This window comes from Microbacterium sp. PRF11 (genome assembly GCF_031844085.1).
Taxonomy (GTDB): Bacteria; Actinomycetota; Actinomycetes; order Actinomycetales; family Microbacteriaceae; genus Microbacterium.
In genome coordinates this window covers 508,242-565,487 of record NZ_JAUZUP010000001.1, presented here as the reverse complement: position 1 = coordinate 565,487, position 57,246 = coordinate 508,242, and the positions used below count along the sequence as shown (strand labels likewise).

At 71.0% G+C, this 57,246-nt stretch carries 45 protein-coding genes and 1 riboswitch (2 of these 46 running past the window's edge); of the genes, 23 read left to right on the top strand and 22 right to left on the bottom strand.

Annotation, left to right across the window (positions count from 1 at the left end):
- The 5 genes in view from Q9R20_RS02625 to purH are tightly spaced (at most 60 nt apart) and all read left to right on the top strand, a layout consistent with a single transcriptional unit that may run on beyond the window.
- Positions 1-849, top strand: the 3' portion of a protein-coding gene (locus Q9R20_RS02625) for a uroporphyrinogen-III synthase (RefSeq protein WP_311247876.1). It extends 291 nt beyond the left edge of the window; only the last 849 of its 1,140 coding nucleotides appear in the window; the start codon falls outside the window, past its left edge; it ends in the stop codon at positions 847-849.
- Positions 846-1,703 carry a CbiX/SirB N-terminal domain-containing protein gene (locus Q9R20_RS02620; protein WP_311247875.1) on the top strand — a complete coding sequence of 286 codons (858 nt, stop codon included), beginning with the start codon at positions 846-848 and terminating at the stop codon, positions 1,701-1,703. The genes Q9R20_RS02625 and Q9R20_RS02620 overlap by 4 nt, the downstream gene beginning before the upstream one ends.
- Positions 1,704-1,743: 40 nt before the next feature.
- Complete coding sequence (locus Q9R20_RS02615; RefSeq protein WP_311247874.1) at positions 1,744-3,282, top strand: DUF6350 family protein; 1,539 nt, start codon at positions 1,744-1,746, stop codon at positions 3,280-3,282.
- 53 nt (positions 3,283-3,335) lie between these two features.
- Entirely contained in the window at positions 3,336-3,935 is a 600-nt protein-coding gene (gene purN / locus Q9R20_RS02610) for a phosphoribosylglycinamide formyltransferase (protein ID WP_311247873.1), read from the top strand.
- Between the two features lie 60 nt (positions 3,936-3,995).
- Positions 3,996-5,606, top strand: a complete 1,611-nt coding sequence (gene purH, locus Q9R20_RS02605; protein WP_311247872.1) for a bifunctional phosphoribosylaminoimidazolecarboxamide formyltransferase/IMP cyclohydrolase — start codon at positions 3,996-3,998, stop codon at positions 5,604-5,606.
- 399 nt (positions 5,607-6,005) lie between these two features.
- On the opposite strand, the gene Q9R20_RS02600 is transcribed toward purH, so the two are convergent.
- Positions 6,006-6,521, bottom strand: a complete 516-nt coding sequence (locus Q9R20_RS02600) for a DUF1697 domain-containing protein (RefSeq protein WP_311247871.1) — start codon at positions 6,519-6,521, stop codon at positions 6,006-6,008.
- Positions 6,522-6,737: 216 nt separating this feature from the next.
- Positions 6,738-8,165: an NAD(P)/FAD-dependent oxidoreductase gene (locus Q9R20_RS02595; protein ID WP_311247870.1), complete on the bottom strand. Its 1,428-nt coding sequence runs from the start codon at positions 8,163-8,165 to the stop codon at positions 6,738-6,740.
- A 280-nt stretch (positions 8,166-8,445) separates the two neighbouring features.
- Here Q9R20_RS02595 and Q9R20_RS02590 point away from each other — a divergent pair, with 280 nt between their 5' ends.
- The 10 genes from Q9R20_RS02590 to Q9R20_RS02545 all read left to right on the top strand — a co-directional run bounded on the left by Q9R20_RS02590 (position 8,446) and on the right by Q9R20_RS02545 (position 21,981).
- Positions 8,446-9,471, top strand: coding sequence for a LacI family DNA-binding transcriptional regulator (locus Q9R20_RS02590; protein ID WP_295839295.1), 1,026 nt, complete (start codon positions 8,446-8,448; stop codon positions 9,469-9,471).
- Positions 9,472-9,512: 41 nt separating this feature from the next.
- The gene (locus Q9R20_RS02585) at positions 9,513-10,796 is read left to right on the top strand and encodes an extracellular solute-binding protein (protein WP_311247869.1); all 1,284 of its coding nucleotides are present in this window, start codon (positions 9,513-9,515) and stop codon (positions 10,794-10,796) included.
- Between the two features lies 1 nt (position 10,797).
- Positions 10,798-11,772 carry a sugar ABC transporter permease gene (locus Q9R20_RS02580; RefSeq protein WP_311247868.1) on the top strand — a complete coding sequence of 325 codons (975 nt, stop codon included), beginning with the start codon at positions 10,798-10,800 and terminating at the stop codon, positions 11,770-11,772.
- On the top strand, positions 11,769-12,596 hold the full coding sequence (locus Q9R20_RS02575) for a carbohydrate ABC transporter permease (RefSeq protein WP_295839298.1): 828 nt from the start codon (positions 11,769-11,771) through the stop codon (positions 12,594-12,596). Before Q9R20_RS02580 ends, Q9R20_RS02575 begins: the two co-directional genes overlap by 4 nt.
- Positions 12,597-12,598: 2 nt before the next feature.
- Complete coding sequence (locus Q9R20_RS02570) at positions 12,599-13,666, top strand: glycosidase (RefSeq protein WP_311247867.1); 1,068 nt, start codon at positions 12,599-12,601, stop codon at positions 13,664-13,666.
- 104 nt (positions 13,667-13,770) lie between these two features.
- Positions 13,771-15,771, top strand: a complete 2,001-nt coding sequence (locus tag Q9R20_RS02565; RefSeq protein ID WP_311247866.1) for a hypothetical protein — start codon at positions 13,771-13,773, stop codon at positions 15,769-15,771.
- A 113-nt stretch (positions 15,772-15,884) separates the two neighbouring features.
- Positions 15,885-17,534, top strand: coding sequence for an AlkA N-terminal domain-containing protein (locus tag Q9R20_RS02560; RefSeq protein ID WP_311247865.1), 1,650 nt, complete (start codon positions 15,885-15,887; stop codon positions 17,532-17,534).
- Positions 17,531-18,064 carry a methylated-DNA--[protein]-cysteine S-methyltransferase gene (locus tag Q9R20_RS02555; protein WP_295839303.1) on the top strand — a complete coding sequence of 178 codons (534 nt, stop codon included), beginning with the start codon at positions 17,531-17,533 and terminating at the stop codon, positions 18,062-18,064. The genes Q9R20_RS02560 and Q9R20_RS02555 overlap by 4 nt, the downstream gene beginning before the upstream one ends.
- A 243-nt stretch (positions 18,065-18,307) precedes the next feature.
- Positions 18,308-20,167: an ABC transporter ATP-binding protein gene (locus Q9R20_RS02550; protein ID WP_311247864.1), complete on the top strand. Its 1,860-nt coding sequence runs from the start codon at positions 18,308-18,310 to the stop codon at positions 20,165-20,167.
- Positions 20,164-21,981, top strand: a complete 1,818-nt coding sequence (locus Q9R20_RS02545; protein WP_311247863.1) for an ABC transporter ATP-binding protein — start codon at positions 20,164-20,166, stop codon at positions 21,979-21,981. The genes Q9R20_RS02550 and Q9R20_RS02545 overlap by 4 nt, the downstream gene beginning before the upstream one ends.
- A 357-nt stretch (positions 21,982-22,338) precedes the next feature.
- Here Q9R20_RS02545 and Q9R20_RS02540 read toward each other — a convergent pair whose 3' ends face one another.
- The gene (locus tag Q9R20_RS02540; protein WP_311247862.1) at positions 22,339-23,175 is read right to left on the bottom strand and encodes a type IV toxin-antitoxin system AbiEi family antitoxin domain-containing protein; all 837 of its coding nucleotides are present in this window, start codon (positions 23,173-23,175) and stop codon (positions 22,339-22,341) included.
- Between the two features lie 211 nt (positions 23,176-23,386).
- On the bottom strand, positions 23,387-23,839 hold the full coding sequence (locus Q9R20_RS02535; protein ID WP_311247861.1) for a GNAT family N-acetyltransferase: 453 nt from the start codon (positions 23,837-23,839) through the stop codon (positions 23,387-23,389).
- 221 nt (positions 23,840-24,060) lie between these two features.
- On the opposite strand from Q9R20_RS02535, the gene Q9R20_RS02530 reads away from it, so the two are divergent.
- The gene (locus Q9R20_RS02530; protein ID WP_311247860.1) at positions 24,061-26,280 is read left to right on the top strand and encodes an NADP-dependent isocitrate dehydrogenase; all 2,220 of its coding nucleotides are present in this window, start codon (positions 24,061-24,063) and stop codon (positions 26,278-26,280) included.
- Between the two features lie 203 nt (positions 26,281-26,483).
- On the opposite strand, the gene Q9R20_RS02525 is transcribed toward Q9R20_RS02530, so the two are convergent.
- From Q9R20_RS02525 to Q9R20_RS02515, 3 genes are all read right to left on the bottom strand, one after another.
- Positions 26,484-27,884, bottom strand: a complete 1,401-nt coding sequence (locus Q9R20_RS02525) for a L,D-transpeptidase family protein (protein ID WP_311247859.1) — start codon at positions 27,882-27,884, stop codon at positions 26,484-26,486.
- 111 nt (positions 27,885-27,995) lie between these two features.
- Positions 27,996-29,360 (bottom strand): FAD-linked oxidase C-terminal domain-containing protein, encoded by a 1,365-nt coding sequence (locus tag Q9R20_RS02520; protein ID WP_311247858.1) that lies wholly within the window; start codon positions 29,358-29,360, stop codon positions 27,996-27,998.
- Entirely contained in the window at positions 29,357-29,743 is a 387-nt protein-coding gene (locus Q9R20_RS02515) for a YrdB family protein (RefSeq protein ID WP_311247857.1), read from the bottom strand. The genes Q9R20_RS02520 and Q9R20_RS02515 overlap by 4 nt, the downstream gene beginning before the upstream one ends.
- 125 nt (positions 29,744-29,868) lie before the next feature.
- Positions 29,869-29,954, top strand: a riboswitch (ZMP/ZTP riboswitch).
- Between the two features lie 57 nt (positions 29,955-30,011).
- Here Q9R20_RS02515 and glyA point away from each other — a divergent pair.
- The 3 genes from glyA (at position 30,012) to Q9R20_RS02500 (ending at position 33,045) form a co-directional block, all read left to right on the top strand.
- Entirely contained in the window at positions 30,012-31,286 is a 1,275-nt protein-coding gene (gene glyA, locus Q9R20_RS02510; protein WP_311247856.1) for a serine hydroxymethyltransferase, read from the top strand.
- Positions 31,287-31,587: 301 nt separating this feature from the next.
- Positions 31,588-32,472, top strand: coding sequence for a bifunctional methylenetetrahydrofolate dehydrogenase/methenyltetrahydrofolate cyclohydrolase (locus Q9R20_RS02505; RefSeq protein ID WP_311247855.1), 885 nt, complete (start codon positions 31,588-31,590; stop codon positions 32,470-32,472).
- Positions 32,473-32,562: 90 nt separating this feature from the next.
- Positions 32,563-33,045 carry a cytochrome C5 gene (locus tag Q9R20_RS02500; RefSeq protein ID WP_311247854.1) on the top strand — a complete coding sequence of 161 codons (483 nt, stop codon included), beginning with the start codon at positions 32,563-32,565 and terminating at the stop codon, positions 33,043-33,045.
- Between the two features lie 48 nt (positions 33,046-33,093).
- On the opposite strand, the gene Q9R20_RS02495 is transcribed toward Q9R20_RS02500, so the two are convergent.
- The 7 genes from Q9R20_RS02495 to Q9R20_RS02465 all read right to left on the bottom strand — a co-directional run bounded on the left by Q9R20_RS02495 (position 33,094) and on the right by Q9R20_RS02465 (position 40,662).
- On the bottom strand, positions 33,094-33,825 hold the full coding sequence (locus Q9R20_RS02495) for a DUF6882 domain-containing protein (protein WP_311247853.1): 732 nt from the start codon (positions 33,823-33,825) through the stop codon (positions 33,094-33,096).
- A 22-nt stretch (positions 33,826-33,847) separates the two neighbouring features.
- On the bottom strand, positions 33,848-34,648 hold the full coding sequence (locus tag Q9R20_RS02490; protein ID WP_311247852.1) for an aldolase/citrate lyase family protein: 801 nt from the start codon (positions 34,646-34,648) through the stop codon (positions 33,848-33,850).
- On the bottom strand, positions 34,633-35,418 hold the full coding sequence (locus Q9R20_RS02485) for a fumarylacetoacetate hydrolase family protein (protein ID WP_311247851.1): 786 nt from the start codon (positions 35,416-35,418) through the stop codon (positions 34,633-34,635). Before Q9R20_RS02485 ends, Q9R20_RS02490 begins: the two co-directional genes overlap by 16 nt.
- A 126-nt stretch (positions 35,419-35,544) precedes the next feature.
- Complete coding sequence (hpaD, locus tag Q9R20_RS02480) at positions 35,545-36,690, bottom strand: 3,4-dihydroxyphenylacetate 2,3-dioxygenase (RefSeq protein WP_311247850.1); 1,146 nt, start codon at positions 36,688-36,690, stop codon at positions 35,545-35,547.
- Positions 36,691-36,860: 170 nt separating this feature from the next.
- Complete coding sequence (gene hpaE / locus Q9R20_RS02475; protein ID WP_311247849.1) at positions 36,861-38,381, bottom strand: 5-carboxymethyl-2-hydroxymuconate semialdehyde dehydrogenase; 1,521 nt, start codon at positions 38,379-38,381, stop codon at positions 36,861-36,863.
- A 77-nt stretch (positions 38,382-38,458) separates the two neighbouring features.
- Positions 38,459-39,145: a GntR family transcriptional regulator gene (locus tag Q9R20_RS02470; protein ID WP_311247848.1), complete on the bottom strand. Its 687-nt coding sequence runs from the start codon at positions 39,143-39,145 to the stop codon at positions 38,459-38,461.
- Complete coding sequence (locus tag Q9R20_RS02465) at positions 39,142-40,662, bottom strand: fumarylacetoacetate hydrolase family protein (RefSeq protein WP_311247847.1); 1,521 nt, start codon at positions 40,660-40,662, stop codon at positions 39,142-39,144. The genes Q9R20_RS02470 and Q9R20_RS02465 overlap by 4 nt, the downstream gene beginning before the upstream one ends.
- 118 nt (positions 40,663-40,780) lie before the next feature.
- Between Q9R20_RS02465 and Q9R20_RS02460 the strand changes: the two genes are divergently transcribed.
- Entirely contained in the window at positions 40,781-42,163 is a 1,383-nt protein-coding gene (locus Q9R20_RS02460) for an MFS transporter (protein ID WP_311247846.1), read from the top strand.
- A gap of 277 nt (positions 42,164-42,440) precedes the next feature.
- Here Q9R20_RS02460 and Q9R20_RS02455 read toward each other — a convergent pair whose 3' ends face one another.
- Entirely contained in the window at positions 42,441-44,099 is a 1,659-nt protein-coding gene (locus Q9R20_RS02455) for a thiamine pyrophosphate-binding protein (RefSeq protein ID WP_311247845.1), read from the bottom strand.
- A 198-nt stretch (positions 44,100-44,297) separates the two neighbouring features.
- Positions 44,298-45,002, bottom strand: a complete 705-nt coding sequence (locus tag Q9R20_RS02450) for a helix-turn-helix domain-containing protein (RefSeq protein WP_311247844.1) — start codon at positions 45,000-45,002, stop codon at positions 44,298-44,300.
- Between the two features lie 97 nt (positions 45,003-45,099).
- On the opposite strand from Q9R20_RS02450, the gene Q9R20_RS02445 reads away from it, so the two are divergent.
- Both Q9R20_RS02445 and Q9R20_RS02440 read left to right on the top strand, forming a co-directional pair.
- The gene (locus Q9R20_RS02445; protein ID WP_311247843.1) at positions 45,100-46,944 is read left to right on the top strand and encodes an FAD-dependent monooxygenase; all 1,845 of its coding nucleotides are present in this window, start codon (positions 45,100-45,102) and stop codon (positions 46,942-46,944) included.
- Between the two features lie 202 nt (positions 46,945-47,146).
- Positions 47,147-48,619, top strand: coding sequence for an NAD-dependent succinate-semialdehyde dehydrogenase (locus tag Q9R20_RS02440; protein WP_311247842.1), 1,473 nt, complete (start codon positions 47,147-47,149; stop codon positions 48,617-48,619).
- A gap of 139 nt (positions 48,620-48,758) precedes the next feature.
- Here the strand turns inward: Q9R20_RS02440 and Q9R20_RS02435 are convergent, their stop codons facing one another.
- Positions 48,759-50,198, bottom strand: a complete 1,440-nt coding sequence (locus Q9R20_RS02435; RefSeq protein ID WP_311247841.1) for a helix-turn-helix domain-containing protein — start codon at positions 50,196-50,198, stop codon at positions 48,759-48,761.
- Between the two features lie 119 nt (positions 50,199-50,317).
- Here Q9R20_RS02435 and Q9R20_RS02430 point away from each other — a divergent pair, with 119 nt between their 5' ends.
- Positions 50,318-52,207, top strand: coding sequence for a phosphoenolpyruvate carboxykinase (GTP) (locus tag Q9R20_RS02430; protein ID WP_311247840.1), 1,890 nt, complete (start codon positions 50,318-50,320; stop codon positions 52,205-52,207).
- A 190-nt stretch (positions 52,208-52,397) separates the two neighbouring features.
- On the opposite strand, the gene Q9R20_RS02425 is transcribed toward Q9R20_RS02430, so the two are convergent.
- The 5 genes from Q9R20_RS02425 to ribA all read right to left on the bottom strand — a co-directional run.
- Positions 52,398-54,263: an ABC transporter ATP-binding protein gene (locus Q9R20_RS02425; protein ID WP_311247839.1), complete on the bottom strand. Its 1,866-nt coding sequence runs from the start codon at positions 54,261-54,263 to the stop codon at positions 52,398-52,400.
- A gap of 255 nt (positions 54,264-54,518) precedes the next feature.
- Positions 54,519-55,970, bottom strand: a complete 1,452-nt coding sequence (locus tag Q9R20_RS02420) for an MFS transporter (protein WP_311247838.1) — start codon at positions 55,968-55,970, stop codon at positions 54,519-54,521.
- 175 nt (positions 55,971-56,145) lie between these two features.
- On the bottom strand, positions 56,146-56,499 hold the full coding sequence (locus Q9R20_RS02415) for a Fe-S protein (protein ID WP_311247837.1): 354 nt from the start codon (positions 56,497-56,499) through the stop codon (positions 56,146-56,148).
- 105 nt (positions 56,500-56,604) lie between these two features.
- Positions 56,605-57,078 (bottom strand): 6,7-dimethyl-8-ribityllumazine synthase, encoded by a 474-nt coding sequence (gene ribH, locus Q9R20_RS02410; protein WP_311247836.1) that lies wholly within the window; start codon positions 57,076-57,078, stop codon positions 56,605-56,607.
- Positions 57,078-57,246, bottom strand: the final stretch of a protein-coding gene (gene ribA, locus Q9R20_RS02405; RefSeq protein ID WP_311247835.1) for a GTP cyclohydrolase II. Its footprint extends 1,100 nt past the window's final position; the window shows 169 of its 1,269 coding nt (coding positions 1,101-1,269); its start codon lies beyond the right edge, outside the window; it ends in the stop codon at positions 57,078-57,080. Before ribA ends, ribH begins: the two co-directional genes overlap by 1 nt.

Genomic DNA, 57,246 nt, shown 5'->3' with positions numbered 1-57,246 from the left:
GTGCTGCAGCGCGCCCGGATCGTCGCGCGCGGACCGAAGGCGCGCGGAGCGATCCAGCAGGCCGGTTTCGAGGCCGACTGGGTCGCCGAGAGCGAGACGTCGGCGGAGCTGCGCGACTTCCTGGTCGCCGAGGGCATCGACGGCCTCCATGTGGCCGTGCAGCACCACGGATCCGGGGCCGACGGCCTCGACGAGGCCTTCGAGGCGGCCGGGGCGCGCGTGACGAGTCTGACGATCTACCGGTGGGGCCCGCCGCCCGACCCGGAGGTTGTCGCCGCCTCCACGCGCCAGGTCGCCCGCGGTGAGATCGATGCCGTGCTGTTCACCTCGGCTCCCGCGGCACGTGAGTGGGTCCTCGCCGCGGAACGCGCCGACGCGCTCGCCGGCGTGGCATCCCGTGCGAGGGACGGGCGTCTCCTCGTCGCCGCCGTGGGACCGATCACCGCGGGGCCCCTGCAGGACGTCGGCATCGACCCCCTCGTGCCCGACCGCGGCCGCCTCGGTGCACTCGTGCGCGCCGTCGTGACGCACTACGGCGGAGTCGACGCGACCTTCATCCCGACCACGGCCGGGCGGCTCGGCATCCGGTCCTCGGGGATCGTGCTCGACGGCGTCTTTACCGCCCTGCCGCGCACGGGCGTCGAGATCCTGCGGGCGCTCGCCCGCCAGCCCGGCGCCGTCGTCTCGCGCGCCGACCTGACCGCGGCGCTGTCGACCGCCGATGCCAGCGGGCACGCCGTCGAGGTGGCGGTGGCACGCACGCGGGATGCGCTGGGCGGCATCGATCTCATCCGCACCGTCTACAAGCGCGGATACCGCCTGGACGTGATCGACGAGGAGGACTCGTGACCGCTGTACTCATCGCCTGCGCCCACGGCACCCGGTTCGAGGAGGGCCGGGTCGTCGTGCGCGAGCTGCTCGACGTGCTGCGCGCGACCGCCCCCGACGGCGTCGAGGTGCACGAGGCGTACGTCGACGTGCACGGGCCGTACGTCACCGACGTCGTCGCCGCGGCGCGCGAGCGCACCTCCGACATCGTGATCGTGCCGCTGCTGCTGTCGACCGGGTATCACACCGAGGTCGACCTCGTGGAGGCGGCCGACGGTCTGCCCCTCGCCCCGGCGCTCGGACCGCACCCGGTGCTCGCCGAGATCCTCGCCGATCGTGTCCGCGCGACCGGCGCCGCCCCCGACGACACGGTCGTGCTCGCCGCGGCCGGCTCCACCCGACCGGGCGCGGTCGTCGACGTCGAGCGCACGGCCGAGATGATGCGCGACGCGGGCATCACCGCGCCCATCGTGACCGCCTACGCCGCCGCGTCCGAGCCGCGGATCCCGGATGCCGTGCACACGGCGCGCGCGGCCGGGCACCGCACGGTCGCGGCGAGCTACGTGCTCGCCCCCGGGCACTTCTCACGCGTGATCGAGAAGGCCGAGGCCGACCTCACCTCGGAGCCGATCGGCGCCGACCCGCGGCTCGCCGAGATCGTCTGGGAGCGGTGGCGCGAGGCGCGCGCGGGTGCGGCTGTGGGCGCGGCTGACCCGTCCGTGACCCCGACCCGGCGACGTGCCCTGCGCCGGGTCGCGCGGGTGACCGCCCGTGTCCTGGGCGGAGCGCTCCTTGCGGCCCTGGTCGCCATCGTGCTCCTCGCCGCCGCGGGCCTCTCCTCGGACCGGGGAGTGCGCCGACGTCGCCGCGCCTGAGAGGTCGGCCGAGGCGACGCGGGTAGGGTCTGACTCGCCCATGCATCGCCTCCTCATCGCTCTCCTCGCCGCCCTCGACGCCGTGCTGGCCGCCGCGGGCGGCATCGCGGTGGTGCTCGCCCCGCTCACCCTGCTGTGGGTGTTCGGCCTGGGCGACCCCGACTGGTCGGCGCTGTGGCCCGCCTCCGCGGCCGTGTGGCACCTGGGCCATCTCGTGCCCCTGACGGTCACCCTGCCCGACACGTACCTCGCGGCGACCGGCATCGATCCGACGTTCGCGAGCTTCACCCTCTCGCTCGCCCCGCTCGCCTTCGCCGCCTTCACCGGCCTGTTCGCCGCCCGCTCGGGCGCACGGGCGGCCGAGGCGGGGGCGGCCCTGACCGGGTGGCTCTCCGGCTCGCTGGTATTTGCCGGCCTCGCGACCCTCGTCGCCCTCTCGTCGACCGCCGCGCTCGTGGCATCCGAGACCTGGGTCGCAATCCTCCTGCCGTCGCTGATCTTCGTCGTGCCGTCGTTCGTCGGCGCGGTCGTCGGCTCGTGGCGGGTCGGCGACGACGGCCCGATCGACGCCCTGCGCGCCCGACTCGACCGGCTCCCGCACGCGTGGAGCGAGGTCCCGGCCCTCGTCGTGCGCGGCGTCGCGCTCACCACGCTGGGACTGGTGGCGGTCGGTGCGGTCGTCGTCGTCGCGGGACTGATCGCCCGCTCCACCCAGGTCATCGGTCTGTATCAGGCGAGCAACGCCGACGGCACCGGCGCCACGGTCATCGCTCTCGGTCAACTCGTCTACCTGCCCACCCTCGTGCTCTGGGCCCTCGCCTTCGTCGCCGGCCCGGGCTTCGCCCTCGGCACCGACACGGCCGTGACCCCCGCGGCGACCCAGGTCGGCGCCCTCCCCGGCATCCCCGTGCTCGGCGCGGTGCCCGACTCCACGTCGTCGTGGCTCCTGCTCCTGGTGCTGCTGCCCGTCGGCGTCGGAGCGCTCACCGGGTGGATCCTGCGCTCCCGGATGCCGCTGACCTCCGGTCACGATCCGCTCGCGCCGCGCTTGGTGCTGGGGATCGCGGTCGCCGTGCTCACCGGCGGCGTCGGAGCGCTCGCCGCGGTCTTCTCGAGCGGCGCGATCGGCCCCGGCCGTCTCGCCGAGACCGGACCGCAGCCGGGACCCCTCGCCCTCGCCCTCGGGCTGGAGACGCTGCTGGGCCTGCTGATCCTCCTGCTCAGCCCGCGATTCGGCGCCGAGCCCGCCGACCATCGCGCGGAGGCCACCCGCGACATCCCGGAGCTCTCGTTCGCCGCGCGCTCGCACCTGCCGTTCGACCGCGACGAGCACATGACCGGTCCCACCCCCACGGCGTCCGTCCCCGGCCGGGGGATCGCGTCCGAGGTCTGGCCGAGCACCTATCGAGACCCGGATGCCGTCGCCCCCGAGCCATCCGCGAAGCCCGCGTCCGTGCCGGCCGACGCCACCGGCGGTCCGGCGTCGACGAGCGACAGTGCACCGACCGACGACGACGTCCGCGCCCGCATCCGCGCCGCGTGGGCGGCATCCGGGGACGACACCCAGCCGCGACGCTGAGGGCGGGGCGACGCGCGCCCGCGCGGTCGGACGCACCTGCGTAGACTGTCGGCGTGCTCACGGTCGCCGTCCTCATCTCCGGCACCGGCTCCAACCTCCGCGCCCTGCTCGAGGCGGCCTCCGCCACCGACTTCCCGGCGCGCGTCGTGGCGGTCGGTGCCGATCGCGAGGCCGCCGGATTCGCCCACGCCGAGGAGTTCGGTATCCCGACCTTCCTCGTGCCCTTCTCGTCCTTCGCCTCGCGCGAAAAGTGGGGCGCCGAACTCGGCGAGCAGCTCGCCGTCTGGCAGCCCGATCTGGTCGTGCTCAGCGGCATGATGCGCCTGCTGCCCGCCGACCTCGTGGCCGCGTGGGAGCCCCGCATCATCAACACCCACCCTGCGTACCTGCCGGAGTTCCCCGGCGCCCACGGCGTGCGGGATGCGCTCGCCGCGGGTGCGACGCAGACCGGCGCAAGCGTGATCGTCGTCGACTCCGGCGTCGACACCGGCCCGATCCTCGCGCAGGAGCGCATCCCGGTGCTCCCCGGAGACGACGAGGAAGCGCTGCACGAACGCATCAAGCCGGTGGAGCGACGGCTGCTCATCGACGTCGTGCGCCGCATCGCAGAGGGCGAGCTCGATCTCGCCGCCGAGGCAACCCGAACCGCTTGACCCGCGAGACGGGCGCTGGCCCGTCGCGCCCGAGAACCACGAGACACAGGAGCCGCAGCCATGGCCGGACCCCGCCACGACCCCGCCGACTACCGTCCCCGCGACGTCGTCCCGATCCGCCGCGCGCTGGTGTCGGTGAGCGACAAGACCGGTCTCGTCGAGCTCGGCCAGGCGCTCGCCGCGGCCGGCGTCGAGATCGTCTCCACCGGGGGATCGGCCACGCTGCTGCGCGACGCCGGCTTCGACGTGACCGACGTCTCCGCCGTCACCGGCTTCCCCGAGTCGCTCGACGGCCGCGTGAAGACGCTGCACCCCAACGTGCACGCCGGACTTCTCGCCGACCTTCGCCTCGCCTCGCACGAAGCGCAGCTCGACGAGCTCGGCATCCGTCCCTTCGAGCTCGTGGTCGTCAACCTCTACCCGTTCGTCGAGACCGTGGCATCCGGTGCCCAGGGCGACGACGTCGTCGAGCAGATCGACATCGGCGGCCCCGCCATGGTGCGCGCGTCGGCGAAGAACCACGCCAACGTCGCCATCGTCGTCTCACCCGAGTCGTACCCGGCGATCATCGAGGCGCTGCAGTCCGACGGCGGCACCTCGCTCGTGCAGCGCCGCGAACTCGCGGCCCGCGCGTTCGCGCACACCGCCGCCTACGACACCGCCGTGTCGACGTGGTTCGCCGAAGGGACCCTGGGCGACGACATCGACCTGCCCGCGCACCTGACCATCCAGGCCGAGCGCCTTTCGACCCTGCGCTACGGCGAGAACTCGCACCAGCGCGCCGCCATCTACTCGCGCGTCGGGGGACACGGCATCGCCCAGGCCACCCAGCTGCAGGGCAAGGAGATGTCGTACAACAACTACGTCGACGCCGACGCCGCCCTGCGCGCCGCCTTCGACATGGTGAAGCCGGCCGTGGCGATCATCAAGCACGCGAACCCCTGCGGCATCGCGGTCGCCGCCCCCAACGCCCTCGACCCGATCGCCTCCGCCCACCTGCGGGCGCACGAGTGCGACCCCGTGTCGGCGTTCGGCGGCGTGATCGCGGCCAACCGCACGGTGACGCTCAAGATGGCCGAGAACCTCCGCGACATCTTCACCGAGGTCATCATCGCGCCCGACTTCGAGCCCGAGGCCCTCGAGGTGTTCAAGCTCAAGAAGAACCTCCGCGTGCTGCGACTGCCCAACGACTGGCAGCAGGAGCGCATGGACGTGCGACTGGTCTCGGGTGGCCTGCTGCTGCAGGACGCCGACCGCTTCCCCGACGACATCGATTCGGTCGCGAAGAACTGGGAGCTCGTCTCGGGCGAGCGCCCCGCCGACGCCGACATGGAGAGCCTCATCTTCGCGTGGAAGTCGTGCCGCGCGGTGAAGTCCAATGCGATCGTGCTCGCCCAGGGCTCGGCCACGGTCGGCATCGGCATGGGCCAGGTCAACCGCGTCGACTCGTGCCGCCTCGCCGTCGAGCGCGCCGGCGATCGTGCGCACGGCTCGATAGCGGCATCCGATGCCTTCTTCCCCTTCGCCGACGGCCCGCAGGTGCTGATCGACGCGGGTATCTCGGCGATCATCCAGCCCGGCGGTTCGGTGCGGGATGCCGAGGTCGTCGACGCCGCACGCGCCGCCGGGGTGACGATGTTCTTCACGGGAGAGCGTCACTTCTTCCACTGAGCCCCGGGTTCGGTTCGACGCCGTCGCAGCTTCGGTTGCGGCGGCGTCGTCGTGTGCGCGGGGGCTGGGTGCGGGGCGCGTTTGGGTCCGGGCGAGGGGTCGCCGGGGGCGCGCGTGGGTCGGGGCGCGGGGCGCGCGTGGGTCGGGGTGCGGCTGTGGCGCGGCGGGGGTCCGGGTCCGGCTGCGGCGGGGCGTGCCCTCTGGGCCGTGCCGATAAACGCTGCCGCGAGCGAGGAACGCCATGTGGTGGCGTGTCTCACTCGGCGGGGCGTTTCTCGCGGGGTCGTCGGGCGGGCGCGGTGGGATGCGCGCGGGGATTGGCCCTGTCTCGGAGGAAAACGTCCAGCGTTATCGCGGAGATGCGGTGGGCGAAGTCCGAGTGAGCACGTCGTGGGCGGCTCAGGCGCTCATCGCGAGGAGCTTCGCCACGGTGTTCGCATTGCGAGCGGTGCCGGTGACCCCGAGGCGCTTCTCGAACCAGCCGGCCTGCAGTTTGGAGCCGCCGATGCCCGCGGGATACCGCACGAACACCTCGCGCCCGTCGAGCACGGCCTCTTCCGGGATGCCGGCGGGCAGCTCCAGCGCGGCCGACGGCGCCGCGTCGAGGAACACCGTCTGCACCCACCGCCCGTCCGAACCGTCGGCGAACGGGTTGCGAGCGTGCGTGTCGGCCAGCTGCGCGTGCGAGCGGACGATCACGGGCAGGTCGAAACCGAACGCCCCGCGTACCGTGTCACGCACCAGGTCGGCGATCTCGTCGGGGGAGCGGCCGCCGTCATCGAGCACGAGGTTCCCCGCGACCTGAAGGGTCTGCACATCTCCCAGACCGGCGGATGCCAAGACCTCGCGAAGTGGAGGCATCTTCAGCGCCGTGGGACCGCCGACCCCGCGGATGAGGGCGACGGTCCGGGGCATGTCACGAGGGTACGCCCGGCCGGGAATCTCCGCTGTCGTCCGCGACGGTTCTCGGAACCTCCACCCGCCCGGGCGGCACACAGCACCGCCGCCCGCCGCGGCGACGTATGGCACTGCCGCCCGCCACGGCCGGCCGCGAGACTGCCGCCCGCCACGGCCGGCCGCCCCCGTCACGGCCGACGTCACATGCCCGACGCGTCGGCCTGAGCGGTGCGGTCAGGCGCTGTCGCGGCCGAGTGTCTCGAGCAGGCGCAGCCACACCTCGCTGACGGTGGGATACGACGGGACCGCGTGCCACAGGCGCTTCACCGGCACCTCGCCGACCACGGCGATCGTCGCCGAGTGCAGCAGCTCGGCGACGTCGGGCCCGACGAAGGTCGCACCGACGAGCACGCCCCGGTCGAGGTCGACGATCGCCCGCGCCTGGCCGACGTACGCGTCGGACTGCTCGCTCGAGCCCGCGATGCTCGCGAGATCGTAGTCGAGCACCTTCACGGTGAGGCCCTTCTCCTCGGCCGCGGCCGCGGTGAGGCCGACGGACGCCACCTCGGGATCGGTGAACGTCACCTGCGGGACCGCGTCGTGATCGGCGGTCGCCACGTGGGCGCCCCAGGGGGTGTCGTCGACCTCGCCGCCCTGCGCGCGCACGGCGATCACATCGCCGGCTGCGCGTGCCTGGTACTTGCCCTGGTGGGTGAGGAGCGCGCGGTGGTTCACGTCGCCGACGGCGTACAGCCAGTCGGAGCCGGGGACGCGCAGCGTGTCGTCGACGTCGATCCACGCGCCGGCCTCGAGGCCGACCGTGTCGAGGCCGAGGTCTTCCGTGCGGGGGGTGCGGCCGGTAGCCACGAGCACCTCGTCGGCGGTGACGGTCGTGCCGTCGGACAGCTCGAGCACCTTGGCGCCCGCGTCGTCGCGGCGGGCGGACGTGGCATCCACTCCCGTCTTGACCGTCGCCCCGCGCTCGCGCAGCGATGCGGCGATGAGCTCGCCGGCGAAGGGCTCGTTGCCGCCGAGCAGGCCGGAGCGGGCGATGATCGTGACCTCGGCGCCGAGGCTCTGGAACGCCGTCGCCATCTCGGCGCCCACGACGCCTCCGCCGAGGATCGCGATCGAGCGCGGGATCTGCTGCACGGCGGTGGCTTCGCGGCTGGTCCACGGCTCGATGTCGGCGAGGCCCGGGATGCCGGGCAGCAGCGCCGCGGAACCGGTGCAGATCGCGACCGCGTGGCGTGCGCGCAGGTCGGTGGTCGTGCCGTCTTCGGCGGTGACCTGCACCGCCTTCTCGCCCGTGAAGCGGCCGTGCCCGCGGACGAGGTCGATGCCGGCGCTCTGGAGCCACTCGACCTGCCCGGAGTCGTTGTAGTCGCTGGTCATGGTGTCGCGTCGGCGGAGCACCGCGGCGACGTCGAGGTCGCCGGTCACCGCCTGCTTCGCGCCGTCGACGTCGCGGGCCGCGCGCAGGGCGGCGCCGCTGCGCAGCAGCGCCTTGGACGGCATGCACGCCCAGTACGAGCACTCGCCGCCGACCAGCTCGGACTCGACGATGACGGCGGTCAGGCCTGCCTGCACCGCACGGTCGGCGACGTTCTCGCCGACGGGGCCGGCGCCGATGACGATGAGGTCGTATTCGCGTTCGCTCATGACGCCACGTTAGCGACGGGTTCCGACATCGAGCGGGGGTTGCGCGCCGCGTGACGGGGCCGTTTGCAGCCGGAATTCCGCGCCCCGAACGGAGAACCGCGCCCCGAAAGGCGGGACGCCCACGCGCCGCCGAGAACGCCATGCCGACGAACGGCACGCGACGTCTTGGAGAGGCGCAGGCTGAGCAACGCCTGCAAGCTCTTGACGGCGCGATCTGAACCGGTTTAGCGTTCAGTACTGAACCGGTTTAGACCCAACGCGCGACACGACGAGGTGACGGATGACGAACGACACGCGACCGACCATCGCCGACGTCGCGCGCCGCGCGGGTGTGAGCAAGGGCCTCGTCTCGTTCGCACTCAACGGTCGCGCCGGCGTCTCCGCCGACACGCGGGAACGCATCCTCTCGATCGCGGCCGAGATGGGCTGGAGCCCGAGCCTGCGCGCTCGCTCGCTCAGCGTCGGTCGCGCCTTCGCGTGCGGGCTGGTCATCGGCCGCAGCCCCGACGTCATCGCCGCCGACCCCTTCTTCCCCTCCTTCATCGCCGGGGTCGAAGACGAGTTCTCGGTTTCGGGGCAGGTGCTGGTGCTCGCCGCCGCCACCCCCGGACGTCAAGAGGACGACACCTACCGCGGCCTCGTCGCCGACCGTCGTGTCGACGGGGTGATCTTGTCCGACTTGCGCGCCGGCGATCCGCGCATCGACCTGGTCGCGGGACTCGGCATCGCGGCGGTCACCCTCGGCGTCCCCGACGTCGACAGTCCCTTCACCTCGGTGTCCATCGACGACGGGGCGGGCATCCGCCTCGCGGTCGACCACCTCGCCGACCTCGGGCACACGGACATCGCGCACGTCGCGGGACCTACCGCGATGCTGCACGGTCGGCACCGCACGGCCGCGTTCGAGCGGGCCGCCGCCGCCCGTGGCATCCGGTCCCGAGTCGTGTCGACCGACTTCAGCGCCGCCGACGGGGCGCGCGCGACCACCGGGCTCCTGGATGCCGAAACCCCGCCGACCGCGATCGTCTACTCCAACGACAACATGGCGATCGCCGGGCTCGGCGTCGCCCAGCGCCGCGGGCTGAACGTTCCGCGCGACCTGTCGATCACCGGGTTCGACGACGTCGAGCTCGGTCGGCATCTGCACCCGGCGTTGACGAGCGTGTCCACCGACGCCCGCGGGTGGGGCGCCGCCGCCGCGCGAGCTCTTCTGATAGCCGTGGCCGGTGCCGCGCGCGAAGATCTCCGGCTCCCCGACCCCCGACTCATCGTGCGCGCCTCCACCGGCGCGCCGCCCACCACCTGACGCACCCGCGGGACTCGCCCCGCACTCACAAGGAGGAAGACATGCGACGACGCATTCTCGCCACAGCAGCAGCCGCCACCGGCATCCTCGCCCTCTCCGCCTGCAGCGGGGGCGGCGGCGGAGGCGGGGGCATGGACGCCCGCGGCCCGATCACGATCTGGTACTCGAACAACGACGCCGAGATCGCCTGGGGCGAGCAGATGGTCGAGGCATGGAACGCGGCGAACCCCGATCAGCAGGTCACGGCGCAGGAGATCCCGGCCGGTTCGTCGAGCGAAGAGGTCATCGGCGCGGCCATCACCGCCGGCAACGCCCCCTGCCTGATCTTCAACACATCGCCGGCGGCCGTCCCCGGCTTCCAGCGTCAGGGCGGTCTGGTCAACCTGTCGGACTTCCCGGACGGCGAGCAGTACATCACCGAGCGCAGTGGCGATCTGGCCGACCAGTATCGCTCCGAGGACGGCGGCTTCTACCAGCTGCCGTGGAAGAGCAACCCGGTCATGATCTTCTACAACAAGGACCTCTTCGCCCAGGCCGGCCTCGACGCCGAGAACCCGAGGCTGTCCACCTACGACGAGTTCCTGCAGACCGCGCAGACCCTGAAGTCGGCCGGCGTCTCGCCCTATGCCATCAACCCCGCACCGACCAGCGAGTTCTTCCAGTCGTGGTTCGACTTCTACCCGCTCTACGCGGCGCAGACCGGTGGTGCACAGCTCGTCGAGGACGGCCAGGCCACCTTCGATGACGAGAACGGCGAGGCCGTCGCCGACTTCTGGCGCACCATCTACAGCGAGCAGCTCGCGGGCAACGAGCAATACCAGGGCGACGCGTTCGCCGACGGTCAGGCCGCGATGGCGATCGTGGGGCCGTGGGCCATCTCGGTCTACAAGGACAAGGTGAACTGGGGCTCGGTCCCGGTGCCCACCGAGCAGGGCGTCGCCGCCGACGACACCTGGACCTTCAGCGACGCCAAGAACGTCGGCCTGTTCACCGCGTGCGAGAACAAGGCGACCGCGTGGGACGTGCTGAAGTTCGCCACCAGCGAGGAACAGGACGGTACCTGGCTCCAGGAGACCGGTCAGATGCCCCTTCGCCAGAATCTCACCGACACCTACGCCGACTACTTCCAGGCGAACCCCGCCTACCAGCAGTTCGGTGATCAGGCCGCCCGCACCGTCGAGGTGCCGAACGTGCAGAACTCGGTCGAGATCTGGCAGGCGTTCCGCGACGGCTACTCGAAGGCGGTCATCTTCGGTGAGGGCGACGTGTCGACCTTCCTCTCGGATGCCAAGACCCAGATCGACCAGCTCGCGGCGGGGAACTGACATGACCACGTCCGTCGCCGGCACGGCCGGCCGCACCGGGGGAGACCCGGGGCGGCCGCGCCGCGCGGCGGGCGCGGAGGACACCGGCACGAAGCGGCGCCGCCCGTTCGGAGCGCAGCCGCTCGGCATCCTGTTCTCCGCCCCGTACCTGATCTTCATCGGGGTCGTCTTCGCGTACCCGATCGTCTTCGCGGTGTGGATGTCGTTCCACGACTACTTCTTCACCGCCCCGGGCGCGCAGGTCGACCGACCCTTCGTCGGGCTCGATAACTACGTCACCGCCCTGACCGACCCGGCGGTCTGGCGCGCGTTCGGCAACGTCGGGATCTTCCTGCTCATCAACGTTCCGCTGACGGTGGTGCTGTCGATCCTGCTGGCCACGGCCCTGGACCGCGTGGTGCGCGCCCGCACGTTCTTCCGCGTCGCGTTCTACGTGCCGTACGTCACGGCATCCGTCGCCGTCGTCGCCGTGTGGCTGTTCCTGTTCTCGAACACGGGCCTGGTCAACAACGTGCTGGGTCCCCTCGCGCCGAACCCGTCGTGGCTCGTGAACTCGGCCCTCGCCATGCCCACGATCGCGCTGTTCGTCACCTGGAAGGGGCTGGGGTTCTACATCCTGCTCTACCTCGCGGCTCTGCAGAACGTGCAGCGCGAGCTGTACGAATCGGTGGCGGTGGACGGCGGCGGGCGCATCCGCCAGTTCTTCGCGGTCACCGTGCCCGGCGTGCGGCCGGCGACGTTCCTCGTCGTGCTGCTGTCGACCATCACGGGCGCGAACCTCTTCACCGAGCCCTACCTGCTCACGAGCGGCGGCGGACCCAACGGCGCGTCCACGTCGCCCGTGCTCCTCATCTACCAGAAGGGCATCGAGCAGCAGAACCCCGACGTGGCCGCGGCGATCGGTGTGGTGCTCATCATCTTCGTGCTCGTGATCGCGCTGCTGCAGCGCCGGTTCGTCGGAAGGGAGGAATCGTGAGAAGCAAGATCGTCACCTACGGCGTCCTCACCGTCGGCGCGCTCGCCTTCCTGTTCCCGTTCTGGTACATGATCGTCGGCTCGCTGCAGACCAATCCCGACACCTCGATCGCGGGCGCGTTCCCGCACCCGTCGAATCTGACGACCGAGAATTACACCGCGATCGACGGGCGGATCAACCTGCTGCAGGGCCTGGCCAACTCGGGCATCTTCACCGGCGGCGTGATCCTCGGCACGATCGTCTTCGGAGTGCTCGCCGGCTATGCGCTCGCGGTGCTGAAGTGGCGCGGGCGGTCGGCGGTGTTCGCGCTCGTGCTGCTCGTGCAGGTGATCCCGTTCCAGCTGCTGATGATCCCGCTGTACGTCATGATCGCCCGCGACTACGGCCTGAGCGACAGCTACCTCGGGATGATCCTGCCGTTCTTCATCAATTCCACGGCGGTGGTCATCTTCCGCCAGTACTTCCTGCAGCTGCCCAAGGAGCTCTTCGACGCCGCCCGCATCGACGGCGCCAACGAATTCCGGCTGCTGTGGAGCGTCGCGCTGCCGCTCGTGCGTCCCGCGCTGCTCACGGCGGTGCTGCTGACCTTCATCGGACCGTGGAACGAGTTCCTCTGGCCGTTCCTCATCACGAAGGAAGCGGCGATGCAGCCGCTGGCGGTGTCGCTGGCGAACTTCATCTCCAACATCGCGGCATCCACCACCAACCCCTTCGGCGCGATGATGGCCGGCGCCGTCGTGCTCGCCGCCCCCGCGGTGGCGCTGTTCCTGATCTTCCAGCGCTACTTCACCTCGAACGACCTCGGATCCGGAGTGAAAGGATGACAATGACCCCCGAATCCCCCGTCCCCTACCGCCTCACGCGTATCGGGGTGGTGATGACCCCCGAGCCCGGCAACGCCGACGAGGCCGAGGGCGTGCTCAACCCGGCATCCGGCCGCGGACCCGACGGCCGGCTGTACCTGCTGCCCCGCCTCGTCGCCGAGGGCAACGTCTCACGCGTGGGGCTGGCCCGCGTCGTCGTCGAGGACGGCGTGCCCGTCGCGGTCGAGCGCGAGGGCGTGGTGCTGCAGCCCGACCGCGGCTGGGAGCGCGGCGTCGGCAACGCCGGCACCGAGGATCCCCGCACCACGTGGGTCGAGGCGCTCGGCCTGCACGTCATGACGTACGTGGCGTACGGCCCACTCGGTCCGCGTACCGCGGTGGCCGTCTCGCAGGACCTCCGCGAATGGCGGCGCCTGGGACCGGTGCTCTTCCGGTACCAGGACGACCTCGACATGGATCTCAACCTCTTCCACAACAAGGACACGGTCTTCTTCCCCGAGCCGGTCACGGCGCCCGACGGCACCGAGGCCTTCGCGGTCCTGCACCGCCCCATGTGGGACATCGGCGAGACCAAGCCCGGTCAGGGCGTGCGGGTGCCGGCCGGCGTCGACGACGAGCGGCAGTCGATCTGGATCAGTTATGTGCCCGTGGCATCCGTCCGCGAAGACCTCGCGAATCTCGTGCTCTGGGAGCAGCACCGCTTCGTGGCGGGTCCGCAGTTCCCGTTCGAGGAGGTCAAGATCGGCGGTGGGCCGCCCCCGCTGCGCATCCCCGAGGGCTGGCTCGTGCTGCACCACGGCGTGACCGGCGTGATCGACAGCGCGTTCTCGCAGCAGCAGAAGGTCAACTACGCTGCGGGAGCCCTGATCCTGGATGCCGCCGATCCCAGCCGCGTGATCGCCCGCACGCCCGAACCGCTGCTGGCACCCGAGACCGACGACGAGCGCAGCGGCATCGTGCCGAACGTCGTGTTCCCCACCGCGATCGAGGAGATCGACGGACGCCACTTCGTCTTCTACGGCATGGCCGACAGCAAGATCGGCGTCGCGCTGCTGGAGCGTACCGACTGACCGTCGCGCCGCGCCCGCGGTCCTCGCGGCCCGGGCGCGGCATCCCCTCTCCGAGTGCCGGTCCTTCCGGCATCCGGTCACCCCGCCATCGAAAGGATCCCCCCATGAACGCACGATGGAGTGCGCGCGGCCTCGCCGTCCTCGGTGCCGTCGCCCTGGCGGTCCCGTTGACCGCCGCCCCCGCCACGGCGGCTCCGACCGTCGCGTCGGCGCCCGCGGAGACGCTGACCACCCTCGACCACCTCGACTTCCTGCTCGACGAGGCCACCCCGCCGGCCGACGTCGCGGGCCACTCGACGTACCGCCAGGCGGAGGAGCCGACGCTGCTCGCCCCGTGGACCTACGCCGACGCCCGGGACGGCGGCACCTTCCAACGCGTCGGCGGCGGCCCGCTCGACCCGGCGACCGGCGATTGGGGCCAAGGCGCCTACAACGCCGACGACAACACCCGAGCCGCGGTCGTCTACCTGCGCCACTGGGAGCAGACCGGTGACGCCGACAGCCGGCAGAAGGCGTACGAGCTGCTGCGCACCGTCGCGTACCACCAGACCACCGAGGGTCCCTCGGCCGGCAACGTCGTGCTGTGGATGCAGCCGGACGGCGACCTCAACCCCTCCGCCGAACCGATCGAGCTGCCCGACCCCTCCGACTCCGGTCCCAGCTATTGGACGGCCCGCACCGTCTGGGCCCTCGGCGAGGGCTACGCCGCCTTCTCCGACGACGACCCCGATTTCGCCGCGTTCCTCAAGGACCGCCTCGCCCTGTCGCGCGGAGCGATCGAGCGCGACGTGCTGTCGAGGTACGGCCAGTACGCCGAGGCCGACGGCAAGAAGGTGCCCGCCTGGCTCATCGTCGACGGGGCGGATGCCACGGCCGAGGCCGTCCTCGGACTCGCCGCCGCCGTCGAGGCGGGCGACGACAGCTCGGCCACCGCGGCGCGTCAGCTCGCCGAGGGCGTGGCCGCCATGGCATCCGGGAGCACCCGCCAGTGGCCCTACGGAGCCGTGCTGCCGTGGGCGCAGTCGCCCGCGATGTGGCACGCCTGGGGCTCGCAGATGCCCGCGGCGCTCGCCGTGGCCGGCGATCTGTTCGACGACGACGCCCTCGTCGAGCCGGCGATCGCGGATGCCACCGGCTTCACGACGACGCTGCTCACCGCCGGAGGGCCCGACAACGGCTGGTACCCCAGCCCCACCGATCGCGTGCAGATCGCGTACGGCGCGGACTCGCGCGTGCAGTCGCTGCTTGCCCTGGCCGACACCACCGGGTCAGCGGCCTTCGCGGAGCTCGCGGGTCTGCAAGCGGCGTGGTTCTTCGGGGCCAACCATGCGGGGGCGCGGATGTACGACCCGGCGACGGGCGTCACCTTCGACGGTCTCCAGCCCGACGGCACGGTCAACCGCAACAGCGGCGCGGAGTCGACCATCCACGGTCTCCTCACCGCGCTCGCCCTCGATGCGCACCCTGAGGTCGCCGCGCGCGCGACGGCGCTGACCTCGGTCGAGTCGCGCGTCGGCCTTGAGTACGTCGAGGCCGAGGATGCCGTCCGCACCGACGGCACGGTGTTCACCCCCGAGTCGTCCTGGACGGGAGAAGCGAGCTGGTCGGGCGAGGGGCTGACGCTCACGACCCGTCGGAGCGCGACGTGGGACATCGGCGACTCGGACACGCGGCGCTGGGTCGAACCGGTCGTGCGCACGGCCCCGGGGGAGAAGAGCCAGTCCGCCTGGCACGGCGGCGGTCTGCTGTCCGTCACCGGCCCCGAGCAGGGCATCTCTCCCACGCCCGGAGCGCTGCTTCCGTACGCCCTGACGGCCCCGGTGTCGGGTTCGGACGTCCGCGTGGATGTCGTGCGCGGCGACCTCACCCTGGACGGACTCATCGTGCGTCCGTGGATCTCGCGCCTGGTGCTCGGCGGCGACGGTCGCGGCGAACTCGTGCACTCCAGCGCGATCGCCCCGCAGCGCACCACCATCGGCGCCGAGGGCGTCGACACGACGGTGAACGTCTACGACGACGCGGGTTCCCGGCTCCGCACCATCTCGACGACGGGCGTGGTCTCGGTGGTCCTCCCCGCCGGCGGGTTCGCCATCGCCGAGGGCTGAGTCGCTCGGCGCCGGTCGTGTCCCCGGCCCGGCCGGCGCCGGCGCATCCCCTCCGCACCGCCGTGTCCGATTTCCGCCAGCCGATGTCGGTGGTCGGTGGCAGGGTGGATGCCATGACCCCCACCGCCGTCGACGCTCCGGGCTTCTCCGAGCGCTATCGCGTCATCCAGTCGCGCGACCGACGCTTCGACGGGCAGTTCGTCACCGCGGTCCGCTCCACCGGCATCTATTGCCGCCCGAGCTGTCCCGCGCGCACGCCGAAAGAAGAGAACGTCACGTTCTACGCGACCTCCGCCGCGGCGCACGAGGCGGGCTACCGCGCCTGCAAGAGGTGTCTGCCCGAGGCCGCCCCCGGCTCTCCCCAATGGGACGTGCGCGGAGACGTCGTCGCCCGCGCCATGCGCCTCATCGCCGACGGCGTCGTCGACCGCGAGGGCGTCCCGGGCCTGTCCCGGCGGCTCGGCTACTCCGCCCGCCACCTCACGCGCCTCCTCGTCGCCGAGCTCGGTGTCGGGCCCCTCGCCCTCGCGCGGGCCCACCGCGCCCATACCGCTCGTGCGCTGCTCGTCGGCACCGACCTGTCCTCGGCCGACGTGGCCTTCTCCGCCGGGTTCCACAGCATCCGTCAATTCACCGAGACCATCGGCGAGGTGTTCGGCATGCCTCCGCGCGAGCTGCGGGCGCGTCGCTCGCGAGCGGCCGGAGCCCCGGCGTCCGCCGGTGAGATCGATCTGGCGCTCCCGGTGCGCGGCCCCGTCGACACGGTGGGGCTGTTCGGCTGGATGCGCGCGCACGCCATTCCCGGCGTCGAGGTCGGCGATGACCGCTCCTTCGCCCGCGTCGTGAGCCTGCCCGGCGGAGCGGCCTGGTTCGAGGTGCGCCTCGCCGACGACGGCCGCCTCCGGCTCCGCGCCCGTCTGGCAGCGCTCGCCGACCTCGGAACGCTCATCGCGCGCGTGCGTCGGCTCTTCGATCTCGACGCCGATCCGCTGGCGATCGACGAGGCTCTCGCACGGCATCCCGAGCTGGCGCCCGCGGTCGCAGCGATCCCCGGCGTACGCGTGCCGGGGGCGATCGACGCGGGGGAGATGCTGCTGCGCGCCATGATCGGTCAGCAGATCAGCGTCGCCTCCGCTCGCACCATGCAGGGTCGTCTCGCCGCGCAGCTCGGCGAGACGGTGGGGGTGGGCCCTCAGCCGATGACGCTCTTCCCGGGGCCCGCCGTCATCGCGGAGCGCGGGCTCGAGGTGCTGCGTGGGCCCGCCGCGCGCATGCGGGCGATCGTCGAGGCGGCCGCGGCCCTGGCCGAGGGCTCGCTCGAGCTGGGGCCGGGCGACGACGGCCCCGAGCAACGCGCACGACTGCTCTCGATTCGCGGCATCGGTCCCTGGACCGCCGACTACGTCCGCATGCGCGTGCTGGGCGACCCCGACGTGCTGCTCCCCGGAGACGTCGCCGCCCGAGCCGGGGCCGCGGCACTCGGGCTGCCGTCCGATCCCGCCGGCTTCACGGCGTGGTCGCAGAAGCTCGCGCCCTGGCGCAGCTACGCGATGGCGCACTACTGGTACGCCGCCCCGGTGACCCAGGCGTGGCGTTCCCCGGCCGAGACCGCCGCGGCGGCCTCCGTCGCATCCGGGCGGCCCGACGCGTCGAGCGAGCGGCCCGGCACGCCGGCGTCCCGTCGTCGACGCGCCCCGATCGACGTCGTATCGAGCGATGTCAGCGCCGAACTTCCCGAATCCGAAAGCGAGGACCGCTCATGACCACGGCCACCCTGCAGTTCGTCGACACCCCCGACGGCGCCTTCGCGATCCTCGCCGACCAATCGGACCTCGTCCTCGTGTCGGGATGGACGAGCGACCCCGACGCGGTGCTCGCCCGACTCGCACCCGCGCGCCGGCCACGCCAGGTCGTCGCGGGCGAGACCACGGCGTCCGAGGCGGTGCGCGCCTACTACGACGGCGACCCGACGGCGATCGACGAGGTCCGGGTCGCCCAGAGCGGGACCGCCCTGCAACTCGCCGGGTGGGAGGCCCTGCGCCGCATCGCTCCCGGCGCACCGCTCACCTACACCGGCTTCGCCGCCGCCCTGGGCTCTCCCTCGGCGGTGCGGGCGGCGGCATCCATCTGCGCTCGCAACGCGGTTGCGCTGTTCGTGCCGTGTCACCGCGTGCTGCGCGGCGACGGCACGATGGGCGGCTTCGCCTGGGGCGTCGGGGTGAAGCGGAGCCTGCTCGCTCGTGAAGCCACGAGCGCCACGACACTCTTGCCCCCAGCGTTCTCCCAGGGATAGTCTGGAGGGCTGCCGTCCCCCCGGCGGAAGCTCTCAACGATCAAGGAGGATGCCATGGACCACGACGACGCCCCCGTCGCCCCGGTCGCCGCGCCCTCCGTCGCCGCGCGTCCCCGCCGACGTTCCTAGGCATCGCGTCCGCGCTTCGGCGCCCGCTCTCCGCCTTCACCGACGACACCCGTCGCGCCTTCGGCTCCCCTCTCCGCGCCCGATCCCGGCGCCCGCTTCGACCCCACGAGGATCATGACCAGTTCTCCGCCCTCAGCCCGCCTCTCCACGCCACGCGCTCTCTCGCGCCTGCTGCCCATCGCGCGTCCCGTGCTGCCGCGACTCATCGCCGGCGCCGTCACCGCGCTCGTCGCGAGCCTGCTTGCCCTGGCGATCCCCCTCGTGCTCGAGCAGATCGTCGCCGGCCCGATCGCGTCCCTCGACCCCGCCGCTCTCGTGTGGGGCTCGCTCGCGGTGCTCGGCCTCGGCCTCGCCGAAGCCGCGATGGTGTGGCTGCGCCGCTGGTTCGTCCTCGCGCCGGCGACCAAGGTCGAGTACGACCTGCGGCAGTCGTTCTACTCGCGTCTGCAGCGCCTGCCGGTCGCCTTCCACGACCGCTGGCAGTCGGGCCAGTTGCTCTCGCGCATGATGCAGGACATCAGCATGCTCCGCCGGTGGCTGGCCTTCGGCGTGATCCTGCTCGTGGTCAACCTCCTCACGATCGTGATCGGCGCTGTGCTGCTGTTCCGCTGGCACTGGCTGCTCGGGGCGCTGTTCCTCGCGACGTCGGCGCCGGTGATCTACGTCGGCTTCCGCTTCGAGAAGCGCTACGGCGCTCTGACGCGTCAGAGCCAGGACCAGGCGGGCGACCTCGCCACCTCCGTCGAGGAGAGCGTCCACGGCATCCGCGTTCTCAAGGCCTTCGGTCGCGGCGCGCACGCGCTGAAGAAGTTCACCCGTCAGGCCGAGTCACTGCGCGAGACCGAGATCGACAAGGCCCGGGCGATCGGGTGGATCTGGTTCTGGCTCGTGCTGCTGCCCGACATCGCCTTCGCGGTGTGCCTCGGCGCCGGCATCGTGCTCACCCAGCTCGGGCAGCTCCAGGTGGCCGAGCTCGTCGCCTTCTTCGCGATGGCGACGGTGCTGCGCTGGCCGATGGAGTCCATCGGCTTCCTCTTCTCGTTCCTCCTCGACGCCCGGACCGCGACCGACCGCATCTTCGAGGTGTTCGACGAGCAGAACACGATCGTCGACCCCGAGAACCCGCGCACGATCGCCCAGCCGCGCGGCGAGCTCGCCTTCGAGGACGCGCACTTCCGATACCAGGATGCCGCTGACACCGAGCGCGACCTGCTCGACGGCGTCGACCTGGTGCTGCGTCCCGGCGAGACGATGGCCCTCGTCGGTCTGACCGGCTCGGGGAAGACCACTCTCACGACCCTTCCCGGTCGTCTCTACGACGTCACGGCCGGCCGCGTGCTCCTGGACGGCGTCGACGTGCGCGACCTGAGCCTGGCGGAGCTGCGCCGTCACGTCGGCATGGCGTTCGAGGACGCCACGCTGTTCTCCCAGACCGTGCGCGACAACGTCCTGCTGGGTCGTGAGGACCTCGAACCCGGGTCGCCCGATGCGGAGGAGATCCTCCGCGAAGCGCTCCAGGTCGCCCAGGCGCACTTCGTGTACGACCTGCCCGACGGCCTCGACACCGTCATCGGGGAGGAGGGGCTCAGCCTTTCGGGCGGCCAGCGTCAGCGTCTCGCTCTCGCGCGCGCGGTGGCCGCGCGTCCGGCGGTGCTCGTGCTCGACGACCCGCTCTCCGCGCTCGACGTCGACACCGAAGCCCTCGTGGAAGACGCGCTCCGCGAGGTGCTGAGCGAGACGACCGCGCTCGTCGTCGCGCACCGTCCGTCGACCGTCACCCTCGCCGACCGGGTCGCCCTGCTGGAGGACGGCCGGATCACCGCGGTCGGCACCCATTCCGATCTGCTGCGCGACAGCGCGCACTACCGCTACGTCATCTCGAGCCTCGAAGAGGCCGAGCGGCAGGCGCGCACGGGGGCGATCCCCGTCATCGCCGACGACGAGGCCCTCACCGAGAAGGAGGCGACCCGATGACCACCGCGACCGTCTCCGGTACGAGCGGCGAAGACCGCTCCGACTACACCCGCGAAGAGAGCCGCGCGATCCGTCAGCGCTCGCTGCGCCTGCTCGCCTCGCTCGTGTCGCCCCTGCGCTGGCAGCTCGTGCTCGCGGCCGCCGTGCTCGTCGTGTCGACCGCGCTGCGCGTCGCCGGCCCGGCGCTCATCGCGTTCGGCATCGACAACGCCCTGCCCGCGGTCATCGAACGCAGCGACTGGATGCCGACGATCGGCGTCGTCGGCATCTACCTGCTCGCGGGAATCGGTGGCGCGGCGCTGATCGGCTGGTACGTCGTCGTGGCGGCGCGATTGACGCAGGCGGTCATGCTCGACCTGCGCAAGCGCATCTTCCTGCACACGCAGAAGCTCAGCCTCGAGTTCCACGAGTCCTACACCTCGGGGCGCATCATCTCGCGGCAGACCAGTGACCTCGACACCATCCGCGAGCTGCTCGACGGCGGTCTGAACGAGCTCGTCTCGGGGGTGCTCTACGGTCTGTTCACCCTCGGCGCGCTCTTCCTCATCGACTGGCAGTCGGGGCTCATCCTGACCGTCATGGGCATCCCGATGTACCTGCTCATGCGGTGGTTCTACACGCGCTCGCAGATCATCTACCGCGAGTCGCGCGTCATCAGCGCGCAGGTGATCGTGAAGTTCGTCGAGACCATGACCGGCGTCCGCGCGGTCAAGGCGTTCCGTAAGGAACCGCGCAACGACGAGGAGTTCGGCGCGCTCGCCGGGGCCTACCGCGACGTGAACATGCGCTCGATCAAGCTGTTCGGCACCTTCGAGCCCGGCATCATGGCGGTGGCCGCGGTGTCGGTCGCCGTCGTGCTGCTCTGGGGCGGCGGCCGTGTCATCGCCGGGCCGCTCGAGATCGGTGTGCTGACGGCGGCGGTGCTGTACGTGCGCAACTTCTTCTCACCGCTGCAGGAGGTCGCGTTCTTCCTGAACTCGTATCAGTCCGCCACGGCGGCGCTCGAGAAGGTGTCGGGCGTCCTCGAGGAGGAGCCGACCGTTCCCGACCCCACCGACCCGGTCGACCTGTGGTCGGCGAAGGGCCACGTCCGTTTCGACGACGTCACGTTCGGCTACTCCGAGGACCGCGTCATCCTGCCGCACTTCTCCCTCGACCTGCCCGCGGGGCAGACGGTGGCGCTGGTGGGCACGACAGGGGCCGGCAAGTCGACGCTCGCGAAGCTCGTCTCGCGCTTCTACGACCCGTCGAAGGGTGCCGTCACCCTCGACGACGTCGACCTGCGCCGCCTGCACCCGAAGGATCTCCGCCGGGCCATCGTGATGGTCACCCAGGAGGCCTACCTGTTCAGCGGCACGGTCGCCGACAACATCGCACTCGGTAAGCCCGACGCGACGATGGACGAGATCCGCGCCGCCGCGCGAGCGGTGGGGGCCGACGGCTTCATCCAGAAGCTGCCCGACGGCTACGACACCGACGTGAACAAGCGCGGAGGCCGCGTCTCGGCCGGACAGCGCCAGCTGATCTCGTTCGCGCGCGCGTTCCTCGCCGACCCGGCGGTGCTCATCCTCGACGAGGCGACCGCGTCGCTCGATATCCCGAGCGAACGCCTCATCCAGGAGGCGCTGCAGACGCTCCTCGCCGACCGCACCGCGATCATCATCGCCCACCGCCTGTCGACGGTGGCGATCGCCGATCGCGTGCTCGTCATGGAGCACGGCCGCATCATCGAGGACGACACCCCCGCCGCCCTCATCGCAGGCACGGGCAAGTTCGCCCAGTTGCACGCCGCCTGGCGCGAGTCGCTGGTCTGACAGTGGATGCCACGTCCCCCCGCGGGGGTGCGCGGCATCCGTGTTTCTGCCGGCCGACCGAGCGCCGCGCAGCCGCCCGGTCGGCAACGAATGAGGACGAGTGCAACAGATTCGGATGCGGTCGTGGCTTTGATCCGAATCCGTTGCTACACGCCGAATCTGTTTACATGCGTCGGGGCTGATCCCGGCAGCCGCGAAGCGGGGTGGGCGTGCTCCGCTTCGCGCGGCCGCAGGCCGCGCGGGCAACAGATCCGGAGTTGCGCAACAGATTCGGATCTGCAGACGGCATGCGTCCGAATCTGTTGCGCTGATCCGCATTCATTGACCCACGCAAGACGGCGGGATGCCGCTTCCCGGTCATCTCGCGAGATGCAGCCCCTGAGCGATCACGGTCGTGATCGCGCGCTCCACGCCGGCCCAGTCCGTCACCACGTCGCGATAGCTGAATCGCAGGACGGTGTAGCCGCGAGCGATCAGTTCGCGATCGTGGGCGAGGTCGCGGTGGCGGTCTTGAGGGGTCGAGTGATAGGCGAAACCGTCGAGCTGGACGACGAGACGGTCACCGATCAGAACGTCGACGCGGTGCCCGGCGATGAGCACCTGCTGGCGCACCAATACGCCCCAGGGGGTCAGGCGCACCACGAAGATCGTCTCGAGTCCGGAGTCCGACTGTCCCGTTGCGGTAGAGGCCAGTCGCTTCGACGCGGGAGTCCGCCATGACATCTTCGCGACGGCATCGGGGTGCAGGCGTTCGTGGCGCAGAGCCGATTCCCACACGATCAGGGCCTGCTCGAACGGAAGACAGCTCGCGACGTGCTCGAGACAGTCGGGAACCGACTCGACGAGGTGGTGGGCGGGTAGCGGCACGAGAGGAGTCGACCAGTGCGTGACGACGTCGGCGCGCGGAGCCTGGCTGTCACGCTTCACGGCGACGTGTAGCGACGCACCGACTCCCTCGGGGATCCACCAGCCACGCAACGAGGCGGCGCTGACACACGCGAGCCGGCCGGAAGCCCAGGCGGCACCGACGAGAGCGGCGGGGGCGTTCTCCGTCGCAACCCAGTAGCGCTTGACCCGGTCGACCTCGCCCCGCGTGATGGTTGCGCGCAGTCGACTGGCCGGGATACCGGCATCCAGGATCTGCTGACGGTGCACGATGCCGCCGCGCGCTCTCACCCACTCGGCGATGTCCATGGGCCCACCCTGCTCCTCCGGGCGGAGGAGGATGCGCCGAGCCGGGGCAGATGTGCAGGGGACAGCCGAAACGCATCCTGGGGAGGAGGGGTGGCTACGCAACAGAATCGGATCGCTGCGACGGATGCGGACGACGGGGGCGGAGCGGTCCGAATCCGTTGCGTGGATCCGAATCTGCTGCACCGCAACGCCGCGCCCGCGCGCGCCGGGCCTACACCCGCACGCGGGCGATGACCTCGCCGTACTCCGTCTCGTCGACGGGCTCGAAACCCACGCGCTGGAAGAACGCCTCGGGGCCGCCGACGCCGGGTTCGTAGATGACGTCGACGTGGTCCATGCCGCGGCCGCGGGCCTCCTCGAGCACGGCGGCGATGGCGTAGCTGCCGACACCGCGGCCCTGCTCATCGGCGTCGACGTTGATGCGCCACAGGACGGAACGGAAGTGCTCCTCGTGCGCGTCGGGGTCGAAGTTCGCGCTGACGAAGCCGACCACTTCGTCACCGTCGAGCACGACGCGCTGCCATGAGGTCTGCGGATTGCTCACCGTGGCGGCGATGCCGTAGCTGACCGGAGCGAGGAACTGCTCCTGCCCGGGCTTGAGCGACAGGGTGTTCACGGCCACGATCGTGGCGGCGGACAGTTCGACGAGACGCAGGTCAGCCATGCGCCCAGGCTATCGGGCCACCCGCTCCTCCCCAAGATCGCATCCCCGCGCATGCGTTCTGCGTCACCTCGGCGTCGATCGTCCGCCGCCGCCGCGCGCGCACCGCGGGGCGCCGACCGACGAGCCGTCCCGGACCGTCAAACTATCTCGACATCAAGAGACTTTGCCGTGGTGCGATAGGCTGGAACGCAACCCTGGCCGCCTCTACGGAGAGATCTGACGTGCCCGATTCCACCATCATCTACACGTACACCGACGAGGCGCCGGCACTTGCCACCGCGTCGTTCCTGCCCATTGTGCAGGCCGTCACGAAGCAGGCGGGTGTCGACGTCGAGACCCGCGACATCTCGCTGGCCGGCCGCATTCTCGCGGCCTTCCCGCAGCGCCTGACCCCCGAGCAGCAGGTCGGCGACGCCCTGGCCGAGCTGGGCGGTCTCGCGACGCTGCCCGAGGCGAACATCATCAAGCTGCCGAACATCTCGGCATCCATCCCTCAGCTCAAGGCCGCGATCGCCGAGCTCCAGTCGCAGGGCTACGACATCCCCGACTACCCGGACGAGGCGTCGAGCGTCGAAGAGAAAGACGTGCGCGCCCGCTACGACCGCATCAAGGGTTCGGCCGTGAACCCGGTGCTGCGCGAGGGCAACAGCGACCGCCGCGCCCCGCTCGCGGTGAAGAACTACGCCAAGAAGCACCCGCACCGCAACAAGGCTTTCGCCGAGGGCTCGAAGACCCGCGTCGCGACCCTCGGTCACGACGACTTCCGCTCGAATGAGAAGTCGGTGGTCATCGCCGACGACGACGTCCTCTCGATCCAGCACCTTGCCGCCGACGGCACGACGAAGACGCTCAAGGAGGGCCTGAAGGTCCTCCAGGGCGAGATCGTGGATGCCACCTTCCTCTCGGCCGCGGCCCTCGACGCGTTCCTCGCCGACACGCTGGCGCAGGCGAAGGCCGACGATGTGCTGTACTCGGTGCACCTCAAGGCCACGATGATGAAGGTCAGCGACCCGATCATCTTCGGCCACGTCGTCAAGGCGTTCTTCGCCGACGTGTTCGACCGCCACGGCGACGCGCTCGCCGCCGCCGGCCTGACCCCGAACGACGGTCTCGGCTCGATCCTCGCGGGTCTGTCGAACGTCGAGGGCGGCGACGCCATCGCCGCGGAGATCCGTGACGCCCTGGCATCCGGCCCCCGCCTGTCGTACGTCAACAGCGACAAGGGCATCACCAACCTGCACGTGCCGAGCGACGTGATCGTGGACGCCTCGATGCCCGCGCTCATCCGCAACGGCGGCAAGCTGTGGGGCGCCGACGGGGGAGAGGCCGACACCCTCGCCGTCATCCCCGACTCCTCGTACGCCGGTGTGTACCAGGCGACCATCGAGGACGTCATCGCCAACGGTCCCCTCGACCCGGCCACCATCGGCTCGGTGCCGAACGTCGGTCTCATGGCGCAGGCGGCCGAGGAATACGGCAGCCACGACAAGACCTTCGAGATCGCGGCCCCCGGCCGTGTGCAGGTCGTCGCGTCGAACGGCGACGTGCTGCTCGAGCACGAGGTCGGCGCCGGTGACATCTGGCGCGCGACGCAGACGAAGGACGTCGCGGTGCGCGACTGGGTGAAGCTCGCCGTGACCCGCGCCCGCGCGACCGGTGTCCCGGCCGTGTTCTGGCTCGATGAGAGCCGCGCGCACGACCGCAACCTCATCGCCAAGGTGCACGAGTACCTCGCCGACCACGACACGGACGGCCTCACGATCGAGATCCTCGCGCCGGCCGACGCCACGCGGTACTCGCTCGAGCGCATCCGCCGCGGCGAGGACACCATCTCGGTGACCGGCAACGTGCTGCGCGACTACCTCACCGACCTGTTCCCGATCCTCGAGGTGGGTACGAGCGCCAAGATGCTCTCGATCGTCCCGCTCCTCGCGGGCGGCGGTCTGTTCGAGACGGGCGCCGGCGGCTCGGCCCCCAAGCACGTGCAGCAGCTCGTCGAGGAGGACTACCTCCGCTGGGACTCACTCGGTGAGTTCTTCGCCCTCGCGGCCTCGCTCGAGCACCTCGCCGACACCACCGGCAACGACCGCGCCCGCGTGCTCGCGCAGACGCTCGACGCCGCGACCGGCACGTTCCTCGAGAACGACAAGTCGCCGGGTCGCGCCCTCGGCACGATCGACAACCGCGGCAGCCACTTCTACCTCGCCCTGTACTGGGCGCAGGAGCTGGCGCAGCAGACGACGGATGCCGACCTGGCCGCCGTCTTCGCCCCGGTCGCTGAGAAGCTGGCCGCCGAGGAGGAGACGATCGTCGCCGAGCTCAACGCCGTCCAGGGCCACCACGCCGAGATCGGCGGGTACTACCGCCCCAACACGGAGCTCGTGGAGAAGGTCATGCGCCCCTCCGCCACGCTGAACGCCGTGGTCGACGCCCTGCGCTGAGCCCGGAACCCGAAAGGGGCGGATGCCAATCGGCATCCGCCCCTTTCTGTTGCGTGTCGGCCGCGCAGGCGCGCGTGAGTCGCCAGGATTTGTCGCTTGAGGGGGCCCCGAAGCGACAAAATTGGCGACTCGCGCGAGGGGACGCGGAGAACAGAAGAGGGGCGGATCCCGAATGGCATCCGCCCCTCTACAGGGATCCGGGCTCAGTAGTGGACCGAGACCTCGGTGCCGCGGTAGGCCCAGTCGTACAGCTCCTTGGCCTGCGGGATCGTCATGTTGATGCAGCCGTGGCTCATCGGCGTGCCGAAGTTGTTGTGCCAGTAGGTGCCGTGGAAACCCTCGTCGCCGTTGAAGTACGCCACCCAGGGCACGTCCTTCGTGCAGTAGTCGTACCCGGGGACGCAGCCCATGTCCTGCATGGCCGTCTTCCAGCCGATGCGGAAGTTGCCCGTGTGGGTGGCGTGGTCACCCGCGCCCGACGAGATCGTGTAGGTGCGGTACACCTCGCCGTTCTGCCAGAGCGTCGTGGTCTGCGTGCTGAGGTTGACGTCGATGCGTCGCTCGGTCTTGGTGGTCTCGAACGGGGTCTCGGTCACGGGGAGGGCGTAGCGGCCGTTCCCGTCGGCGAGCTGTGCGGCGAAGGCCGCGGCGACGCCGCTCGTGTCGCCGAGCGCTCGGCCGGTCTGCCCCTCGGTGATCGCCTTGATGACTTCTCCGCCGGTGTCGACGATCACATCGGCGTTGACCGCGCCGCGATCGACCTGTCCGGCGAGCCCCGAGACGGCCTGCTGGATCGCGGACTCGTCGGCCGAGATCGCGAACTCGCCCTTGCCGTCGGGGGTGACGGTGAGCCACGAGGCGGCGGTGGCGCGGTCGACGGCGACCGTGCGCTCGTCGCCGACGTAGAAGCCGGCGCTGTCGAGGATGCCGTTGAGGGTCGCGACGGCGGCGCCCGCTTCGTCGGTGGTGACGGGAGCTTCGACGGGGACGAGGCCGGCCTGGACCGTCGTGGATGCCATCCCCGAGTCGAACGCCGTCTGCAGCGCGGCGGTCACGGCGGCGACGTCGATGCCCTCACCGTCTTCGGACGGGGTGGTGACATAGGCCTGCGACCCGTCGTCGTACGCGATGGTGGCGTCGACCGGGGCGCGGTAGGTGCCGGGAGCCAGCTCGCGCAGGGCCGCGGCGGCCTCGGCGGCATCGACCTGCACCTCGACGCCCGTGCCCTCGGGGAACCAGGACGCGGGCTTCCACATGGGGTTGTCGGCGAACGCCTTGTCGGCCAGGGCCGCGGCGTCGACCGTGGCGCCGAGCTCGGCACCGGTCACGGTGACCTGGCCCGCGGGGCTCTCGACCGTCACGGTCGTCTGCGCCAGGCGCGAGTCGATCGCCTGCGCCGCGGCTCCGGCGGTCAGCCCGCCGATCTGCACGCCGGCGACGGAGGCGCCGGGCGCGATCAGCACGAGGGACGCCGCGATCAGGGCGACCGCGGTCGCGCCCGCCGGGATGCCGATCCAGAGGCCGGAGCGGTTCTTCCGCCGGGTCGGCTCGGTCGGTGCCCACGCGTACGTCGCGCCATCGGTGCCCGGTGCGGCGTCGGTCATCGTCAAACCCCCCAGAAGTCAGTCTTCTCATGGTAAGGGGAGGGTGCCCGTCATGACCGGAGTGAACATCACGGTCTGATCACGTCGGCGTCGCCCAGCGGCCGGATGGCATCAGTCCGCGAACACCTTGCCCGGGTTCAGGATGCCGAGGGGGTCGAAGACCCGGGCGATGTCGCGCTGCAGCTGCCACTGGTCGTCGCCGAGCTCGTCGGCGAGCCACCGCCGCTTGAGCACCCCGATGCCGTGCTCGCCGGTGAGGGTTCCGCCCAGCGCGAGCGCCGCGCGGAACAGCTCCTCCGCCGCCTCCCAGACGATCGGCGGGACCTCCCGTCCTTCGAAGACGAAGTTGGGGTGGAGGTTGCCGTCACCGGCGTGGGCGACGGCCGGGATGACCAGTCCGAATTCGCGTTCGATGCGCGCGATCTCATCGAACATGTCGGGCAGGGCGCTGCGCGGCACCGACACGTCCTCGATGAGCGTGGTGCCGAGGGTCTCCATCGCGGGATGCATCGCGCGGCGCACGGCCAGGAGGGCCTCGCCCTCGGCCGCGTCCGAGGCCACGGCCACCGCGCCGCCCGCCTCGCGAAGGATCCCGGCGATCGAGCGGGCCTCCTCCGCGGCGACGGGGCCGTCGGTCTGGATCGTCAGCTGCGCCGCGCCCGGCGGTGGGGTGGGCAGCGACAGGAGGCGATGCGCGGCCGCGAGGCTCGTGGCATCCATCAACTCCATGATCGCGGGCTGCACGCCCGACGCCGTGACCGCCGCGGAGGCCACGGCGGCCGCGCGCACACCGTCGAACAGCGCGGTGAGGGTGACGCGCTCGCCCTCGACCAGGCGGCGCAGTTTGAGGGTGGCGCCCACGACGACGCCGAGCGTCCCCTCCGAGCCGATGATGAGCGAGGTCAGATCGAGGCCGGTCACGCCTTTTACGCTGCGATGCCCGAGACGGAGCAGGCGCCCGTCGGCGAGGACGACGTCGACGCCGAGCACCGCGTCGCGCACGACGCCGTACTTCGCGCAGAGCAGCCCGCCGGCCCCGGTGGCGATGTTGCCCCCGACCGTCGAGATGGCGCGGCTGGCCGGATCGGGCGCCCACCACACGCCGTGCGGTTCGAGAAGCGCATTGAGGTCGGCATTGAGGATGCCGGGCTCCACCACCGCGAGCAGGTCGTCGGGCCGCACCTCGAGCAGGCGGTCCATTCCGCGCAGCGAGAGGCTGATCTCGCCGCCACCGGTGTTGGCGCCGCCGGCGAGTCCCGTCCCGGCGCCGCGCGGCACGACCGGGGTGCGGGTGGCCGTCGCGATGCGCATCACGGTCTGGACGTCGTCGACGGATGCCGCGTGCACCACCGCCAGTGGCGTCGCCGCCGAGGCGTGCCCGGACTTATCGGCTCTCGCGGCCTCCAGTGCGGCGGGGGAGATGTCGACGCGGTCGCCGAGCGCGGCCCGCAGCAGCGCGACGACGTCGGAGGTCATGCCAGGCGCCGTCGGCCGTTCAGGGCGCCGAAGACGACCGCGACGACGGCGAAGCCCAGACCGATCCACGCCTGGCCCATGCTCCACCATGCGACGGTGGCCGCCGCGTACACGAAGAGTTCGACCAGCGCGCGGATGAACGGATGCACGGCCAGCACGGCACGGGGCGAGACGAACAGGGCCCACACGAGGATGGCGAGGGCGGGAGCGCCGATGCCGGCGACGATGTTCCACGGCAGCGGCCACGCGGTGAAGCCCCAGATGGCCAGGGTCACGAAGGCGAAGATGCCGCAGATCACGCTGACGATCTCGACCGCCGTCGGGCGTGGGCGCATGCCGGGGGCGAGAGGCGCCTGGGCGCGGACGTTGCGGGAGTCGGTCACTCCGCTATTTTACGCGGGCCCGGGGTTCCCGCGTCCGCGATGCCTCAGCGTCGAGCCGTACGCGACCTGGGGAGGAACGGTGGATGCCGGAACACGCGGGGCAGGGGAAGGTTTACCCGCTAAAGTGGCACCGTCGCGACTGGCGTTGAGGTGGGGAACCACCGGGGAGCGACCGCTTGACGGTATTCGACCGCACGCCTGGGTCGATGCGGTATCTACGCGGGCTCGCCGAGCCCGCGGCATCCGGAACCATCGTCAAGGAGATCGCATGACCGATCCGTACTTCAACGCCCCCCTCTCCGAGGTCGACCCCGAGATCGCCGAGGTCCTCGAGCGCGAGCTCAACCGCCAGCGCGGGTTCCTCGAGATGATCGCGTCCGAGAACTTCGTGCCCGTCTCGGTCCTGCAGTCGCAGGGCTCGGTGCTGACCAACAAGTACGCCGAGGGCTACCCGGGTCGCCGGTACTACGGCGGCTGCGAAGAGGTCGACGTCGCCGAGTCGCTCGCGATCGAGCGGGCCAAGCAGCTGTTCGGTGCCGAGTACGCCAACGTCCAACCGCACTCCGGTGCCTCGGCCAACGCCGCGGTGCTGCACGCGATCGCCCGCCCCGGCGACACGCTGCTCGGCCTCGCCCTCGACCAGGGCGGCCACCTCACGCACGGCATGAAGATCAACTTCTCGGGCCGCCTCTACGACATCGTCGCCTACGGTGTCGACCCCGAGACCTCGATCATCGACATGGACGAGGTGCGTCGTCTCGCCGTCGAGCACAAGCCCAAGGTCATCATCGCCGGTTGGTCGGCCTACCCGCGCCAGCTCGACTTCGCCGCCTTCCGCGCGATCGCCGACGAGGTCGGTGCGCTGCTGTGGGTCGACATGGCGCACTTCGCCGGCCTCGTCGCCGCGGGCGTGCACCCGAGCCCCATCCCGCACGCTCACGTCGTGTCGACCACCGTGCACAAGACGATCGGCGGCCCCCGCTCGGGTCTCATCCTCACGAACGACGAGGCGCTCGCCAAGAAGATCAACACCGCGGTCTTCCCGGGCCAGCAGGGCGGCCCGCTCATGCATGTCATCGCCGCGAAGGCCACGGCCTTCAAGCTCGCGATGACGCCCGAGTTCAAGGAACGCCAGGAGCGCACCCTGCGGGGCGCGGCGATCCTCGCCGAGCGCCTTACCCAGGACGACGTCAAGAACGCCGGCATCGCCGTGCGCTCGGGCGGCACCGACGTGCACCTCGTGCTCGTCGACCTGCGCGAGGCGGAGATCGACGGCAAGCAGGCCGAAGACCTCCTCCACGACATCCACATCACCGTGAACCGCAACGCCGTACCCAACGACCCGCGGCCCCCGATGGTGACCTCGGGCCTGCGCATCGGCACCCCGGCGCTTGCGACCCGCGGCTTCGGCGACGCGGAGTTCACCGAGGTCGCCGACATCATCGCGCTCGCGCTGATTCCCGGCGCCGATGTCGAGGCCCTGCGCGCGCGCGTCGCGAAGCTCGCCGACGCCTTCCCGCTGTACCCCGACCTGCAGCAGTGAGCCCCGCCGGGGCGGGGTCGCTGTCGCGGCGGTCCCGTCCCGGCATCCGGCCCTCAGGCCTTCCGGCTTTCTCTTCCGCGCGCGCCGGGTGCCCGGCATCCTGTTGCCGATAAACGCCCCGGCGAGTGAAACACATTGTCTCGCGGCGTTTCTCACTCGCCGGAGCGTTTATCGCGAAAGGGGCGGCGCGGGAGGGGCGGCGCGGGAGGGGTGGCGCGGGAGGGGAGGGGCGGCGCGGCAGAGACGGCGACGAGGGGCCGGCGACATGACATGACACCACAGACACGGAACGAGGGATGCCATGACGGCGACGATTCTCGACGGTAAGGCCGCCTCGGCGGCGATCAAGGCGGAGCTGACCGAGCGCGTGGCGGCGCTGCGTGCGAGGGGCATCGTCCCGGGCATCGCCACCGTGCTCGTGGGCGCCGACCCGGCCTCGCAGCTGTACGTCGGCATGAAGCATAAGCAGTCCGAGGCGATCGGCATGAACTCGATCCAGGTCGAGCTGCCCGCCGAGGCGACGCAGGAGGAGGTCGAGGCCGTCATCGACCGTCTCAACGCCGACCCCGCGTGCCACGGATACATCGTGCAGCTCCCGTTGCCGAAGCACATCGACACCGACGCGATTCTCGAGCGCATCGACCCCGCCAAGGATGCCGACGGCCTGCACCCCACCAACCTCGGGCGTCTCGTGCTGAACGTGAACGCGCCCATCCTCACGCCGCTGCCGTGCACACCGCGCGGGGTCATCGAGCTGCTGCTGCGCAACGATTACGACCTGAAGGGCAAGGAGGTCGTCGTCGTCGGCCGCGGTGTCACCATCGGTCGCTCTATCGGCCTGCTGCTGACCCGTCGCGAGATCAACGCGACCGTGACCCTCACCCACACCGGCACCGCCGACCTGGCGAAGCACCTGCGCGAGGCCGACGTCATCGTCGCCGCCGCGGGCGTGAAGCACATCGTGCGCGCCGAGGACGTCAAGCCGGGCGCCGCGGTGCTCGACGTGGGCGTCACGCGCGAGACCGACCCCGAGACCGGCAAGTCCCGCGTCTACGGTGACGTGCACCCCGACGTCGCCGAGGTCGCCGGCTTCGTGTCGCCGAACCCCGGCGGTGTGGGCCCGATGACCGTCGCCCTGCTCATGACCAACGTCGTCGAGGCGGCGGAGCGCGCCGCCGCGGGCTGACGGTGAACCACAGCGTGACGCGCGTTGAACAGACGGAGCGTCGCACGCAATGGGGAAGCGCGAGCGCGCGCGACGTGGCACAGTTTCCTCATGACTGAGTCCGTGCTGAACGACCTTCTCCGCCGCGTCACCGAGAGCGGTCTGCTCGAAGACGCCCAGATCGACGAAGACAGCGTCATCGGGTCCGGACACCTGGATGCCGCCGGCGTCGAGGTGGAGGTCGACCTCGACCCCGAGATCGACGAAGACGAAGCCCCCGACCTCGACGCGATCCTGAGCAACCTGAAGGACGTGCTCTCGGTCAGCGAGGAGCGCTGGCGCGCGATCGTCGAGGAGATCTCGAGCGACATCGAGGACGCCCTCGACGACGACGAGCTCGACGCCGACGTCGACCTGCGCACCGACCTCGAGGCGATCGGCGTGGGCGTGTTCGCCGACGCGATCATCGTCGTGTTCGCCGGTCAGGTCTCGTTCCCGGACGCCCTCGTGCACGTGCAGCTCACTCCCGAGCTCGAGGTCGAGGACATCGAGATCATCGGCGACGACGAGGAAGACGACGAAGACGAGGACTGACTCCCGTTCGAAAGGGCCGCGCCGTGACGGCGCGGCCCTTTCGTGTTCTCAGGCGGTGCCGCCGAGAGACGCTTTCATCGACGTGACCCGTGCCTGCTCGTCGAAGCCGAAGGTCACGGAACCGGAAGAGTCGGTGACGACCGCGCCCGAGAAGGCGTCGTCGGTCCACGTCATGGTCCACCCGGCCAGACGCGCCAGGTTCCACACGGCGCCGCGCGGATCGGCGGGCGTCGTGGTCGACATGATCCGCGGCATCCGGATCATCGCCTCTGCGACGGTCAGTGCGGGCAACGGGGCGTCGAGAACGAGGACGGCGCGCGTGCCGGACTCGCCCGAGGGTGCGGAGTAGTACGCCGAGCGGCCGGTGATGTCGATGGCCGCCCCGGCGATCTCGTGCGACACCTGTGCGATCCAGTCCGCGTCGCCCGGGGCGTCTGCAGGGAACGGGACCTCGGGCGAGGTGAGCTCGGCGATCCCGTGGGCCTGTCCGTACCCACGGAGCTGCGCGGCCACGCCCCGGTCGCCGCCTCCCGCGGGATGCGCCCACCCCCACAGGACCGACCGGGGGCCGGGCGCGATCGACGCGATGAAGTGCGCGCCGCAGACGAAACGGCGGGTCGGGTCGGTGGTCGACGAGAACGCGAACGTCCCCGTGGCCAGGTCGACGTCCCACCGGTGCTCCCCGAGATCCTCGGCCGCCTGGCCTAGTGCGTCCTGGCGCAGGGCGGTGAAATACGAGGCGCGGTCGGCAAGAGCTCGGAGGGTCGGAAAGGTCGTCATCGCTCCACGCTAGACCGGTGACTCAGTAGCTGTCGCGACGCTCGCCGGGACCGGTGACGAACCGCGCGGCGAGGGCCTCCGAGGCGCGGGCGAGCAACGCGACGTCGGCGCCGACCGCGACGAAGTCCGCCCCGGCATCGAGGTAGGCCTCGGCCACCGTGGGGTCGAAGGCGTTCACGCCGACCGGGGTGCCGGCATCCCGGCACGCGGCGAACACGGCGTGCACCGCGGCGACGACGTCGGGGTGCGACTGCTGGCCGAGCAGACCCATGGATGCCGAGAGGTCGCTCGGCCCGACGAAGACGGCATCCACTCCCTCGACGGCGGCGATCTCAGCCGCCGCGGCGACTCCGGCGGTGGTCTCGATCTGAACGGTGAGCGAGACGTGGTCGGCGGCGTCGGCGAGGTAGCCATCGACGCGGTTCCAGCGGGCGCTGCGGGCGAGGGCGCTGCCGACCCCGCGGATGCCCTCGGGCGGGTAGCGCGTCGCGGCGACGGCGGCCCGGGCCTCGTCGGCGGAGGACACCATCGGCACGATGAGGTTCTGCGCGCCGAGGTCGAGCACCTGCTTGATGACCACGGGGTCGTTCCACGGCACGCGCACGACCGGGGTCACGGGATACGCCGCGGTCACCTGCAGGAGCGTGAGCACGGTCTCGAGCGAGGTCGCCGAGTGCTCCATGTCGAGCAGGAGCCAGTCCAGGCCCGAGCCCGCGGCGATCTCGGCCGCGACGGAACTGCCCGAGCACACCCACATGCCCGCGAGCGGACGATCGGATGCCGCGAGCGCGGCCCGGAAGGTCGGGGTCAGACGAAGCGGCACGAGATCGTTCCCATCGGTCCGTAATCGCAGAGCACATCGTCGCCCCGCGACACCCACATCGGGCGCGTGAACGATCCTGCCAGGATGATCTCGCCCGCCTCCAGGCGTGCGCCGTGCTGAGAGAACTTGTTCGCCAGCCACGCGACGCCGGTCGCCGGATGGCCGAGGACGCCCGCGGCGACGCCGGTCTCCTCGATCTCGCCGTTGCGGCTCAGCACCCCGGGTACCCAGCGCAGGTCGATCTCGTCGGGACGCTTGTGCACGTCGCCGAGCACCATCGCGCCATAGGCGGCGTTGTCGCTGATCGTGTCGACGATCGTGCGGCCCTCGAGCTCGATGTGCGAGTTCAGCACCTCGAGGGCGGGGACGGCGTAGTCGATCGCGGCGAGGGCATCGTCGAGCGTGCAGTCGGGGCCGGCCAGCGGCGTCTTGAGCACGAAGGCGAGCTCGACCTCGATGCGGACGTTGGAGAAGTGCTCGACGGGGATGTCGTCGCCCGAGCGGTACACGGTGTCGTCGAACATCACGCCGTAGTCGGGCTCGGTGATCCCGGTCGCCTGCTGCATGGCCTTGGACGTCAGGCCGATCTTGCGCCCGACGAGAGTCCGACCCGCGGCGAGCTGCGTGTCGCGCCAGCGGCCCTGGATGCGGTACGAGTCGTCGACCGTGGCATCCGGGAATCTCGCCGTGATCCGCGGGATCACCGAATGGGTGCGGTCGGCCTCGGCGAGCTCGGCGGCGATGGCGTCGATCTGTGCGTCGGTGAGCATGAGGTCCTTTCGAGTTGACGACCCTCGTCCCACTTTTGTCGGTGCATGTCCCGATTGTGGTTGCCTGAGCGGCGTCCAACCGGCCAACAAGTGGGACATGGTCGGGGAGGGGGAGAGGGAGGAAGGCTAGAGCTGGTTGCCGAGCTTGAACTCGGATGCCGATTCCTCCGGCGCCCGGGTGTAGCTGAAGCCGTCGGCGCCGATCGTCACCGCCATCTCGCTCGAATCCTCGCGGGCGCGGACCGGCTGCGGGGTGCCGTCGAGGTCGAGCACGAGGGAGCCCTCGGTGTACCAGGAGGGGACGACGGGGTTGCCCCACCAGTCGCGACGCTGGTTGTCGTGGACGTCCCAGGTGATGACGGGGTTGTCGGGGTCGCCGGTGTAGTAGTCCTGCGTGTAGATCTCGACGCGGTGGCCGTCGGGGTCGCGCAGGTACAGGTAGAACGCGTTCGAGACGCCGTGTCGGCCGGGGCCGCGCTCGATGGCATCCGATCGGCGGAGGGCGCCGAGCTTGTCGCAGATCGCGAGGATGTTGTGCTTCTCGTGCGTCGCGAAGCAGACGTGGTGCATGCGCGGGCCGTCGCCGCCGGTCATGGCGGTGTCGTGGACGGTGGGCTTGCGGCGCATCCACGCGGCGTAGACGGTGCCCTCCTCGTCCTGGATGTCCTCGGTCACGCGGAAGCCCAGCGCCTGCATGAAATTCACCGCGCGGGGGACGTCGGGGGTGATCTGGTTGAAGTGGTCGAGGCGCACGAGCTCGCCGGGGGAGTGCAGGTCGTAGCGCCACGAGAGGCGCTCCTGGTGCTCGGTGTCGAAGAAGAACTCGTACGGGAAACCGAGCGGGTCGACCACGCGGACGGAGTCGCCGATGCCCTTCGTGAACCCGTTCGGCTCGCGGCGCACGTCGCAACCGAGCTCTTCGTAGAACGCCACGGCCTTGTCGAGGTCGTCGGCCGAGCGCACGCGGTACGAGAACGCGGCGACCGCGGCGACCGGACCCGTGCGCAGCACGAGGTTGTGGTGGATGAACTCCTCGGTCGAGCGCAGGTAGATCGCCTGGTCGTCCTCTTCGGTGACGTGCAGGCCGAGCACGTCGACGTAGAAGACCCGGGATGCCGCGAGGTCGGTGACCACGAGCTCCATGTACGCGCAGCGCAGGATGTCGGGTGCGGGCGAGGAGGGGGTGGGGATCGGGTCGTCGGAGACGATCGGTGCCTCCTGGGTCACCCAGAACCCGGAGGAGGTCTTCTGCTCTTCGGTGTGCTTGGTCATGGTTCGCGTCCTTGCGTGGGGTCATTGTCGGGGGCCGGGAGGGGCACGAGATCACACGATCGTGTCGAGGCCACACGTTGCGGGCGGTGCGGAACGGGTGATCTCGGGCGGATCGTGTGATCTCGCTCGGCGGGAGGGGGGACGGAGCCACCCCGACCGCGGAGCAGGAGTCAGTGCCCCGGCGCCTTGCCGAACGTGGGGTTGTGGGCGGGGCCGAGCGTGATGTGCACGGCCTGCTGGTCGGTGTAGAAGTCGATCGAGCGGTAGCCGCCCTCGTGGCCGAGACCCGAGGCCTTCACCCCGCCGAAGGGGGTGCGGAGGTCGCGGACGTTGTTGGAGTTCAGCCACACCATGCCGGCCTCGACGTTCTGCGCGAACAGGTGCGCGCGCTTGAGGTCGTTCGTCCACACGTAGGCGGCGAGGCCGTACTTCGTGTTGTTGGCCAGGGCGAGCGCCTCCTCGTCGGTGTCGAAGGGCGTGATGGCGACGACCGGGCCGAAGATCTCCTCCTGGAAGATCCGCGCGTCGGGGGAGACGTCGGCGAACACCGTGGGCCGCACGAAGTTGCCCTCGGGGAACTCCTCGGGGCGGCCGCCGCCGGCGACCAGGCGCCCCTCGGTCTTGCCGAGTTCGACGTACGACATGACCTTCGCGTAGTGCTCGGGGTGCACGAGCGCCCCGACCTCGGTGGCGGGGTCGTCGGGGTAACCGACCTTCACGCGATCGGCCTGTGCGGCGTAGCGCTTCACGAAGTCGTCGTACACCGAGCGCTCCACGAGGATGCGGCTCCCCGCGGTGCAGCGCTCGCCGTTGAGCGAGAAGACGCCGAAGATCGTCGCGTCGATCGCGGCATCCAGGTCGGCGTCCGCGAACACGATCGCGGGGCTCTTGCCGCCCAGCTCCATCGACAGGCCCTTCAGGAACGGAGCTGCGTTCGCGAAGATGAGGGACCCGGTCGAGCTCTCGCCGGTGAAGGAGATGAGCGGCACGTCGGGGTGCTTCACGAGGGCGTCGCCGGCGTCTTCACCGAGGCCGTTGACGAGGTTGAACACGCCCTCGGGCAGGCCCGCCTCCTCGAAGATGCCCGCCCAGAGGGATGCCGAGAGGGGCGTGAACTCCGCGGGCTTGAGCACCACGGTGTTGCCGGTCGCGAGGGCCGGGCCGAGCTTCCACGACTCGAGCATGAAGGGGGTGTTCCACGGGGTGATGAGCCCGGCGACCCCGATCGGCTTGCGGTTGACGTAGTTGAGCTGGCGCCCCGGCACCTTGAAGGCGTCGTCGGTCTGGGCCACGATCAGGTCGGCGAAGAAGCGGAAGTTCTCGGCAGCGCGGCGGGCCTGGCCGAGGGCTTGGGTGATCGGCAGTCCCGAGTCGAACGACTCCAGTTCGGCGAGGCGCTCGTCGCGCGACTCGACGAGGTCGGCGATGCGGTGCAGCACCCGTGAGCGCTCGCGGGGGAGCATGCGCGGCCAGGGGCCGTCGGTGAAGGCCTTCCGCGCGGCGGCGACGGCGAGGTCGACGTCGGCCTTCTTGCCGGCCGCGGCCCGCAGGTAGGTCTGATTGGTCACCGGGTCGAGCACGTCGAAGGTGTCGCCGTCGACCGAGTCGACGAACCTGCCGCCGATGTAGTGCTGGATGCGCTCGGGCAGCTCGGCCGGGATGCGGCGGGCGGTGGTCTGTGGGGTGGTCATGGGGACTCCTTCGTGGGAGGGATGGATGCCACGGTCCGGCCGCCCGTGACGGCGGGCGGGGGCCATGGCATCCGTCATCAGAAAGCGGGGAGGCCGAGCACCTGGTCGGGGTGTTCGTGGATCATGTAGGCGTCGAGGGTGGCCGAGCGGTGACGCCGTGAGACCTTCTCGATCTCGGCGAGCGGGGCGCCGTTCTCGATGAGCACGAGGATGTTCTCGTGCTCGCGCACCGACTCGGCGGCGCGGCCCGGCACGAAGCTGAACGTCGAATCGCGCAGGTGCCCGAGGCGCGCCCACTCGGCCTGCACCAGTTCGAGCATGCGCGGGTTGGCGCACTTCTCGAACAGGATCGCGTGGAACTCCTGGTTCAGGGCCGTGAACGCGCGCGGGTCGAAGTGCTCGAGCGTCTCGACCATGAGCTCGTTGACCTGTCGCGCGCGACGCACGTCGTCGGTGGTGAGGGCGCGGGCCGACAGGGCGGTGGCCGCCCCCTCGAGCAGGCTCAGCGCCTGCATGCTGAAGCGGTAGGCGGTGTCGTCGACCATCGACACGCGGGCGCCGACGTTGCGCTCGAACGTGACGAGGCCCTCGGCCTCGAGCTGGCGGATCGCCTCGCGCACCGGCACGACGCTCATGTCGAGCTCACCGGCGATCGACCCGAGAACGAGCCGGTAGCCCGGGGTGAACTCCTGGGCGGCGATGCGCTGCTTGATCCAGTGGTAGGCCTGCTGCGACTTGCTCCTGCTCGCCGTGACGTCCGTCATCGGGTGACCTCGCTCTCGTAGCGGGCGCGCCAGTGCGCATTCATCGGGAACAGTCCTTCGATGGGGTGACCGGATGCCACCTGCTCGGCGATCCAGGCGTCTTCGGCCTCTTGCGCGAGGGCGGCGTCGGCCACCTCTTCGGCGATCGCGGGAGGGATGACGATCACGCCGTCGCCGTCGCCGACGAGGATGTCACCGGGCTCGACCGTCGTTCCGCCGCAGCCGACGGCGACGTCGGTCTCCCACGGGACGTGGCGCCGGCCGAGGACGGCGGGGTGCGGGCCGGCGGTGAAGACGGGGATGCCGACGGCGGCAACGGCCTCGGCGTCACGGACGCCTCCGTCGGTGACGATCGCGGCGGCCCCCCGTGCGTGGGCGCGGATGGCGAGGATGTCGCCGAGCGTGCCGGAGCCGGTTTCACCGCGCGCCTCGATCACGATGACCTCGCCCTCGCCGACGGCGTCGAACGCGCGCTTCTGAGCGTTCTGTCCGCCGCCGTGCGAGGCGAAGAGGTCCTCGCGATGCGGGACGAACCGGAGGGTCCGCGCTGTCCCGACGAAGCGGCTGCCCGGGGTGAGCGGGTGAACGCCGTCGATGGTGACGTCGTTCAGGCCGCGCTTGCGCAGCTGCCCGCTGAGGGCGGCGACGGGGACGCGGCCGAGCTTCTCGCGGAGGGCCGGGGTCATGGCATCCGTCGCGGGAGCGGGGGAGGGCTCGGGTGCAGGCTGAGTCGCGCGCGAACGCCCCGTGTCGGTGGCAGCCGCGGCCGCGGCCTCGGCCGACCCCCACGCCTCGGTGCGCTGGGTCTCGTCCACCGCGGGGAGGGAGCCGATCGCGGCATCGAACGCCCGGTCGCCCTGGACCACCGTCGTGCGGAGCCTCCCGGTCGAGTGGGGGCCGGCATCCACCTGTACCTCGACGACCTGGCCCGGCACGACCACCGACGAGCCGGCGGGGGTGCCCGTGAGGATGACGTCGCCCGTCTCGAGGGTGAAGTGCTGCGACAGGTCGGCGACGATCTGGGTGAGGGGGAAGATGAGGCCGGCAGTCGAGTCGTCCTGGACGAGCTCGCCGTCGACCCAGGTGCGCAGGCGCAGGTCGGTCGGGTCGACCGCGCGCGCGTCGATCAGTGCGGGCCCGAGGGGGGTGTACCCGTCGCCGCCTTTGGAGCGGACGTTCGAGCCCTTGTCGTTCGCGCGGAGGTCGTAGAGACCGAAGTCGTTCGCGGCGGTCAGGGATGCCACGTGCGACCACGCGGCATCCGGGGTCACCCATCGCGCGGGTTCGCCGATGACCAGTGCGATCTCGCCTTCGAACGCGAGGAGCTCGGTGCCGGCCGGACGTTCGATGTCGGCGCCGGAGGGGGCGAGAGAGCTCGACGGCTTGAAGAAGTACGAGGGCGCGGCCGGGCGGCGGCCGCGCTGGTCGGCGCGCGAGCCGTAGGAGAGGTGGACGGCCACGATCTTGCCCGGGCGGGCGCCGAGGACGGCGAACCGGGGGTCGGTGGTGTCGGTCATGAGGCTCCCTTGCGTCGTATTCGAAATCGTATACGATGACGAACGCCCCAGCAACACCCGCGCCTCGTCGCCGACGACGACGTCCGGGGTCTGACGATGACGTCTCGAAGGAGTTTCCATGTCCCGCTCTCAACCGCCGGGCTTCACGCCCACCGGAACCATCTCGTCGACCGGCGACCGCCGCCGGGTCGTCTTCGCCACCGTGGTCGGAACCACCGTCGAGTGGTACGACTTCTTCCTCTACGCCTCGGCCGCGGGGCTCGTGTTCGGTCAGCTCTTCTTCGCCCCGGCAGGGCCCGGGATCGCGCAGATCCTGTCGTTCCTCACCGTCGGGCTGAGCTTCCTGTTCCGCCCCCTCGGCGCGTTCCTCGCCGGCCACCTCGGTGACAAGTACGGACGCCGGGTCGTGCTGATGATCACGCTCATCCTCATGGGCGCCTCGACCACGCTGATTGGCGTGCTGCCGACCTACGAGGTCATCGGCGTCGCCGCCCCCGTGCTGCTGATCCTGCTGCGCGTGCTGCAGGGCATCTCCGCGGGAGGCGAGTGGGGCGGCGCGGTATTGATGGCCGTCGAACACGCGCCCAAGACCAAACGCAGCCTCTTCGGCGCTGCCCCGCAGCTCGGCGTGCCGCTCGGCCTGCTGCTCGCCAGCGGCATGCTCGCGCTCATGGCGGTCGTCGCCCCCGGCGACGCGTTCCTCGCGTGGGGTTGGCGCGTGCCGTTCCTGCTGTCGTTCGTGCTGATCCTCGTGGGTTACTACGTGCGCCGGAAGGTCGAGGAGAGCCCGGTGTTCCTCGAGCTGGCTGAGCGCAAGGAGAAGACCCGGATGCCGATCGTGCAGCTCTTCCGCAAACACGCGCTGCTCGTGCTGATCGCGGCCCTCGTCTTCGCAGGCAACAACGCCGTGGGCTACATGACCACGGGCGGCTACATCCAGCGCTACGCCACCAACCCCGACGGTCCCGTGGGCCTGGCGACCGCCGACGTGCTCGGAGCGGTGACGCTGTCGGCCGTGTCGTGGCTCATCTTCACCTGGATCGGCGGATGGATCGGCGACGTCATCGGCCGGCGCACCACGTACCTCATCGGGTGGGCGGCGCTGCTGGTCGGCGTGTTCGTGCTGTTCCCGCTCGTCAACACGGCCAGCATCGGCCTGCTCACGCTGGGCCTCGTGCTGCTGACCGTGGGTCTCGGCCTCACCTACGGCCCCCAGGCCGCGCTGTACGCGGAGCTGTTCCCGGCATCCATCCGCTTCTCGGGCGTCTCGATCTCGTACGCGCTCGGCGCGATCCTGGGCGGGGCGTTCGCGCCGACGATCGCCGAGGCACTGGTCAAGGCGACCGGGTCGACGATGTCCGTCACCTGGTACCTCGCGGGGATGGTCGTGCTCGGCGCGATCGCGACGCTGCTGCTGCGCGACCGCAGCGGCATCCCTCTCGGCCCCGACCACGAGGCGGAGCAGTCGGTGAGCCCGGTGCGCGGGCTGTCGCGGGTCTGACCGACGACCTCCGGCCCCGTCGCGCTCCGGTGCGGCGGGGCCGTGGCGTGTTGCGGCGGCGCCGTTGCGCTCGGGCCGCGCTGTCGCGGATCGCGGCGGGGCTCTTCAGCGTGCGCGCGCGTGTCGGGCTCCGGAGTCCCGTGGGCTGCGGCGACGGCGGGCCGGCCGGGGTAGCGGCTGCGCCGGGCTCCGGAGATGGGTGGGCGCCGAGGTCACCCGGGTGCCAGAAGGCGCTCCTCGCGCCCATTTCTCCGGAGCCCGGCACGGCGGCACGGCGTCACTGCGCCGCGATCTCCTCCCAGTACGGCGCCACCACGTCCGCGCTCACGCGGAGGTCCAGGAGCAGGAAGCGGCGGTCCTCGACCGGCCGGGACACCCAGGATGCCAGCGCCTCGAGGTCGTCGACCGACTCGACCACCACGCCCTCGGCGCCGAAGCCGCGCGCGACGGCGGCGAAGTCGACCTGGGGGATGAGCATCGGGTCGGGGTGCAGGCCCTTGAGGCCGTAGTTGAGCACCTCGGCGCCGTACTGGGCGTCGTTCCAGACCACGGCGATGCCGCGGCCGCCCGCGACCCGCACCGCGGTCTCGAGGTCGGCGAGGGCCATGAGTCCGCCGCCGTCGCCGGTGGTGAGCACGATCGTCGAGTCCGGGCGCGCGACGGCGGCGCCGGGAACGCTCGGGAACCCGAGCCCGATCGACTGGTACGCGGTTCCGACCATGATCATGCGGTCGGGTGAGGCCACGGGCCAATACATGTTCGACCAGCCGAGGAAGTGCCCGCCGTCGGACACGACCACCCGGTCCTCCGGCAGCAGCTCCGCGATGCGTGAGGCGGCGGTGCGCGGGTCGAGGCGGCCGTCAGGACCGAGCCCCTGACCCGCGGGCTGGCGTCTGGCGGAGACGAGGTCGAGGCCGTGACCCCAGGTCGACCCGGTCGCACCGCGCAGTCGCAGGCGGCGGGTGATCTCGATGGCGACGTCGGTGGCATCCCCCCGTACGTATCCGCCGATGTGCGGGTGGGTCGCGGTCGGTGCGAGATCGACCTGGAAGACACGCGTGCCGGGCGCGAAGAGCTCACCGAAGCGCATCGTGAACTGGTTGAGGCCGGCACCGAACACGACGGCGACGTCGGCCTCGCGCACGAGTTCCATCGCGCCGGGAGCTCCGAAGCCGCCCGCGACGCCGAGGTCGCGCGCGGGGTTCGAGAACAGTCCGCGTCCCAGGGCGCTCGTCGTCGTCAAGGCGCCCGCGGTGGCGGCGAGGTCGTCGAGGGCCGCCCCCGCCCCGGCGAGCCAGGCGCCGCGGCCGCCGAGAAGGAGGGGACGCTCGGCCGAGGCCAGCGCGTCGGCGATCTGGTCGATCACCGCGTCGGCGTAGGCGCCGAGAGGGGGATGCTCGGGCGTGACGCGGGGGGCGGCGCCGGGGGCGTCGGCATCCGGAATCGGTCCCACCTCGCGGGTCGCGACGTCGTACGGGATGCCGAGGACCACGGGCAGGCGATAGGTGAGGGCGTGCTCGATCGCGATGACGATGGTGGCCGCGGCGTCGCTGTGGCCCACCGTATAGGTGCGCGCGCCCACCGCGGAGGCCAGGGCGATCTGGTCGACGCCCCACGGGCGAGGGCCCGAGGTCGGCTCGTCGCCCACGATCAGCACGAGCGGGGTCCGCGCCTGCACGGCCTCGGCGAGGGCGGTGAGCGTGTTGGTGAAGCCGGCGCCGTAGGTGGCGGTCGCGGCGGCGAGGCGTCCGCTCGCGCGGTAGTGCGCGTCGGCGGCGACGACACCGGCGGCCTCGTGCCGCACGGCGACGAAGCCCGAGGGGGTCTCGCGCCCGAGGGCGTCGAGGAAGTACGCGTTGCCGTTGCCCATGACGCCGAAGACGGTGTCGATGTGGCGGGCGAGGGTGTGCGCGACGTGCGCGGAGACGGTGGGCATGACGGAGGAGCCTTTCGAGACGGGACGGATGGATGCCGTATGTGTCTCGCGCTTCTCGCGCTACGTGCCCTTTTTTCGAGCAGCGACGCACGACCTCGTGCGACTGACGGGATCGAGTATAGGGGCGTGAGTCGCCAAGATCTGTCGCTTCGGGAACGTCAGAAGCGACAAATTCTGGCGACTCACGCGGGTCGGTGGCTACAGCGCCCGGCGGATCGCCTCGGCTGCCGCCGCCAGACGTGCGGCGATCGCGGCGTCGTCGAGCTCGGTCGCCACGTGCACCGCGGCGACGGCCGCCGGCTCCCGACCCTGCACGCTGAGCGGCACGGCGACCGCGCGCAAGGAGGGGATCACCTCGTCGTGGCTCGTCGCCCACCCGCGCTCCGCGGCCTCGGCGACCTCGGCGGCGAGCCGGGCGTCGACGGCCTCGGGCCAGCGGCGCGGGGGCAGCTGCGCGAGGATCGCCCGGCCCGGAGCTCCCCGGGTGACCGGATGCCGCGCCCCCGGCCGCTGCGCCACGGTCGTCGTCGCGTGGCGCGGCTCGACGCTGGTCAGCGTCACGCACTCGTCGTGGTCGAGCACCACGAGGAAGCACGTCATGCCCAGCTCGTTCGCCGCGGCGGTGAGCTCGGGCAGGGCCTCGGCCTGCAGATCGGCGGCGACGCCCGCGGCCAGCGCGGCCAGACCCGTTCCCAGGCGGACGGCGCCGGCGGCATCCCTCGTCACCAGGCCGTGGTCTTCGAGGGTGCGAAGAAGCCGGTAGGCCACTGATCGGTGGAGGTCGACGCGTGCGGCGAGGTCGTCGATCGAGAGGGGAGTGCGGGCGTCGGCCAGCTCTTCCAGGAGGCGGATACCGCGGCTCAGCGTCTGCGACGCGGGCGTCGTGTCTTGCCGTGCGGGCATGGCTCGGCTAACCTCTCGTTCGAAAGCAGAACGTTGCGTTCGAATATAGAACACGGCGCGCTCCACGGCAACCTCGACATCGACGTCAGGAGAAACGATGCAGTTCCACCACCACGGTTACGTCTCGGGCGACCCGCGCGTGCAGAACGCCGCCGGGACGGGCATCGACCGGCCCGAGCGCCTCCCCGACGAGGTCGACGTGCTCATCGTGGGGTCGGGCCCCGCCGGAATGCTGCTCGCCGCCCAGATGTCGCAGTTCCCCCAGCTCACGACACGCCTCATCGAGAAGCGCGAGGGGCGGCTGCCTCTCGGCCAGGCGGACGGCATCCAGCCCCGGAGCGTCGAGACCTTCCAGGCGTTCGGATTCGCGGATCGCATCACTGCGGAGGCGTACAACATCGGGTGGATGAATTTCTGGGCGCCGGATCCGGAGGACCCCGACCGGATCGTGCGGACGACCCGCACGGAGGACTACGGCCTCAAGATCAGCGAGTTCCCGCACCTCATCGTCAACCAGGCGCGGGTGCTCGACTACTTCGCCGAGGCTGCCGCGAACGGACCGGCGCGCGTGCGCCCCGACTACGGCGTGGAGTTCCTCGGCCTCGAGGTGCGCGACGACCACGTCGAGGTGCGGGTGCGCACGGACGAGGGGGAGCGCACCATCCGTGCGACCTACGTCGCGGGATGCGACGGGGCGCGCAGCGGCGTGCGTCAGGCGATCGGCCGCACGCACGTCGGAGCCGCCGCCCGCCACGCCTGGGGCGTGATGGACGTGCTCGTCGAGACCGACTTCCCCGACTGGCGCATCAAGTGCGCCATCAACGCGGCGGCGGGCAACATCCTGCACATCCCGCGCGAGGGCGGCTACCTCAGCCGTATGTACATCGACCTCGGCGAGGTGGCCGCCGACGACGACCACCGGGTCCGGCAGACGCCGATCGACGAGGTCATCCGCCGGGCGAACGAGATCCTGCACCCCTACTCGATCGACGTGAAGCAGGTCGCGTGGCACAGCGTCTACGAGGTGGGTCACCGGGTGACCGACCAATTCGTCGACGACCTCGAGAACCCCCGCGTCTTCCTCACCGGTGACGCCTGCCACACGCACAGCGCGAAAGCCGGCCAGGGCATGAACGTCTCGATGCAGGACGGCTTCAACCTCGGCTGGAAGCTCGGGCACGTGCTCACCGGCCTCGCCCCCGCCGAGCTGCTGCGCACCTACGACGCCGAGCGGCGCCCGGTCGCGCAGCAGCTCATCGACTTCGACCGTGAGTGGTCGTCGCTCATGGCGCGCAAGCCCGGCGAGATCACCGACCCCGACGAGCTCGCCACCTACTACCTCGCCACCGCCGAGTTCCCCTCCGGCTTCGGCACGCACTACGCCTCGTCCGCGATCGTCGCGGCGGACGCGGCGGCGGAGCTGGCATCCGGATTCCCCGTCGGCAAGCGCTTCCACAGCGTCGAGGTCGTGCGGGTGTGCGACGGCAATCCCGTGCACCTCGGTCACCACGCGAAGGCCGATGGGCGCTGGCGGGTGTACGCCTTCGCGGATGCCGAGGGCTCGGCGCTGCGCGACTGGGCCCAGGCCGCGCGCCCGATCGTGGAGCGCTTCACACCCGCCGGAGCAGACCTCGACGCGGTGTTCGACGTGAAGGCGATCTATCCCGGCCGCTGGGAGGAGATCGTCGACGTGCCGTCGCTGTTCCGTCCGAAGTCGGGCCCCCTGGGCCTGACCGACCTCGAGAAGGTGTTCGCGGCCGCGCCCTCGGCGTGGACGAGCAGCGACATCTTCGCCGAACGCGGGATCGGGGCCGAGGGCGCCGTGGTCGTCGTGCGCCCCGACCAGTACGTGGCCCACGTGCTGCCGCTGAGCGACACGGCGGGGCTCGAGCGCTTCCTCGGCGGCGTGCTGGCGGCGCCGGCGGTGGTTTCCTCGCGATGAACGCTCCCGCGAGTGAGACACGGCGGCACGCGACGTGTCTCACTCGCAGCGGCGTTTATCGCGGGAAGAGTGCGGGGCGGCGCGCGGCGGCGGCTGGCCGTTGCGGCGACCGCGGCAGCCCCTTTGTACAGGACGTATATCGGCACCGCTCCGCGGGCTGAGAAGAATGGGCGAGGAACCCCGCCCCGATCCAGGAGGACTCATGACTGATCCGCGCGAGAGCGAGCTGCTGGCATCCGTGCCCACCGGTCTGTTGATCAACGGCGAATGGCATGCGGCCGAGGGCGGCAGGACCGTCGCCGTGAACGACCCCGCCACCGGCGACGTGCTGATCGAGATCGCGGATGCAAGCGTGGACGACGGCATCAAAGCGATGGATGCCGCGGCGGAGGCGTTCCCGTCGTGGGCGGCGACCCCCGCGCGCGAGCGTGCCGAGATCCTCCGCCGCGCCTTCGACCTGCTGCAGGAGCGCAAGGAGGACGTTGCGCTGCTGATGACGCTCGAGATGGGCAAGCCCCTCGCCGAGGCGCGCGGCGAGGTCGGGTACGGCGGGGAGTTCCTCCGCTGGTTCAGCGAGGTCACCGCGCACACCCAGGGCCGCTACGGCGCCAACCCCGAGGGCACCGGCCGCATGATCGTCTCGCAGCACCCCGTGGGGCCGTGCTACCTCATCACCCCCTGGAACTTCCCCCTCGCGATGGCCACCCGCAAGATCGCCCCCGCGCTCGCCGCCGGGTGCACGGTCGTCATCAAGCCCGCGACCCTCACGCCGCTCACGACGCTGTTCTTCGCGCAGATCCTGCAGGATGCAGGCCTCCCGGCGGGCGTGGTCAACGTCGTCACCACCACGAACACCGGCCCGGTCTCGGAGCGCATCATCTCCGACCCGCGCCTGCGCAAGCTCTCGTTCACCGGCTCGACCCCGGTCGGCGTGAAGCTGTTGCAGCAGGCCGCCCCCGGGGTGCTGCGCACCTCGATGGAGCTCGGCGGCAACGCGCCCTTCGTCGTGTTCGACGACGCTGACCTCGACAAGGCGGTGGAGGGTGCGATGCTCGCGAAGTTCCGCAACATCGGCCAGGCGTGCACCGCCGCCAACCGCTTCATCGTGCAGCGCAGCGTCGTCGAGGAGTTCACCGCCCGTGTCACCGAGCGCGTGCAGGGCATGAAGATCGGCCGCGGCACCGAGGAGGGTGTGCAGATCGGACCCCTCATCGACGACCGCGCGGTCGACAAGGCCAAGACCCTGGTGGGGGATGCCGTCGAGCGCGGCGCGACCGTCACGACCGGCGGATCGCCCATCGACGGCTCGGGAACGTTCTTCGAGCCCACAGTCGTGTCGGACGTGCAGCCGGGCAGCGACATCCTCCGCGAGGAGATCTTCGGACCTGTGCTGGCGATCATCCCCTTCGACGACGAGGACGACGCCGTGCGCCTCGCGAACGACACCGAGTACGGCCTCGTCTCGTACGTTTTCACCGAGTCGCTCGCGCGCGGTCAGCGCATGATCGACAAGCTCGAGACCGGAATGATGGGCCTCAACGTCGGCGTCGTCTCCAACGCCGCCGCCCCCTTCGGTGGCTGGAAGCAGTCGGGCCTCGGCCGCGAGGGCGGCGACGAGGGCATCCACGAGTACCTGCAGACGAAGTACACGCTGACGGCGAACCCCTACGCCTGAGCCCCCGGATGCCACGATCCCGCGCCCCGCGAGGGCCCGGGGACCGTGGCATCCGGGCGTGGATCGCGCGAGTCGCCAGAACTTGTCGCTTCCGGGCCGTGCGAAGCGACAAATCCTGGCGACTCACGCGAGAGCGGCGTCAGCCGTCCGCGTGCCGGTCCAGGAACGCGAACACCTCGGCGTCGTCGACGCCGGGGAACATCCCGCGGGGGAGCGGCGAGAACATGTGGCGGTGCACCCGTGCGCTCGGCCACGCCTTGCCCTGCCAGCGTTCGGCGGCCTCGGCGTCGGGGCGGCGGCAGCACGACTCGTCGGGGCAGTGCGAGACGCCGCGTTTGGCGGTCTCGCGGCCGCGGAACCAACGTGCGTCGTCGAACGGCACGCCCACGGTGATCGAGAAGTCGCCGTCGCTGGTGGTGCCCGTCTGCGTGGAGCACCAGAACGTCCCCGCCGGGGTGTCGGTGTACTGGTAGTGCTCGGTCGTGCGGTTGTGCTCGGCGAACGCGGAGCGCGCGGAGAACTTCTTGCACACGATCTGCCCCTCGACCGACCCCGTGACGTCGGTGGGCAGCGGCAGCCCGTCGTTCTCGTACACGCGCGAGATGGCCCCGTCGCCGTCGACGCGCAGGAAGTGCAGACGGATGCCGAGATGCGTCGTCATGAGATTGGTCATGCGCATCGCGGCGGCCTCGTGCGTCACGCCGAACGCGTCGCGGAAGTCCTCGACGGCGAGGTTGCGGTCCTTCTTCGCCTGCGTGAGGAACGCGACCGCACCCGTCTCGGGCATGAGGCAGCACGCGGCGTAGTAGTTGATCTCGAGCCGCTGCTGCAGGAAGTCGGCGTAGTCGGTGGGTGGGCGGTGCCCCAGTAGGCGGTGCGCCATGGCCTGCAATGCCATCGAGCGCAGACCGTGGCCACCGGGGATCGACGCCGGGGGCAGATAGATGCGACCGTTCTCGAGGTCGGTCACCGAACGCGCGGAGTGCGGTAGGTCGCTGACGTAGATGAGCTCGAAGCCCAGCTGCTCGGCCATGATGCTCACCGTCCGGTGCGTCAGTGCGCCCGTGCTGTGACCGGCGGCCTTCAGCTGCTTCTCGGCGAGACGCTCGATCTCGGGGAGGTGATTGGCGGTCTCGCGCAGGCGTAGACGCAGCTCGGTGTTGGCGCGACGCGCTTCCTCGGGGCTGGCGATCGTCTCGCGCTCGCGGCGCTGCAGTTCGCGATGCAAGCCCAGCACCGCCTCGATCGTCTCGTCGCTGGTCCCCTTGGTCACCTTGACGGGAGGGATGCCGAGTTGCCGGAAGAACGGGCTGGTCTGGGCCCGTTCGAGCTCGATCTCCAGGGCCGCCCGACGGTTCGGGGGCTCCCGGGAGAGCAGCTCGGTGACGTCAGTCTCGGTGGCGCGCGCGATCTCCTGCAACAGCGAGAGCTTGGGCTCGCGCTTGCCGTTCTCGATCAGGCTCAGCTGACTGCCGGCGACCCCGACCAGGGCGCCGAGCTCGTCGAGGGTGTACCCGCGGGCGAGTCGGTGATGGCGGATGCGATGACCCAGGGTCGTCAGTTCGAAAGTCGAAGCCATTCCTTGACGATAGCGAAAGAATTACCCTTCTTGCACGCAGATTGCGTGGAAAGACCCCCTTGATCGCCCTCACTATGGAGGAAGACCACCGAATTCGCTCTCAATCGAGGAGAACGACAATGGCACTTGCCGACATCTTCGCCGCCCGCCCCCAGGGTCGCGCCGCCGCGACCGCCGCCCCCGCACGGCGTCCCGGCTACGGCGTCCGCCCCGCCGTCGAGGGCCCGGGCCTCGCCGCCCTGACGGCCTGGGTCGACCAGGTCGCCGCCCTCACGCAGCCCGACCGCATCCACTGGGTCGACGGCTCCGCCGCCGAGAACGACGCCCTCCTTCGCGAGATGGTCGACGAGGGCAAGCTCATCAAGCTCAACCCCGAGTGGCGTCCCGGCTCCTACCTCGCACGGTCGCACCCCGGCGACGTCGCGCGCCTCGAGTCGCGCACCTACATCGCTTCCGAGAACGAAGAGGATGCCGGCCCCACGAACAACTGGATCGCCCCGGCGGAGATCCGCGAGACGCTGAACGGCGTCTTCGAGGGCTCCATGCGCGGGCGCACGATGTACGTCGTGCCGTTCTCGATGGGCGCGGTCGGCGGACCCCTCAGCCACATCGGCGTGCAGATCACCGACAGCGCCTACGCCGTGGCATCCATCGGCGTCATGACCCGCGTCGGCACCGCCGTCACGGAGCAGATCGCCCAGGGGGCGCCGTGGGTCAAGACCGTGCACTCGGTTGGTGCTCCGCTGACTCCCGGACAGGACGACGTGGCGTGGCCCTGCAACGACGAGAAGTACATCGTCCACTTCCCCGACACCCTGGAGGTGTGGTCGTTCGGCTCGGGCTACGGCGGTAACGCGATCCTGGCGAAGAAGTGCTTCGCGCTGCGCATCGCGTCGGTCATCGGGCGCGACGAGGGCTGGCTCGCCGAGCACATGCTGCTGATCCGCGTGATCGACCCCAAGGGCACGGCGTACCACGTGGCTGCGGCGTTCCCCTCGGCCTGCGGCAAGACGAACCTTGCGATGCTGCGGCCGACGATCCCCGGCTGGCGCGTCGAGACCCTCGGCGACGACATCACCTGGATCCGCCCCGGCGAGGACGGCCGCCTCTGGGCCATCAACCCCGAGGCCGGCTTCTTCGGCGTCGCGCCCGGCACCGGTGAGTCCACCAACGTCACCGCGATCGAGACGCTGTGGGGCAACACCATCTTCACGAACGTCGCGCTCCGCCCCGACGGCGACGTCTGGTGGGAGGGTCTGACCGACGAGGCGCCCCCGCACCTCATCGACTGGGAGGGCAAGCCCTGGACGCCCGCGTCGGGTCGCCCGGCGGCGCACCCCAACTCGCGCTTCACCGTGGGGGCTGCGCAGTGCCCGCAGATCGCCGAGGACTGGGAGGCGCCCGAGGGCGTGCCGCTCGATGCGATCCTCTTCGGCGGTCGCCGCGCCACGAACGTGCCGCTGGTCGTCGAGGCCACCGACTGGTCGCACGGGGTGTTCATCGGCTCGACGGTCTCGAGCGAGAAGACCGCGGCCCAAGAGGGCACCGTCGGCGAGCTCCGCCGCGACCCCTTCGCGATGCTGCCCTTCTGCGGGTACAACATGGGCGACTACTTCGGCCACTGGCTGAAGGTCGGCCAGAAGCTCCGCTTCGACCGCGCGCCGCGAATCTTCCAGGTCAACTGGTTCCGCAAGGGCGACGACGGCCGCTTCCTCTGGCCCGGGTTCGGCGACAACGCCCGCGTGATCGACTGGATCATCCGCCGCATCGACGGACAGGTGGATGCCGTCGACAGCCCGATCGGCCGCCTGCCGAAGGTCGAAGACCTCGAGCTGTCGGGCCTCGACCTGCCGGCCGCCGACCTCGAGGAGCTGTTCTCGATCGACCGGGACTCCTGGCTCGCCGAGGCCGACCTGACCGAGGAGTTCTTCGACACGTTCGGATCGCACCTGCCGGCCGCTCTGCGCGCCGAGCTCGCGGCTCTGCGATACCGCCTGCAGCGGTCCTGAAGCCGGCTCGCCGCGCCCGCGGCATCCCGCGGACCGCGCGAGCCCTCGAATCGACGCCCCTCCCGTTCTTGGCGCGCGGGAGGGGCGTCGGTGTTCTCCCGCGGTGCGCCGTGCCCGGTCCCGCGCGAACCAGGGCATCGACCATTGCGAAACCCGGGCCACAGGCCGGCCGCGCCCCGCCCGGCGAACGTCAGACCAGCAGCTGATGCTTCGCGAGGTCGCGATAGAGCGGAGTGGATGCCACCAGCTCGCTGTGCGTGCCCTGGCCCACCACCCGACCGTCCTCGAGAACGACGATCAGGTCGCTGTCCACGACGGTCGACAGGCGGTGCGCGATGACCAGCAGCGTGCGATCGGCGGCGACGGCGTCGATCGCCTCGCGCATGCGCTGCTCGTTGACGCCGTCCAGCGACGAGGTCGACTCGTCGAGCAGCAGCACCGGGGGAGCGGCCAGCAGGGCGCGCGCGATCGCGAGACGCTGGCGCTCACCGCCCGAGAGCATCACGCCGTCCTCACCCACTGGGGCGTCGACGCCGAGAGCGTTGCGCTCGAGCACGTCGCCGAGGTTGACCGCGCGCAGCACCCGCTCGCAATCGGCATCGGATGCCGCGGGGGAGGAGAGGCGCAGGTTGTCGGCGATCGTGCCGGCGAGGGTGGGAGCGTCCTGCTCGACGTAGCCGAAGCGCGAACGCAGCTGGTCGCGGGGCAGCACGCGGGCGTCGACGCCGTCGATGAGGATCGCGCCGCCCGTGGGGTCGTAGAAGCGCTCGACGAGCGAGAGGATCGTGCTCTTGCCGGCGCCCGACGGTCCGACGAGCGCCACACGCGAGCCGCGGGGAACGGTGAACGAGACGCCGCGCAGCACCTCGCGGTCGCTGTCGGCTTCGGCGGCACCGGCGTCCAGGTGCACCTGGGCCAGCACCGAACGCGCCTCCTCGGCAGCGGCCTCGCGCGCCTTGACGACGTGGTCCGGGTAGCGGAAGCGCACCTCGCGGAACTCGATCGCCGCGGCATCCGTCACCGGGGTCGTCCCCGACGGGCGGTCGGCGTGGTCTTCGAGGGGGAGGTCGAGCACCTCCTGGATTCGTCCCAGCGCACCCAGCGCCTGGTTGACCGACGTGATGGCGCCGATCGCCGAGGCGAGCGGTTGCACGAGCAGGAAGAGGAAGATCACGAACGTGACGAGCGAGGCGACGTCGATCGCCCCGGATGCCACGCGGTATCCGCCCACCCCGAGCACGACAAGGAGCGACACCTGCAGGGCGACGAAGGCGATCGGCACGATCAGTGCCGACACGCGTGCGATGCGCACGCCGGCGGCGTAGGCGGCGGAGGCGTTCTCGGTCACGGCGGCGATCTCGCGCTCCGTGGCCCCCGACGCGCGGATGGTGCGGATCGAGCCCACCGCCCGCTCGACCCCCGACGACAGCTCGCCGACCCGGGCCTGCTGGACGGCGGATGCCGCGCGGATGCGCGTGCTCAGCAGCACGACCACCGCGAGCGAGGCGCCGACGACCACCACGATGAGCACGAGCAGCAGCGGGTCGATAAACGCCATCGCGATCACCGCGCCGACGAGGATGAGCGCGTTGCCGACGGCATCCGCGAATCCCTGCGTGAGCACGGCGTACAGCAGGGTGGTGTCGGTGCCGACGCGCGAGACCAGGTCGCCGGTGCGCCGGGCATCGAACTCGCTGATGGGCAGGCGCAGGATCCGCGCGATGAGACGCCGTCGCGAAGAGTAGACCACCGCGGTGCCGGTGCGCTGCAGCAGGTAGTGCTGGAAGCCCGAGATGATCGAGGACAGCACCACGAACGCCACCAGAAGCCACACCAGGGCGGCCAGCGGGACGCTGTTCTGCACCCTCGAGATGACCTCCCCCACCAGCAGCGGCTGGGCGAGCGTGGCGGCCGCGCCGAAGACGCTCAGCACCCCGACGACGACGAGCGTGCGCTTGTGCTCGAGCAGGAAGGGCAGCAGCTGACGGAACGACGCGCGCGGGCCCTCGGGCACGCGGCGACCGCGCCGACCGCGCGCGGGAGCGGGAACGGACATGCTCACCTCGGGGAAGGAAATGGGGTCCTTCGACCGTACCTCGCACCGCTGACCCCGCCGGTCGCTCCGTTCGACGGCGTGCCGAACTCCGGAGTTGGGCGAGCAGCGCGCACGAGCACCGCCCCGGGCGCGACTACCCCGACCTGAGTTCGGCGCGTCGCGTGAAGGCCGCCAGCCGCGCACACCCCCGCCCCGGAGAACGACGGATGCCACGAGGCCGAGGCCCCGTGGCATCCGGTGTCGAGAACGAACGCGTTACGGCGCGGTCGCTCCGGCGGCGATGTTGTCGTCGTAGTCGATGTCTTTCGTCTCGGGCGAAAGGACGAGCGCGATGAGCGTCAGCACGCCCATGGCCGAGAGGTACAGACCCACCAGCCACGGGTTGCCGTCGCCGGCCGCCCACAGGGCAACGGCGACGATCGGCGCGAGGGCCGCGCCGAGGATCGACGAGACGTTGTACGAGATCGCCGAGCCCGTGTAGCGGGTGTTGGTCGGGAACAGCTCGGGCAGGACGGCGCCCATCGGGCCGAACGTGGCGCCCATGAGCAGGAAGCCGAACACGAGGAAGGCCTGCACGAGCGCGCCAGTGAACTTCGGGTCGGCGTGCGGCAGCAGGAAGACCGAGAACGTCAGGCCGAACACGATGATCGCGACCGTCACGCCGATGAGCAGGCGCTTGCGGCCGATCGCATCGGCGACAGGTCCCGACAGCATCGTGAAGACGCCGAAGAACACCACGCCGATGATCTGCATGATGACGAAGTCGGTGTAGCCGAAGCCGAGGCCGGGAACGTAGGCGGCGGCGTCGAACGCGGTGCCCGCCTTCTCCGCAGCGGCGGCGGCGCCGTCGAGCGTCGGCTTGGTGCCGTACGACAGCGTGAAGCTCGTCATGAGGTAGAAGAGCACATACGTCGCCAGCATGATGAACGTGCCGAGGATGAGCTGCTTCCAGTTGCGCCGCACGACCTCGCCGAGCGGGAACTTCTTGATCGCGCCGGTCTTCTCGGCCTTCGAGAACGACTCGCTCTCGACGAGCTTCAGGCGCACGTACAGGCCCACGATGACCATGACGGCCGAGAAGAGGAACGGCACGCGCCAGCCCCACGCGAGGAACTCGGCCGACCGCTGGGCGGTGCCGTCGGGGTGCGGCAGCGCGAAGTTGATCACGAGGAACACCGTGTTGGCGATGATGAAGCCGATCGGGGCGCCCAGCTGCGGGAACGTCCCGAACAGGGCGCGCTTGCCCTTGGGGGCGTTCTCGGTGGCGACCAGCGCCGCGCCCGACCATTCGCCACCGAGCGCGAAGCCCTGCGCGAGGCGCATGATCAGCAGGAGGACGGCCGCCCAGACGCCGATCTCGTTGAAGGTGGGCAGGCACCCGATGAGGAAGGTGGCCACACCCATCGTGAGAAGGGATGCCACGAGCGTGGCCTTGCGACCGAAGCGGTCGCCGAAGTGGCCGAAGACGATGGCGCCGAGCGGGCGCGCGACCATGGCGGCGCCGAAGACGCTGAACGACAGCAGGAGCGACGTGGTGTCGTTGCCGGTGGGGAAGAAGAGCACCGGGAAGACGAGGACGGCCGCGGTGGCGTACGCGTAGAAGTCGTAGAACTCGATCGTCGTGCCGACGAGGCTGGCGGTGATGACCCGCGAGCGCGGGTTGGCCGGGACGACGGCGGAGCGGGTGGTGGGGGATGAAGAGGTCATGAGCGCCTGACGAGAGGGTCGAACGGTGGCGTCCGGGGTGGGACGCGGCGGTGCTGCGCGCGCTCACGGGGGTGGGTGCGAGCGTGGAGGCGGAGGATCACCGGGACGTCCCCGCGTCAGGGGCGTCAGACCCTACAGTCTATGCGTTCGCTGAACCCGGTCCCGGCCCGGAGGATCAGCGCCAGATGACCGCCAGCCCCGCGTTCAGCAGGGTCAGAATGCCGATGGACCAGAAGATCGCGGACGGCAGCGCGTCCGTGCGCCGCTGACGCGCCGAACCGGTGCCCAGCAGCGCGCCGATGACGAGCAGCACGACCAGTTTGATCGCGATCTTCGTGTAGTTGAGGTCGTGGTCGAGACCCCACGGCGCCGACAGCGCGAGGCCCGAGATCAGCGAGATCCCGAGGGCGGGGTTCATCACGCGCGTGATGCGGTTGCGCCGTGCGGCCGCCTCGACGACCCACGCGCCGAACAGTACCGCGAAGCCGACGAGGTGGACGAGGACGACGACGTTGCGCAGGATCTCCATGCCCGTCAGATTATGGATGCCGTGCCGCGGTCGCCAGCAAGGCGGGCCTCACCGCGACGGGCAAGCGCGGACGCGAAGTCCCCGAGCCCGCCCGCTGGACGGCTCTCAGCCGCGCAGCTCCCGCAGCAGCAGAGCGGTGCGGATCGCCGCGTCCGCGGCCTCTTCGCCCTTGTCCTCCTTCGAGCCCTCGAGACCGGCGCGGTCGAGACCCTGCTGCTCGTCGTCGAGGGTCAGCACCCCGAATCCGACGGGCTTGCCGGTGTCGAGCGCGACGCGCGTCAGGCCGTCGGTCGCCGCCGACGAGACGAACTCGAAGTGCGGGGTCCCACCGCGGATGATCACGCCGAGGGCCACCACGGCATCCGCTCCGCCGTCGAGGGCGACCTTCGCCGCGACCGGCAGCTCGAACGAACCGGGGACGCGCACGACGCGATACGTCGCGCCCGTGGCATCCAGGATCCGCTTCGCACCGGCGATGAGTCCGTCGGTGATGACCTCGTGCCAGGTTCCGGCGATGACGACGACGTTCAGGCTCGAGGCGTCGACGCCGCCGGTCTCGGGTGCTCCACTGCCGGCCATCAGGCGCTCTCTTCCTTCATGTGCGCGAGGGCGTCGCGCAGGTCGTCCTCGGCGATGACGTGGCCCATGCGGTCGCGCTTCGTCTCGAGGTACTGGTGGTTGTTGGGACCGACACCGACGAGCAGGGGGACCTGCTCGACCACGTCGAGGCCGAAGCCGCGCAACTGG

What these genes read in the sequence shown, in the direction of transcription:
- Q9R20_RS02555 (WP_295839303.1), top strand. Translation starts at nt 17,531, where the DNA reads ATGACCACGGCCACCCTGCAGTTCGTCGACACCCCCGACGGCGCCTTC.
- Q9R20_RS02545 (WP_311247863.1), top strand. Translation starts at nt 20,164, where the DNA reads ATGACCACCGCGACCGTCTCCGGTACGAGCGGCGAAGACCGCTCCGAC.
- Q9R20_RS02420 (WP_311247838.1), bottom strand. Translation starts at nt 55,970, where the DNA reads ATGACCTCTTCATCCCCCACCACCCGCTCCGCCGTCGTCCCGGCCAAC.
- Q9R20_RS02595 (WP_311247870.1), bottom strand. Translation starts at nt 8,165, where the DNA reads ATGAGCGAACGCGAATACGACCTCATCGTCATCGGCGCCGGCCCCGTC.
- ribH (WP_311247836.1), bottom strand. Translation starts at nt 57,078, where the DNA reads ATGGCCGGCAGTGGAGCACCCGAGACCGGCGGCGTCGACGCCTCGAGC.
- glyA (WP_311247856.1), top strand. Translation starts at nt 30,012, where the DNA reads ATGACCGATCCGTACTTCAACGCCCCCCTCTCCGAGGTCGACCCCGAG.
- Q9R20_RS02450 (WP_311247844.1), bottom strand. Translation starts at nt 45,002, where the DNA reads ATGCCCGCACGGCAAGACACGACGCCCGCGTCGCAGACGCTGAGCCGC.
- Q9R20_RS02440 (WP_311247842.1), top strand. Translation starts at nt 47,147, where the DNA reads ATGACTGATCCGCGCGAGAGCGAGCTGCTGGCATCCGTGCCCACCGGT.
- Q9R20_RS02445 (WP_311247843.1), top strand. Translation starts at nt 45,100, where the DNA reads ATGCAGTTCCACCACCACGGTTACGTCTCGGGCGACCCGCGCGTGCAG.
- Q9R20_RS02435 (WP_311247841.1), bottom strand. Translation starts at nt 50,198, where the DNA reads ATGGCTTCGACTTTCGAACTGACGACCCTGGGTCATCGCATCCGCCAT.
- Q9R20_RS02500 (WP_311247854.1), top strand. Translation starts at nt 32,563, where the DNA reads ATGACTGAGTCCGTGCTGAACGACCTTCTCCGCCGCGTCACCGAGAGC.
- Q9R20_RS02550 (WP_311247864.1), top strand. Translation starts at nt 18,308, where the DNA reads ATGACCAGTTCTCCGCCCTCAGCCCGCCTCTCCACGCCACGCGCTCTC.
- Q9R20_RS02525 (WP_311247859.1), bottom strand. Translation starts at nt 27,884, where the DNA reads ATGACCGACGCCGCACCGGGCACCGATGGCGCGACGTACGCGTGGGCA.
- Q9R20_RS02570 (WP_311247867.1), top strand. Translation starts at nt 12,599, where the DNA reads ATGACCCCCGAATCCCCCGTCCCCTACCGCCTCACGCGTATCGGGGTG.
- hpaE (WP_311247849.1), bottom strand. Translation starts at nt 38,381, where the DNA reads ATGACCACCCCACAGACCACCGCCCGCCGCATCCCGGCCGAGCTGCCC.
- Q9R20_RS02520 (WP_311247858.1), bottom strand. Translation starts at nt 29,360, where the DNA reads ATGACCTCCGACGTCGTCGCGCTGCTGCGGGCCGCGCTCGGCGACCGC.
- Q9R20_RS02535 (WP_311247861.1), bottom strand. Translation starts at nt 23,839, where the DNA reads ATGGCTGACCTGCGTCTCGTCGAACTGTCCGCCGCCACGATCGTGGCC.
- Q9R20_RS02600 (WP_311247871.1), bottom strand. Translation starts at nt 6,521, where the DNA reads ATGCCCCGGACCGTCGCCCTCATCCGCGGGGTCGGCGGTCCCACGGCG.
- Q9R20_RS02505 (WP_311247855.1), top strand. Translation starts at nt 31,588, where the DNA reads ATGACGGCGACGATTCTCGACGGTAAGGCCGCCTCGGCGGCGATCAAG.
- Q9R20_RS02560 (WP_311247865.1), top strand. Translation starts at nt 15,885, where the DNA reads ATGACCCCCACCGCCGTCGACGCTCCGGGCTTCTCCGAGCGCTATCGC.
- Q9R20_RS02465 (WP_311247847.1), bottom strand. Translation starts at nt 40,662, where the DNA reads ATGACCGACACCACCGACCCCCGGTTCGCCGTCCTCGGCGCCCGCCCG.
- Q9R20_RS02415 (WP_311247837.1), bottom strand. Translation starts at nt 56,499, where the DNA reads ATGGAGATCCTGCGCAACGTCGTCGTCCTCGTCCACCTCGTCGGCTTC.
- Q9R20_RS02585 (WP_311247869.1), top strand. Translation starts at nt 9,513, where the DNA reads ATGCGACGACGCATTCTCGCCACAGCAGCAGCCGCCACCGGCATCCTC.
- Q9R20_RS02455 (WP_311247845.1), bottom strand. Translation starts at nt 44,099, where the DNA reads ATGCCCACCGTCTCCGCGCACGTCGCGCACACCCTCGCCCGCCACATC.
- Q9R20_RS02590 (WP_295839295.1), top strand. Translation starts at nt 8,446, where the DNA reads ATGACGAACGACACGCGACCGACCATCGCCGACGTCGCGCGCCGCGCG.
- Q9R20_RS02470 (WP_311247848.1), bottom strand. Translation starts at nt 39,145, where the DNA reads ATGACGGACGTCACGGCGAGCAGGAGCAAGTCGCAGCAGGCCTACCAC.
- Q9R20_RS02430 (WP_311247840.1), top strand. Translation starts at nt 50,318, where the DNA reads ATGGCACTTGCCGACATCTTCGCCGCCCGCCCCCAGGGTCGCGCCGCC.
- Q9R20_RS02565 (WP_311247866.1), top strand. Translation starts at nt 13,771, where the DNA reads ATGAACGCACGATGGAGTGCGCGCGGCCTCGCCGTCCTCGGTGCCGTC.
- Q9R20_RS02495 (WP_311247853.1), bottom strand. Translation starts at nt 33,825, where the DNA reads ATGACGACCTTTCCGACCCTCCGAGCTCTTGCCGACCGCGCCTCGTAT.
- Q9R20_RS02580 (WP_311247868.1), top strand. Translation starts at nt 10,798, where the DNA reads ATGACCACGTCCGTCGCCGGCACGGCCGGCCGCACCGGGGGAGACCCG.
- Q9R20_RS02615 (WP_311247874.1), top strand. Translation starts at nt 1,744, where the DNA reads ATGCATCGCCTCCTCATCGCTCTCCTCGCCGCCCTCGACGCCGTGCTG.
- hpaD (WP_311247850.1), bottom strand. Translation starts at nt 36,690, where the DNA reads ATGACCAAGCACACCGAAGAGCAGAAGACCTCCTCCGGGTTCTGGGTG.
- purH (WP_311247872.1), top strand. Translation starts at nt 3,996, where the DNA reads ATGGCCGGACCCCGCCACGACCCCGCCGACTACCGTCCCCGCGACGTC.
- Q9R20_RS02485 (WP_311247851.1), bottom strand. Translation starts at nt 35,418, where the DNA reads ATGCTCACCGACGCACAGATCGACGCCATCGCCGCCGAGCTCGCCGAG.
- Q9R20_RS02425 (WP_311247839.1), bottom strand. Translation starts at nt 54,263, where the DNA reads ATGTCCGTTCCCGCTCCCGCGCGCGGTCGGCGCGGTCGCCGCGTGCCC.
- Q9R20_RS02460 (WP_311247846.1), top strand. Translation starts at nt 40,781, where the DNA reads ATGTCCCGCTCTCAACCGCCGGGCTTCACGCCCACCGGAACCATCTCG.
- Q9R20_RS02540 (WP_311247862.1), bottom strand. Translation starts at nt 23,175, where the DNA reads ATGGACATCGCCGAGTGGGTGAGAGCGCGCGGCGGCATCGTGCACCGT.